Genomic DNA, 57,671 nt, shown 5'->3' on the forward strand with positions numbered 1-57,671 from the left:
CTTGCCAGGTGGCTTGTTTTGTAAAGCGGATGCAAAGGTATACAGAATTTCCGTTTCCACCAAATGTTTTGAAGATTATTTTTCAAAAAACTTAAAAATCAGCCAACGCCTTGACACAAATCAATCAAAACAACATCCAAAACACCTCTACCACAGCCCAGGAAGCCATAAAAACAAAAATAGCACTACAAAGCCATAAAACAAGAAATAACCCCCTTAAACGCAAAATCGAAAATAAGGGAAGTTTCAATTTTAGCCAAAACAACAAATACCTACAATAGAACAAAACTATATATTAATGCCACCAAAGCTGGCGCACCCTGCTTTAAAATAATAGTCGGACTACTTGTAATACCGCCATAAATAGCCACCAATGCTACATATGTCAAAAAACAACGTGTCCAAAACAAATCATTCGTAACCCAAACTACTATTAAAATCAACACTGCCAATAAAAGGTTATAGACACCTTGATTTTTAAATAACGTAGATACAGTTGGGCGACTTAATTCCTCCACTTCCATATTGAATGTACGCGCAGTAGTTTCCGATTTAGTAAATATCGTTTCAAGACACATTATATATATGTGTTCGACAGCTACCAATGTAGCTAAAATCATAAAAGTAACATCCATATACAAACCTTATATTATATATAAAGAAAAAATCTGCACCTTGTCGATACAGTATAGACAAGATACAGATTTATATTTATCAACGTTTTCTATTCTATCAATGCAGTAAATACCACAATGCTTCTCTGAAACACTTTCCACAAAAATAAATCACATATATGGGAAGTGCAACCAACAATCATTTATATAATCATGGGTATTGCAGGAGTATTCCGAACAAAACGTTTTTACACATCAACAGATTACTTTGTAGCCTTAGCCTCTGGAGCCTCACCAATGAGATCCATAAACTGATCAAGCTTAGGAGTAATGATAATCTGTGTACGACGGTTACGCTGCTTACCCAACTCAGTATCATTAGTTGCGAGTGGGTTATACTCACCACGACCACCAGCTGTCAAACGCTTAGGATTAACACCGAAGCGATCCTGCAGATACTGTGCAACAGAAGCTGCACGGAGACAAGAGAGATCCCAGTTATTACGGATATTTTTCATCTTGTCTGTAGTAGTGTTGATAGGCACATTATCAGTGTTACCCTCAATCAGCACATCATAATCCTTATAATCAGTAATAATCTTAGCAATCTTGCTCAATGTCTGCTCAGCACGATCATTCACCTCATAAGAACCGCTCTTATAAAGCATATTATCAGCCAAAGAGATATAAACTACACCCTTCAGAACCTGTACATCAACCTCCTTCAACTCCTCACGGCTCAAAGAACGGGTAAGATTGTTTGTCAACACCATATTCAAAGAATCACTCTTAGACTTCACCTCAACCAAGTGACGGATATACTGATTACTCTCGTTAATCTGATCAACAAGTTTAGAAATGTTGATATTGTTTGAATTGGCATTTCTCAAACTGTTATCAAGACTACCCTGCAACGCAGCAGCACTCTCTCTCGCCTGAGCCAACTGATCCTCCAAGCTCTTGATACGTGCATTATTGGCAGCAATCGTTTCCTTAGCATTCTGATAATCTGCCGTCAACTGATTATTCTCTGTACGACAATTTTCCAAATCCTTCTTGCTGGCACAGCTACTAAATGCAAGTGTACCCAACGCTAAAGCTACGATAAAAAGACTCTTTTTCATATTTACTATTTTATTTTGGTTATTATTCTACTTGTAATAGATTCTTCCTAACATAACGTAAAAAGAAATCAATTCTACTGGTTTTGAAACCTGCCCACATTATTATATAACGAAGCAAACAGGTACACAAAACTAACCTCATTACACAGAATGCGGTATATCTATTGCAAAGATATTATAAAGACGTGTAAAACAAAGAGTTGTATAATGAGTTTAGACATTTTTAACCTGAAACTTACAATTAATGGAACTTTTTGATGAAATTATACAGAATAAACAATTGGAAGATACAATTACCGAGAGACAGGTTTTTCGAGCAAGAAAGAACATAGGAACATAGGAAAAATGTTGGTTCTTCCGTTAAATGCGCGGATGCTTTTCGTTTTGCTTTAACGGAAAAACCAAAGTTACTTATTAAACAAAAATATAGCTAAGACCGTCAACTATCTATTCTTTTATCATCCTCTGACACTGAAAACCTTTTCATTTTAAGACTTCGAAAATCTGTTGACAAGGATTTGAAAAATTATTACATAATTTCAAATGAGACATCTATAAATAACGGCAAAAACATATACACGGAGCAGATTTGTAACCAGAAGGAAATCAACAGGTTACAAAGTAGAAAAGTAAAAGGTGCTTAATTGGACTTCAAAAGGGCGTTAGTTAGCCCTCAAAAGAGCATCTTTTGCAAGTTAATTAGCCGTTTTTTAGAACATAAAAGAGCATATATTGAATTCGAGCTGATTAAAAATAATTTACAAATATCGATCAATAAGGGCATAAACTGTTTGTAGGCGACAGATAGATATAGTATCAATTTGCATTTTATCTTGTAGCTTATCCCATTGAAAGCCCATCTAATTGGGGATAGTCATACTAAGCAGGTGTATCAGTCTTATCCTATTTTCAATCTATACAGTTAACGGAAGAACCAATTATTTTCATGAAACGAAATTCAAGACAACAAATACAACTTTAGCAGGATAAGACATACAAAAACGAGTCTGATTATTTATAATACCTAAGAAGACTAAAAAACACTGGACAAAAGGGCAGTATATCCAAAGAATATCGTATCTTTGCAAACAGAAGTAACACCAAATTTTATATACAGACTATGATTCTTTTCTTCAGAACTCAGTCCAAAAGCGTGATTGCCACAGAAGTCAATCATGCATTGTCCGACGCGGAAATCAACGAACTTTGTTGGCTCTATGGCGATGCCACCTACTTGCAGAACGAAGAGACGCTGCAGGGCTACTATGTGGGACCACGCCGTGAGATGATTACTCCTTGGAGTACGAATGCCGTCGAGATTACTCAAAACATGAGTCTTGACGGCATTTTGCGTATAGAGGAGTACTTCCCTGTAAGCAGCAAAGAGGCTGATTATGACCCGATGTTGCAACGTATGTATGATGGTCTTGACCAGACTATCTTCACTGTCAACCACGAGCCAGAGCCTATCAAGCGTGTGGAGGACTTAGAGAAGTTCAACGAAGAAGAAGGTTTGGCACTCTCACCAGAGGAGATGGAATATCTCCACAAGATTGAAAAGCAGAATGGCCGCCCACTCACCGACTCTGAAATCTTCGGTTTCGCACAGATTAACTCTGAGCATTGCCGCCATAAGATTTTCGGTGGAGAGTTCGTCATTGATGGCAAGGTGATGGAGAGCAGTCTTTTCAGCCTCATCAAGAAGACTACAAAAGAGAATCCTGGTAAGATTCTTTCAGCCTATAAAGACAATGTAGCTTTCGCACAAGGTCCAGAGGTTGAACAGTTTGCGCCTGCAAACCAGAGCACATCTGACTTTTTCCGAGTAAAGCCTATCGAGAGTGTTATCTCTCTGAAAGCCGAGACCCACAACTTCCCAACTACCGTTGAGCCATTCAATGGAGCAGCAACAGGTACGGGTGGTGAGATTCGCGACCGTATGGGCGGTGGCGTTGGTTCATGGCCAATCGCAGGAACAGCAGTCTATATGACCGCTTACCCTCGTCTGACAGAAGATGACGGTACAACTCCAGTCCTACGTGATTGGGAAGATATCCTTCCTATTCGTCAGTGGCTCTATCAGACTCCAGAACAGATTCTTATCAAGGCATCTAATGGTGCGAGCGATTTCGGTAACAAGTTTGGTCAGCCTTTAATTACCGGTTCACTACTCACATTTGAACATCAAGAGAATGGTGAGAAGTATGCTTACGACAAGGTGATTATGCTTGCAGGTGGCGTGGGTTATGGAACTAAGCGCGATTGTCTGAAGGGTGAACCACAGGCTGGTAACAAGGTAGTTGTCGTTGGTGGCGATAACTACCGTATCGGACTTGGTGGTGGTTCAGTATCATCAGTTGATACGGGTCGTTACTCAAATGGTATTGAGTTGAATGCCATACAGCGTGCTAACCCAGAGATGCAGAAACGCGCTTATAACCTCGTACGTGCATTGGTAGAAGAAGATAACAACCCTGTTGTATCTATCCACGACCACGGTTCTGCAGGACACCTGAATTGTTTGAGTGAGCTTGTTGAAGAATGTGGTGGTAAGATTGATATGTCACAGTTGCCTATCGGTGACAAGACTTTGAGTGCCAAGGAAATCATCGCCAACGAATCACAGGAGCGCATGGGCTTGCTCATTGACGAGAAGCACCTCGACCACGTGAAGAAGATTGCTGAGCGTGAGCGTGCTCCAATGTATGTTGTTGGTGAGACAACAGGTGACGCCCACTTCTCATTCGTACAAGGCGATGGTGTAAAGCCATTCGACTTAGACGTAGCTCAGATGTTCGGTCATTCTCCAAAGACAATCATGAAGGATGAGACCGTTGAACGCAAATATGAGAATGTTTCTTATAGTATAAATAAGGTGGAGGAATACCTCCAGCGTGTGCTTCAGTTGGAAGCTGTGGCATGTAAGGACTGGTTGACTAATAAGGTTGACCGCTCTGTTACAGGTAAGGTAGCCCGTCAGCAGTGTCAGGGTGAGATTCAGTTGCCACTCTCTGACTGTGGTGTTGTAGCCTTAGACTATCGTGGTCATAAGGGTATTGCTACCGCACTCGGTCACGCCCCACAGGCAGGACTCGCATCACCAGAGGCAGGCTCAGTCCTTTCAGTAGCCGAGTCATTGACCAACATTGTATGGGCGCCATTGGCAGACGGCATGGATAGCCTAAGTCTTTCAGCCAACTGGATGTGGCCTTGTCGCTCACAGAAGGGCGAGGATGCACGTCTTTATAGTGCGGTTAAGGCTTTGTCAGACTTCTGCTGCGCTATCGGTGTGAACGTTCCAACAGGTAAGGATTCACTTTCTCTGACCCAGCAATATCCTAATGGAGATAAGATTATCTCTCCGGGAACTGTCATTGTTACCAGTGGTGGTGAAGTAAGCGATGTTCGTCAGGTGGTTTCTCCAGTACTTGTGAATGATAAGAATACACGCCTCTATCATATCGACTTTAGTTTTGATGAGCAGCGTTTAGGTGGTTCAGCCTTTGCACAGAGTCTCGGAAAGATTGGCAGTGACGTTCCAACAGTGAAAGAGCCACAGTACTTCTGCGACTGTTTCGATGCCGTACAGGAGATGATTCGCCGTGGATGGATACTCGCTGGACATGATATTTCAGCAGGTGGTTTGATTACAACATTACTTGAAATGACCTTTGCTAATGCTGAAGGTGGTTTGCATATCAACCTTCATGATATCAAGGGTGACGATGTAATCAAGAAGCTTTTTGCTGAGAATCCGGGTGTAGTTATTCAGGTTGCTGATGAACATAAGGAAGAAGTCAAAGAATTCTTGACTGAGAATTGCATCGGCTTTGCGCGTATCGGTACACCAAGTCCTGACAAGCGCACACTCAGTATTGCTGATGGTGATTGGAAGACAGAGTTCGATATTGATGCAATGCGTGAGACATGGTATAAGACATCTTATCTTCTCGACTGCAAGCAGAGTATGAATGGCATGGCTAAGAAGCGTTGCCAGAACTATAAGAAGCAGCCAATCGAGATGAAGTTTAATGCTGACTTCACCGGCACACTCCAGCAGTATGGACTCGATGCAGACCGTTGGAAGACTTCAACACCTAACACTCAGCACCCAACACCAAAGGCAGCTATCATTCGTGAGAAGGGTACCAATGGTGAGCGTGAGATGGCTTACGCACTCTATTTGGCAGGCTTCGAGGTGAAAGACGTCATGATGACCGACCTGATCACGGGTCGTGAGACTTTGGAAGAAGTAAATATGATTGTCTTCTGTGGTGGTTTCTCTAACTCTGACGTACTCGGTTCTGCAAAGGGATGGGCTGGTGCTTTCCTCTATAATCCAAAGGCTAAGCAGGCACTCGACCGCTTCTATGCACGCGAAGATACACTTTCATTGGGTATCTGTAACGGTTGTCAGTTGATGGTTGAGTTGAACCTTATCAACCCAGAACACAAGCATCGTGCTCACCTCTGCCACAATACCAGCAAAAAGTTTGAGAGTTCATTCTTAAACTTGACCATTCCACAGAACAATAGTGTAATGTTCGGTTCTTTGAGCGGCAACAAACTCGGTATCTGGGTAGCACACGGTGAGGGTCGTTTCTACCTCCCAGAGGCAGAAGATAAGTACAATATCATCGCTAAATACAACTACGCTGAATATCCTGGTAACCCTAACGGCTCTGACTATAATGTAGCAGGTATCTGCTCTGCAGACGGTCGTCACCTTGCAATGATGCCACACTTGGAGCGTGCTATCTTCCCATGGCAGCAGGCTTACTATCCACGTGAGCGTCGTCAGGACGAGGTTACACCATGGATTGAGGCATTTGTAAATGCTCGCAAGTGGGTTGAAAGCAAACTGTAAGGTTTGCCTCTCCCCTATTGAAGGTGTAATAGATTAGCACACCGTTATATATAGACTACACAGGGAAACGCCCTCATCTGAGTAATATTACCTAATAGGTATATGTGAACAGATGGGGGCGTCCGTAGTTCTCAAACATTGATTTCACTATAAATAACAAGACACAGTGGATAAAGATAACATTTCATCAACACCAAACACCCAACACCCATCACCCAAAGGATTCTATTGGGAAGCTTTCAAAACCTTCTTTAAGATTGGAGCCTTTACACTTGGCGGTGGATATGCTATGATTTCAATTATCCAAAATGAAGTCGTAGTGAAGAGAAAGTGGATTCCAGAAGATCAGTTTGTTGACCTGATAGCTGTTGCACAAAGCTGTCCTGGTGTCCTTGCTGCAAACATCAGTGTGTTTGTAGGATATAAGATGCGAAAGACACCGGGTGCACTCGTCACTTGTTTAGGTGCAATCCTCCCCTCTTTCCTCATCATTCTTGGCATAGCTCTCTTCTTCCATCAGTTTATGGACATCCCATGGGTAGCAGCAATGTTCCGTGGAATACGCCCTGCAGTGGTTGCTTTGATAGCTGTACCAACCTTCACATTGGCTAAGAGTGCTAAAATATCATTGGCGAACTGTTGGATCCCTATTGTCACCGCCATCGCCATTTGGCTGTTAGGAGTCAATCCTGTTTACGTCATTCTTGCTGCAGGCTTAGGTGGATTCCTTTATGGGAAGTTTATTAAACCGACGGAGTAAGAAAACCTCCCCCAGCCCCTCCGAAGGAGGGGAGAGCCTAACGGGATATAACTTCGCAAGAGAAATAGCAAACGAAAGTTCCGAAGGAAGATAGAGACGAATGGGATAATTTCGGATAAACAACACACTAAAAACAGACTAATAACAGAAATAACAACATGATATACTTAGAACTTTTCTACACTTTCTTTATCATCGGACTCTTTGGATTCGGTGGAGGATATGGAATGTTATCATTGATACAAACAGAAACGGTTGTAAACCATCATTGGCTTAGCTCAGCTGAGTTTACAAACATCGTTGCTGTATCACAGATGACACCTGGTCCTATTGGTATAAACTCTGCTACCTATTGCGGTTATACAGCTGTACATAATGCAGGTTTTGGCGCAGGAATGGCAGTATTGGGTAGTCTCACCGCCACCATAGCTCTTGTGCTCCCTTCATTGATAATGATGATTCTTATCAGTAAGATGTTCCTCAAGTACATGAACACGCCTGTTGTACAGTCAGTCTTTGCAGGTCTGCGCCCTGTTGTCGTGGGTCTATTAGCAGCTGCCACCTTATTATTATGCAATGCAGATAACTTCTCTGCACCAAGTATTAACCCTTGGCAGTTTTGGATTAGCCTATTTCTTTTTGCAGCAACCTTTGTCGGTACAATGTGGATGAAGATTAATCCTATCCGCATGATATGTTATGCGGGCATTGCTGGAATAGTATTGCTGTATTAAAGAGACCTCATCCCCCAGCCTTTCTTCCATAATAGAGGAAGGGTGAAGACCACTAACATCGAAATATTTAACTTTAAAGTGACAATATAGAATTACGCAATATCTACCGTGGTAGGTATTGCGTAATTTCATATCAGGATATAGTAATCTCATCAGAACACATCCATACAAATCAACTATTGGTGCTTACAGCATCTAATAACGCTTGCCATAACCCTTTATAACCATCTTTTATTCTTGTGTTAAGGCTTCGCACCATTGGTGCTCATGCTTAGCACCAATGGTGCGGAGCCTTAACACGTGAACAACTTGTAGTAAAGAAACGAGTAGCCTACTGTAAAAAGAACTGCAGGAAAGGGAGAGAAAACGACTAAACCTTTATGAATAAGCGGCACAAATAAACAAAAATCACGCAATACTTGCTAAAGCTTATATTGCGTGATTTCGTCTTAAGATACTATTAACGGACTATTCAATAGGATTAGATCCGTTAAAGAAGCCTTATTCTTACATAAGATGCAACCAACGAAGAATGTCGTTGAGGTTGGCAAATATCATAAGGAGGATTAGAATGGTTATACCAACATACTCCGCACGTACCATGAACTTCTCTGATGGTTTACGACGAGTAATCATCTCATAGAGAAGGAATACCACATGACCGCCATCCAAAGCAGGGATAGGAAGAATGTTCATGAAGGCAAGCATAATACTCAAGAAGGCTGTCATTGACCAGAACATATACCAGTCCCAGAATGGAGGGAAAAGACTGCCGATAGCTCCGAAGCCGCCTATACTCTTTGCACCATCTGCTGAAGCAAGGTAACGGAAGTTACCGACATAGCCACGTAATACGTTCCAACCATGCTTTATACCTGCAGGGAAACTCTCAAAGAAGGAGTATTCCTCCTGTACAGGCTTATAATAACTTGCCAATGTTGACTGTAAAACACCCAACTTCAAATCAGGTGTCAACATAAGTTTTAATGTATCGAGCTTTGCTGCGCCCTTATGCTGAACCGTCAGCACAACAGAACGAACTGCAAGAGAATCCTTATGCGTATTCTTCACTGCCAAGACATCACTCAAGACACCTGTCTGATAATTCATATCTGTCCATGTCTCAACAGGCTTTCCATTGATAGACTTAATGAGGTCGCCTGCCTTAATACCTGCTTTCGCTGCTGGTGTATCGCCCAACACGCTATCCACCTGTGCAGGAATGAAAGGCTCTGCAAACAAAGGACGTGTCTTAATCATTGACAGCATATCCATATCGCCAGGCAGAGTAATACTATGTTTCTTACCATTACGAAGAACATCCACACGCTTAGCCTGTGCTATCTGACGGAAGAAATCGCCATTCACATTGGCATACTCACGGAATGCGCCTTGATCTGTTCCCAACATTACATCGTGGTCTTTGAAACCCAAAGCCTTAGCCTCAGCATTGAAACGCATACCCATACTCATGTCAGACACCTTGAAATAGCTGTCTCCCCATACAAACATCACCATTGAATAAATGAAGAGAGCGAGGACAAAGTTGACCAACACACCACCTATCATAATCAAAAGACGCTGCCAAGCTGGCTTTGTACGGAACTCCCATGGTTGTGGTTCCTGCTTCATCTGGTCGGTATCGAAGCTTTCATCTATCATACCAGAAATCTTGCAGTAGCCACCAAGTGGCAACCAACCCATACCATATTCCGTATCGTCTTTCTTAGGTTTCCAACTGAAAAGTTTACCTTTCCACTTACCGATGCCCACATCGAAGAATACGAAGAACTTCTCAACGCGAACGCCAAAAAGCTTCGCAAAGAACATGTGTCCGCCTTCATGCAGCAGGACAAGCAGAGAGATTGCCAGAATGAACTGGAGCAATCTGATCAGAAATGTTTCCATTATTTATCTATTCATTATTTATTATTCATAATCTCAAGTGCTACACGACGTGCCTCAGCATCCGTCTGCACATATACATCATAATCTGGATTGCTATCAAAAGCAACAGTTTGCATTGCCTTCTCAATGATGTCACCCATTGCCAAGAAACTACAAGCACCCTTACGGAACCCTTCATTGACAATCTCGTTGGCAGCATTGACAATACAAGGCATATTGCCACCCTTGTTAATAGCTTCGTATGCCATTGCAAGACACTTAAACTTCTCCACATCAGGCTCAAAGAACTCCAATGGTTGACGGAAAAGATCTAACCTATCACCAGCTAACGGCAGGCGTTGTGGAAAAGAAAAGGCATATTGGATAGGTAATCTCATATCTGGAACACCTAACTGTGCCTTTACACCACCATCACAGAACTGTACCGCACTGTGAACAATAGACTGAGGATGAACCAATACTTGTATTTTATCAGCTGGAACACCGAAGAGCCACTTAGCTTCTATCACCTCAAAACCTTTGTTCATCAAAGATGCAGAGTCAATGGTAATCTTCGCTCCCATATCCCATGTAGGGTGCTTGAGAGCATCGGCTGCAGTGACATGCTTCAACTGTTCATGGGTAAAAGTACGGAAAGGACCACCCGAACAGGTGAGAAGAATCTTCTCAATCTCGTTCGCATCCTCACCAACTAAGCTCTGGAAGATAGCACTATGCTCACTATCTACAGGCAGGATAGGCACATGATACTGCTGAGCCAACTGAAGAATCAACTCACCAGCTACAACAAGTGTCTCCTTGTTCGCCAAACATATCTTCTTCTTTGCTTTGATAGCGTGGATTGTTGGAGCAAGACCTGAATAGCCAACCATGGCTGTAAGTACCATATCTATTGATGGTGACTCAACGATATCCTCCAAAGCTTTGCTACCTGCATACACCTTTACATCAGGCATATCAGCCAACTCATGCTTCAAAGGTTCATAATAAGCCTCATCAGCAATGACAACCGCAGCAGGATTAAAGCGACGAGCCTGCTCAGCAAGTTCCTTCCAACGATGATTTGCAGTGAGTGCATAAGCCTCGTAGAGGTCAGGATGCTGACTGATAACATCAAGGGCTTGCGTACCAATGCTACCTGTTGAGCCTAATATACAGATTTGTTGTTTCATTAATTCTTTTAGTTTATACTGCGAATCAGAGGTCAAGTAGCCCTGCTGGAATCCGCATCGTAATCGTCTGTGACGCTATGTCTGTTGCAACGATAAGTTCACCACTGGCAGGAATGAGTATTTCCTCGCCTTCAGGTGTAGTCACCTCAAAGAGTGTATTGACAGTTGTTTCATCTACAGCAACAATCTTGCCAATCACATTATTCGTTGCTTCATCTATCAAGGAATAACCGACAATCTGCGCCCATGACACATCATCTGTCCCTTCTTCTGCCAACTTACGTGGGAAATAGACAATACATCCCGTCAGTTCGCGTGCTTGCACATCGCTATTGATGTCACAAAACTTCATCAGGGCTATCTCGTCAGAACGGAACCGATATTCCTCCATAAAGAAAGGAACGAGGATTCCGTCAATGTCCAATATCAGGTAATCGGCATCTACCACATCAAAAACGTCATCGGAGAACTGCAACTGCAACTCTCCGTGTACGCCATGCGGTTTCCCGATACGCCCAATCTTGTAGACTTCTTCCTTCTTTATCATCTTTTCATCTTATATCTGTAGTACTGATAAAACTACAGCTTATTTCAATTCCAAATTGTTTTTTCAGTAAAACGGTCGACCCTTTTGCCCAAAACCGTCTACCTTTTTGAGGAAAAAGGTCAACCTTTTTGCAAGAAAACGTCAACCCTTTTTGCGAGAATAGGTCAACCCTATTTATCTAAAATACACAACACACTCTCTCAAAGTGCGTTTTAGATACGATGAGATTAACAAACCTCTGCTCGATGAATCTTTGCACCAAGGGCATTGAGACGTCCTTCGATGTTCTCATATCCTCGGTCAATTTGTACTATATTATCAATACGACTTGTTCCCTGTGCTGTTAGTGCTGCGATAAGCAGTGCAATACCCGCACGAATATCAGGACTTGACATACGACCCGCACGAAGTTTCTTAGCATTATCGTGACCAACAACTACGGCACGGTGAGGATCACAGAGGATTATCTGTGCACCCATGTCAATGAGTTTGTCCACAAAGAACAAACGACTCTCAAACATCTTCTGGTGGAAAAGTACACTACCCTGCGCCTGTGTAGCAACAACGAGCAACACAGAGATCAGGTCTGGTGTCAATCCTGGCCATGGAGCATCACTGATAGTCATAATCGTTCCATCAATGAAAGAGTCTATCACATAGTGGTCCTGACGTGGAATGATGAGGTCGTCATTATCTACTATTATCTGTACACCGAGACGGTGGAAGGTGTCGAGTATCAATCCCAAGTTAGGAACGGACACATCCTTAATACGAACACCATCACCAATCATTGCAGCAATACCAATGAAAGAGCCTACCTCAATCATGTCAGGCAGGATTCTATGGTCAGCAGAATGCAATTCCTTCACACCCTCGATAGTAATCAAGTTACTGGCAATACCGCTAATCTTTGCACCCATTGCATTTAGCATCTTACAGAGTTGCTGGATATATGGCTCACAAGCTGCGTTGTAAATTGTTGTTGTCCCTTCTGCTAACACTGCTGCCATGATGATATTAGCAGTACCCGTAATAGACGCCTCGTCTAATAGCATATAAGTACCAACAAGTTTATCAGCCTGTATCTCATATACATCTCGATCTTCAACACGCCCAAAGTGTGCACCAAGATTCTTGAATCCAAGGAAGTGGGTGTCCAAACGACGACGACCAATCTTGTCACCACCCGGCTTAGCTATCGTAGCCTTACCAAAACGACCCAACAATGGACCAATCATCAAGACACTTCCACGCAGAGAAGAGCACTTCTTAACAAAGTCGCTACTCTCTAAATAATCGAGGTTTACCTCGTCTGCTTGGAAAGAGAACTCATTAGGGGCAAGCTTCTTCACCTTCACCCCAATATCTTGTAAGAGTTTTATGAGGTTGTTCACATCGAGGATATCAGGTACATTGCGTATGATAACTTCTTCTGATGTCAATAATGTTGCGCAAATCACCTCCAAGGCTTCATTCTTTGCACCTTGTGGAGCAATCGTGCCACTCAGCCGATGTCCACCTTCTATGATAAAGGATTCCATGTGTCGTTATTTTACTTTTTCTTCTTATTACGAGGCTGAGCAAACTCTCTCGCATTAATTTTCTCAAACTTGAATGTGTCAAGATCAAGCTGAATCTTACCATCTGTATAGCGGGCAAGGTCCGAAGCTATCTTCTCATCATCACAAGTACCATGTCCCCACTGCATCAGACTACGTTTCATCTGATTAGCAACCGAACGCACGAATGCATCCCGACGAGTCCCTGGTTCCATTGTCTTCAGCTCTTCAAAAGCTTCAAACAACAATTTTCCATAGTGTCTTACAGGAATATTCGACATCGGATAGCTCATTGGCTCTGGCTTAGTAGCAATCTTCAAAGCCTCTGACACATCGCAAGGATAGTCAATATCCAACTCAAAGTTTGCCATCAATGCCAAATGATCCCAGAGCTTTTCCATGTGATCAAAGTTACTACGGTTCTGGGCATTCATCCTATCCATAATTGAAATGATGGTTTCTGCACACCGCTGACGCTCTTCCTTTGTTGGGAGTGCAACGGCATAATCCACCATATTCTGTATCCCTCGCCCATACTGTGGCAGTATGAGTCGCTCTCGCTGTGTGTTATAATCTAATCCTTCTATATTCATTGAAATGATGAATGTTTCATGTTAAGTGATGATCTCAAGCCTTATTCTAAAGCTTAATCTACAGCAATGGTTTTGCCTGCTTAGCAACAAAGTCTTTGAGATAGAATGGAACGAAGTAAGCTACATCCTCAAACTTCTCTTGTGCAATACGCTTCTCCGCCAACGGGAACATATTCTTAGCCAAAGCATCAATACCCTTGATTAGGTGTGCATTAGGATGATTGATAATCTCCATGCACTTCTCTGCACCATTACCGAAGAAGTAAACAGGACCACGCTCAAGGTATTCCTTGTAGGTGTTCTCGTCTACTACATCTGCCTGAATGCCACGCACTTCCTTCAAAGCACGATCATACACAGCAGAATAAACTTCCATACGGCGCGCATCAATCATTGGAACGAGAAGAGCATTCTCTTCTATCTCCTCATGATGAAGCAATACTGGTACAGCTAACAGCTCTAACGTAGATACTGCCAACAACTTTACTCCACGTCCATAGCAGATTCCCTTTGCCATAGAAACACCGACACGCAGACCAGTATATGAACCTGGACCACCACTAACTGCCACTGCATCCAATGGCAAGTTATTATTATCAATGAAGGCAAGTGCCTCATCAACAAATGTTCCTAACTTTTCTCTATGCTTAGGATCGAGCGTATCTTGCTTATCGAAAATACAAGTTCCATCCTGACTTACTGCAACAGAGCACACATTTGTACTCGTATCAATATTTAATATACAAGACATAAAAATCAATTATGTTCTAAATAACTTGCAAATATACTCTTTTTATTCCACATTTTTTGTACATTTGCAAAAAATTAACGCGAAAAGCTCATGATACTATCAATGACTGGCTATGGCAAAGCTGTTGTAGCCTACAAGGAAAAGAAAATCAATGTTGAGGTGAAATCACTTAATAGTAAGTCACTCGACCTCTCAGCACGCATCGCACCTCTCTACAGAGAAAAGGAAATGGAAATCCGTCGTCTCCTTGCACAGAAGCTGGAGCGCGGTAAAGTTGACTTCTCCCTATGGGTTGAAAAGGAGTCAACTGTTGACGCCACTCCTATCAACGCTGCTCTGGTAGAGAACTATTATAAACAGATTAAGGCAATCTCTGCATCTACTGGTATCCCAGAACCTGAGGATTGGTTTACTACACTTCTTCGTCTTCCTGACGTAACAGCAAAGACTGAAGTTGAGGTTTTAGATGACGAGGAATGGGAAATAGCACAGCAGGCTATCAACGAGGCTATTGAAAAGCTCACCGAATTCCGCAAACAGGAAGGAGCTGCTCTACAAAAGAAGTTTACTGAGAAGATTGACAATATTGCTAACCTTTTGAAGAGCATCGAACCTTTTGAAAAGAGTCGTGTACCAAAGATTAGAGAAAAGATTATCGATGGTCTTAAACAGATTCCAGAGGTAGACTACGATAAGAACCGTCTTGAGCAGGAACTGATTTATTATATTGAGAAACTTGACATCAACGAGGAGAAGCAGCGACTGACAAACCACCTCAAATACTTCCATGAAACAATGAAAGAGAGTGGTCATGGTGTTGGCAAAAAACTCGGTTTCATCGCACAAGAAATGGGACGCGAAATCAATACTACTGGCTCTAAGAGCAATCAAGCAGAGATGCAGAACATCGTTGTTAAGATGAAGGACGAGCTGGAGCAGATAAAGGAACAGGTTTTGAATGCGTTGTAAGGACCTCCCCCAACCCCTCCAAAGGAGGGGAGTGCCAAAAAGAATATAGTCTGCAACGAGTATTAAAACCTATAAACAGATAAGTAGCTGCTATGAAGAAGATAGACGGGAAACATAGCTACTTTGGAAGTTTTCATTATCAAACAAATGCTGCTTCTACTTATCAGCTACTTTGTCAAAATGCAAAATATAATAGGAAACATCCTACTGAGGCAGAGGCACTTTTATGGGAATACCTTAGGGGAAAACAATTAGGTGTACGCTTTCGCCGACAACATCCTATCTATGACTATATCCCTGACTTCATATGTCTTTCATTAAATCTTATAATAGAAGTTGACGGAGATTATCACCTCGCAGAAGAACAGAAATTAAGCGATGAAAAACGAGATGCTTACCTTATGACTTTCGGTTTTCATATCATTAGATTCACCAACGAGGAAGTCCTGCACAATCTCAATAAAGTATTAAACAAAATAAAAACAGCTATGAACAAGCTTTCATCTGAAAACAAATCAGCTAATATAACACCAGAAACTAAGATACAGGAAGACACTTCTAACATCACATCGTCTTCTAACACGTCCCACGACTGTCCGTTAGGCACTCCCCTCCCTCGGAGGGGTGGGGGGAGGTTACTCATCCTCTCTGCTCCTTCTGGTGCAGGTAAGAGTACCATCGTTCAGTGGTTAATGAAAGAACATCCTGAACTAAAGTTGGCTTTTTCTATCAGTTGTACTACCCGTGCACCACGTGGTACGGAGCAGGATGGTGTAGAATATATCTTCCTTTCACCAGAACAGTTCAAAGAGAAGATTGCTAATGGAGAGTTCCTTGAGTATGAAGAGGTTTACGAGGACCGCTTTTATGGCACGTTAAAATCACAGGTAGAGAGCCAGTCTGCAGCAGGACAGAATGTTATCTTCGATGTTGATGTGAAGGGTGGCTGTAACATCAAGAGGTTCTATGGCGATCGTGCTTTAAGTCTTTTCATCCAACCTCCATCAGTAGAAGAACTACGCCGTCGCCTTGTTGGTAGACAAACTGATAGTGCAGAGGCTATTGAAAACCGCCTTGCTAAGGCTTCAGAGGAGCTTACCTTCGCTGAAAAATTCGATAAGATAATCGTAAATGACGACCTTGAGAAAGCAAAGCAAGAGACTTATGAGGTTGTAAAGGCGTTCTTAGAGGGATAAAAAAGCCTCCCCCAACCCCTCCGAACCAACGGTCACTGACCGAAGGGAAGTAATAGGAGGGGAGCCCTAATAGATTGCAAATAGTAAAAGAACCATTTCTAATAATGCCTATATTTTCTATAATGAATAGAACATATAGCACTGCTAATACTTATAGGTTCTAAAGCCCATTACACCATTATGAAACCATCATCTCACTTCACTCCTATTAGCACTCCCCTCCCTTCGGAGGGGTTGGGGGAGGCTATCCCTTCATCGGGGGAGGCTTCCATCGGCATCTTTGGTGGTTCATTCAACCCCATCCACAACGGACATATAGCCCTTGCCAAAGCCTTTCTTGAAAAAGAAAAATTAGATGAGGTTTGGTTTATGGTATCACCTCAAAACCCATTCAAGGTAAACCAACAACTTTTAGCCGATCACCTTCGATTGGAATTAGTACGTAAAGCTACTGTTGACAACCCCCATTTTAAGGCTTCGGACTATGAATTCCAACTTCCGAAACCTTCTTATACTTGGAAAACCCTACAGCATCTCAGCCATGACTTCCCCACTCATCGCTTCACACTTCTCGTTGGTGGTGACAATTGGGAAGCCTTCGACCGATGGTATCATGCAGAGGATATCCTCACTCACTACCCTATCGTAGTCTATCCACGACACAACCAAAGAATCTCAGAAACGTCACTGCCCCATGGTGTCACTATTCTTCAAACACCTTTTATTGATATCAGCAGTACAGATATACGCCAACGAGTAAGCCAAGGAAAAGCTATCGATGGTCTGGTACCTACAACGATCATCTCTGATGTTCAGCGCTTATATTAAGTTGTTTCACAAGAGCAGTTTACAATAGTAGATTATCCATATTATATACAGACGAGCAAATAACCGACTAATAATAGGATGGTTTTACTAACCTACACTTGTCTCCTTCACCTATTATCTCACCCTTTCAAAAGTCAAACATCAACTCTTTGTTACTCTAAATGCGGTAGCTATAATTCCTGTTCTTCGCTTGTAGAACTTGCACAGCGAACTCAAAGACACAAACCGATAAATCTTATTTAAACTTACAATTCATTTTATTCTCCCTTATCCGCTCTATATACAAATATCATAATACTTAGAAAAAGTTACTCTCCTCAGAAAGGGAGTCATCATACCTATCTAAATAAGGAAGATAAACACGACTATTACCCCAATTTAATTTTAGTTTTAGTTGCTGTCATTTTAACATTTGGATGATTCCTTTTGATTATCAAGATGTTAAACGCATATAAGGGATGACAGATATGACAGGAAAATAATTCTCATATCAAATAGAGGTAATAAGGAAGAATAACAAACAAGAGGGCTGGGAGCGCATATTAGTCCCCAGCCCTAAGAGCTTACAAATAAAAGAATAATTATCGACAACGAGTAGGGTTGAGTGAGAACAAAGCTCTCTAAACAATCCATCACCTTATATTATATCTCATTCTTAAGTTTCTGGAAACGTTTCTGACACCGTTTCTTATAATTGTATTTGAAGATATGCTTTTCTATTTTCCGCATATTATAAGTAAACGAGAAGCAAACCTTATCAAACCACTTTGTCTGCTCGTCCGTATAGATAGAACGAGGAATCCTTACGAAGTAGAGGTCGGCTATTGTGTCAAATGCCGAGAACTGTCGATGGTTTCGCTCAAAAAGCCATACCTCAGAATAGAAACGATTGGTAGAAATAACCGCTTTATCAAAATTTGGTAGTGTCCTTATATAAGCCGACCTTGCCCACCAGAAACTACCAGAATACATTGTATAGTTTCGTGGTGGCCATCGATAACAGCTATAGGTATCGTATCCTTCATTCAGAACATTCACGGCAACCTTCCATTTATCAAAGATGAAATATTCCAACATCTCTCTCCAAGCCTCTATCTTCTTCTTAAAAGAGCAGAAGAGACGGTCGTTAGAGGTTAGCGACTGGTAAGAGATACCCTTCGTATGGAAGTAATAGAAGAGACTATCCTCCCTTTCAGACAGTTGCTTAATGAACTCTAAAGCAGGGTACTCATACCGCTTAGGGTCAGTGACATTGGATATTATCACGAGTTTATCACTATTGATAATACGCTTCAAACACTCCACATCTGCTTGATTGCCTGCTATACAACTCACGAAGAAAGTCGTTGTCGCATCCAGCAGACCACTCTTACGTAGATTATCAATCTGCCTTCTCACCAATGGCTCCCATCCAGTGTCTAACATGACATGATAAACACCATAGATAGGCAGCTCATTCTTAGGGTCGCCCTCCCATCTTCGCAAGTCTTTTCGGTAGTAGACATGAAAAAGACTCTCTCTTATCCGTTGCAGAAAATTACTCATACCAGTTCTTCCTCCATTGAAAGGATGAGTCGACGGAACATCTCTTTTAACCCAAAATGCGCTTTCCATCCTAACTCCTGAATACGCTGTGTGGCAAGTCTGAGCTTTGTTGTTGGCGAATATCCTAACCCCTCTTGTGGCTGTATCACCACCTTCACACTCTGAGGATTAAACGTCGAGGCAACGAACTCTGCCATCTCACGGATAGAGATATAAGTGTCTTCATTTGCTACATTGTATGCTTCGCCATCCTTACCACGCAAGAGAATATACAGCATTGCCGTAACGGCATCTATCGTATAGCAATAGCAACGACTAAGCTCGCCTGTCGTATGTAGAATGATATCCTCGTTCTTCATAACACTGCGTGCAAATTGCGCAAAGACACGATTGTCATTACCATTCACACCAGCACCGAAAGTCTGTGCCAAACGTGCCACTTTCACGTGAACACCGTACTCGTCTGCATAATTATGACACAATGCCTCGGCAGCTCTCTTTGCTAACGGATAACTGCTACGAGTTGCCATTGGGTCAAGATAGCCCTGCATGTCTTCTGTGAGTGGGTGTCGGTCGTCAGTGACAGTACCATAGACTTCTAACGTTGAGGCTAATACCATCGAAGTTACACCATGCTGATGAGCGTAAGACAATAGGTTTTGCATACCGCCATAGACAGTATTCATAGTCTCTACAGGGTGTTCAACGAAATCTTTTGAAGCTGTCGGAGCAGCAAAATGGAAGAGGTAGTCTATCTTTTTCGTAGGTGCGAATGGTTCAACACAAGAGAAGTCATAGGAATAATAGCTGATTTCATCGCTTACCTGACCAAACATTCTCTCTGCTTTCTGCACGTTCCTTACAACAGCCACCACGTGTAAGTTGATACCTTTTTCTGTGCGTAGAGCCAACAGGCAACGTACCATACATGCACCCAACAAGCCAGTTGCCCCCGTTACAGCTATCGTCTTCCCTTCCAATGCTGCTGAGAAAGGAAACGTATCTGCAAAATAGCTTATATCTTCTTTTAGTATTCTTTCCTTCATTCTCACCCTATAAAGTTATAAAAATCCCCGTTCCATCGACACATAACAACACCTTTACAATCCGAATATCTGCTGATCTTCATGCACCTTCACCATCGCACGCAGCACGAAGAAGTCTGTTGGGGTTGTAATCTTAATATTCTCCATTGGACCGATAATCGTCCCTAACTTATACCCATAGTGGCTCATCATCGTACAAGAATCGATGAAATCGGCCTTTCCTTCCGCCAAGGAGCGTCGATGAGCAGTTATTATATCGACCAAACGGAAACTCTGTGGTGCACGAGCAATGAACGAATCGGCACGTGAAGGAATCTCCAAAGCATCGTCATCCTGCTTCACAATAAGTGTTTCTGTTGCTGGGATACAAGTGATACAACTCCCGACTTCTTCAACTTTCTTAATGTTATCTGTTATCGTCTCTTCTGTTATGAGCGGACGAACACCATCGTGAATAAGAACGATTGTCTCTTCATTACTTACACTCTTACTCTGTGCATATTCCTCTGCAGCGCACAGTCCCTTGTAGATAGACTCCTGTCCAGACTTTCCACCTGGTATAATCTTCACAACCTTATTAATCTCAAACTTACGGAGCTGCTTCTCAAGGAAAGGAATCCAACTTTCAATACATGCTACTACGATAGCATCTATGTTTGGATGATTATCGAATAACTCTAATGTATAGATGATTATCGGCTTTCCGTTTAGGTCAAGAAACTGCTTAGGGCGCGACTTCGTGTGCATTCGTAGTCCAGAACCTCCTGCAAAGATTACTGCTATGTTCATAATTATATTTGGCTTATTGTTATTATAAGATGGCGGTATCGCCGTCTGCTGACACGTACATTACCGTATCGTCTTACTACTTAAAGACAACATCTATCTTGTGTCTATCACGCTTATCCCTTGGCGGCAAGTCCATATAGTTCCCATAGGCGATACGACATAACTCATCAGCATCGGCTGGCCCTTCAAAGGTATGACCTTCAAAGATGATATCTTTATGTGGTATCATGCAACGACGCGGGTTCTGCTCATAAAACCATGCACCGTAAGAGTGCATATAGAGGTCGGGATTACCAAACAGTTTTCCTACCAATCGGAACACTGGAAAGACAATGACATGTAGGGACTTATAAGCTATTTGTGCCAAGAGAGGATAACGACCGGCTAACTTTGTATTCACATTGACCGATAGTTTTGCTGCCAAACGCTGTAACCAAGGAATCATATTACCCTCATAGGGAAAGATGTCTACATGAAGTCCTCTAAACTTCTGCGCCTCATGCATTCTTCGGTCAGCACTCTGCTGATTATCATGACTTCTGTTCTCGCTCTTTAAATCACGCAGACAAGCCCATTCCTTATAGAAACCAGGGTCCGTGTCGTTGTCTTGTAAGACGAATTGAGGGTGTGGATGCGCCTTCAAATAATCACAGAGACGTTTGAAATCCTTGTAGTCTACAACCATATCAATGTCGTCATCCCAAGGAATAAATCCCCCATGGCGCATTGCCCCTAACACATTTCCGCCATCAAGTCGGCAAGGAACACCTATCTTCTTCGCTGTTTCTTGCAGATAGATAGCCATGTCGAGAAGTCGCAACTGTGCTTTTCTTAGCACAGAGCCGTCTGGGTTATATTCCTGTCGGAGGCTTTCTTGTGTCTCTCCTGTGTTGAAAGTTTCAATCATTTTCCGTTAATATACTTGTTGCAAAGATAATAAAAGATTATGACTTCGCCTTCTCTCTCTATAAAAACTTATGTTTTGATTTCATGATTCGAACGAATATACTTATCTTTGCAGAGGTAATTAGGTGCTTACTTGATTGCTGTTAATGTTGGTGTTTGCCCTCCGCACGAGTGGTGTTTACGCTTAGCACCAATGGTGTTTGCCCTCCGCACCATATGTGCGGAGTAATTACACGCCAATTAAAAACAGTAAATGAGGTTGTTACTAATCGTATTAAACATAGAAAGAGATTACACTTATAGAGGGAATGTTGACTGGAAAGTATAAGATTTATTGGATAATCAGAAAACTCTTAGGTTATGTATTGTGGCTTGAGGTAGTATGGCTGGTAATCAATTGCATATCACCTTGGAAGTTAAGGAGTAATGCGGATATCATAGTTGTCTACACTTTACCTTGGATATTGCTTTTCTTCCTTATCCGCTATATCAAGCGGAGGTGGAAGGAAGATGGTAATGCCGCTATAGGTTGTTTGTATACCATGTTATGGGTGAGTATTCCTTTCATTATTATTGTGCAATTACTCTTTGGTTGGTTGGGGAACTTAAAAAATGATTCAACTAAGATAACGTTTGAAGACGATAAGTATCAGGTAACAATTATTGAAGCACTATTCGCAACACAGATGGATAAGATACAGATTATGGAACACTGTGGTCCATTCTATCATGAAGTCTATTTCAGTGAACTCCATGATGTTGATACGACCAATTTAAAAAGTACAGCAGCTATTGAAGACTTCCTTAAAAAGCAAAAGAGATAAATATAGCCGTAGGAAAGTCTCTTTATCATTCCAAAGTATGTAGGATTTGGCTTTTCAAAAGAAAAGCGTTATATTTGCATGCTAAATGGATTCTGCCAATCAAGGTGGGAAAGAAGAAATAACATCTTCCCTTTCTACACTTATGATAAAAAATACTTTCACAAAGGAAACTTTATATAGCAGAAGACAGCTAACCTCTTTTTAAGATAGAACATACTCTGAGGAGGAGATAAGTAACAGCGTATCATAGAGATACAAAAGCTAATGGAAAAAGAAACACTCAAGGAGAAAACAGCCAAAGGACTCTTTTGGGGTGCATTGAACAATGGTACAATGCAACTGCTGAATATTGTCATTGGAATCTTATTGGCACGTCTGCTCACGGCAACCGACTATGGATTGATGGGAATGTTAGCTGTTTTTACAGCGATTGCAGGGGCATTGCAGGAAAGTGGATTTACTACTGCGCTTGCCAATATGGAACGTCCAACGGATAATGATTATAACTCTGTCTTTTGGTTTAGTGCTATAATGGGTTGGATTTCATATATCGTTCTCTTCTTTTCAGCCCCTCTGATTGCTGCTTTCTTTCATCATTCAGAGCTTATCAATCTATCCCGTTTCGTATTTGTATCACTGCTCTTCTCTTCATTAGGTACAGCTCCATCAGCTTATCTATTTAAAAACATGATGGTCAAAGAGACTGCTCTGCTGCGTATCACCTGCCTTATTGTTTCGGGTGTGGTAGGAATCATCTTAGCATTAAAGGGTTATGCTTATTGGAGTTTGGCTTGGCAGCAGGTGCTTTATATCAGCCTTACAAGTCTGTGGCGCTTCTTTATCATTCCTTGGCGACCCTCTTTTCACATCGACTTTACACCTGTGAAGAAGATGTTTTCCTTTAGTTATAAGATTCTTGTGACGACGATTGTCAACACGATTAGTCAGAATATTCTAACCTTTATCTTCGGTCGTTTATACTCAGCAAAGGTGGTGGGTAACTTCTCTCAAGCCTTCAAGTGGGACACAATGGCAAGCACGTTTGTATCAGGAACAGTGTCACAAGTAGCGCAACCAGTATTGGTGGAGGTGAATAATGACCTCAAAAGGCAAGTAAATGTGTTTAGAAAAATGATGCGTTTTACCGCCTTTTTGGTCTTTCCCGCTATGTTCGGATTAGCGATGATATCGCACGAATTTATCATTCTTCTTATATCAGATAAATGGATAGAGAGTATTCCTTTGTTGCGTATTCTTTGTATTATCGGGGCTTTCCTACCTTTTTATACAATGTATCAAAACCTCATTCTCAGTCGAGGTAAGTCTACTGTTTATATGTGGTGTACGGTCTTATTAATCGTAGCACAGGTAGGACTCATTATCCTATGTTACCAACAAGGAATCGTCTTCATGGTGAGTGTCTATACAGCTATTACTATCCTTTGGTTGGGTGTGTGGCAGTTCTTTGCACATAAAGAGATTGGAATACGCTTCATAGATATCCTTAAAGATATATGTCCTTATCTATTAACATCCGTGGCGGTAATGATTTCAACCTATCTCATTACCTTATGGATACAGAATCTTCTACTTCTATTATTGACGAGAGTCGTCTTGGCAGCCCTACTCTATTATATCGTTATGAAGTTGGGAGGTTCGCAAACACTAAAGGAGTGTCTCAATTACTTTCATCGTAAGAAAGGGTAATAGCCTTAATCTTAGTGGTACATGTACAACTGCATGATAGGATAAAGCATAGCACGAAGTAGCTTAATAGGTCCACCACCTGATGTATGAAAGAGCTTCTTATAGTTCTTCGTTAGTAGATATTGTAAACGTAAGAAAGCAAAGACGCCCTGCTTGGTCTCCATTCGCATTGCTTCGCGGGCTTCGATGAAATCGTGTATATTTGAATGTAAGCCCTCCATCAACATAAGCTTACCTTGAAAGATGGGAACAACCTTCTTACGTATCTCTTTATAATGGTTCAGACTCCACGTTAACTCAGTGAGAGCGTTCCTCCATGAGGGTAGACTACTACTATAATCATTGTAAGTAGTAGCCGCTGCATGGCGTCGGAAATTAACTAACACCTTATTACAATAAACGATACTGTCGTAGGATGCGGCAATAATACTCAATACAGCATCGTAAAGGGTGACCTTAAAAACAGGACTCTCAATAGGTGGTAAGAGATTAATCAACGCACGCTTACATAATAAAGTATGGCCCGGTAGACCTAAGAACATCATTCGAAAGATATTCACATTGCGTGGTCTGTTGTCGAAATAAGCAAAGGAACCATCCGTCGAGAAGGGGCGTGAGTGTCCACTACATAGCAGCTTATCTCCTATACAACGCATCTGTGTCTCTATCTTATCCCTCTCCCAGATATCATCTTGGTCGGAGATGGCAATGTAATCACCTGTTGCACGATGCAATGCAGAAAGAAAGTTCGCATTAACACCATGTTCGCCTTCATTCTTAAAAGTACGAATAACAGCATGTTTTGATGCATATGATTGTAGTATCTCCCATGTCTGATCCGTCGAACCATCATCTTGAATGATAATCTCATGGATAGGATAAGACTGAGCGAGCAGTGAGTCTATCTGCTCCCTCACGTATTTCTCACCGTTGTAAGTACAGAGGACTATTGATACAGAGGCTTTGCTTTCCATAACTTTACTATAGTGTGAAGATGACGAGCATACTATTATAAACAATGAGGTAGAAAGCTATCAAGGCTGTCAGTAGGGTGATAGCATGCCTAATCCCACCTTTCATTGACTTTATCAAGCAACCTATACACAACGGTATGACGTAAGCCCAATGCGCTGTCATTATATATACCTCGTTAATACCAAACCCTAAGCCTATATGAAGTATCATGTCAAGGGCGAAGAATGACAAACACATCCACATCAGCTTACTACGTCTACCAGCCCAGATTCCGCCTAAAAAGAGTAAGACGATAAGACCTTCGACAATATAGTTTACGACCCAGTTATAACTAACGAAGACTGGGCGATCGCGAATAACATCACATAACGTGTACTTCTGGTGTAACTGTATGGACTCACCAAAGAGGTTCTCAACGAGGGTCTCACAGCGAGAAGTAGTCACATCTGTCCAGTTCAAGAACGGTTGTTTACTCACTGGTGTACCAGAATGAGCATATTGTGGTGCGCTATACTTTGCCTTCAGCTGCGCTTTTCGGTGTTTTTTCCATAGTAACGCAAACGCTTCTGTCTGCTGTTTACTATCTTTAAGATGTGTAGTATCGCTGAACTCTTTCCACATCTTGGTCTTCTCATCCTTAACAGCTTTCTTTTCGTGTTCCTTTCGTGTATTGACACTATCGGCAACAAACGTTTTGTACTCCCAAAGACCAAAGCTCCAGATTGCTGCGGAAGGTAAGATGACAACAAAAATGAGGTTCTTAGGATGAAAAAAACGCTTTCCCTTTGAGAAAAGATCAGCTAATAACACCTTTAACCCATTATTAAGTGATACGCCAGCAGTAAGGATAAAGAAGACAATCGTCTGCCATTTTTTCAAGGGTTTATGCTCTGCCATCTGCTTACCTGTCACATAAATCACTAAGAGAATAAGAAATAACGACAAGATGAAATGGTCGGGTGAGATAGCTGCTAATAGTACGTATGCGAAGGAGAAGAGTAAAAAAGCAAGTACAGAAGACTCTCGTTGCGAGAGATGAAGGAGCTCTCTTCCTATTCGTATCATTAAAAGGAACGCATAAAGGGAACTGATGAGAAGGACGATAGCAACCAAGAACTGTACACAGTTAATACCCAATAAGCTCATTAATCCCTGATTAATAAGATAGACTGGATAGTAGAAAAAAGCCAATAAAGGGTGTCTATGCACATCGTAGGCTGTTGTCCAGTCGGTAACAACGCAATAAGTGAGTGGGTCGAAACCTGACACATGGAACCAATCGAGGATGTTTTTCCGATAATCCTTTGATATTCTTGAGAACACCGAATAGTAAGGAATAATCACTGTGGCGTGCATAATAAGCTGCCACAGGAGGAATAAACAAACCGAAAGACGCTCGTCTTTTCTTATTTTAATAAACTTCATCCACATAGCTTACGACATTAAGCTTACGACATTAAGTAATAGACTGTCTGTCCTGCATTGTAAATCCAAAGGTAGATGGTTAGCATGATTAACGCCACACGCATCATTTTTAGCCATTTCAACGATAATCGTTTCAGTAAATAACCATAGGAGATAGGGATAATGAATGCCCATCCTGAAGTCATTATATACACTTCAGTGACGGCAAATCCGAGGATGAGATGCAAGGTGAGGTCACAAGCAAACCAAGCTAAAAGCATTTTAAAGAACCGTTGCTTATAGCTAAACACTATACCTACGATAAATAAGAGGACTACAAAAGCCTCGATGATATAATTCACGCTCCAGTTGTACTCCACGAAGATAGGTCGTTCCCACGAAACATCTTTTAATAACGAACGCTGATGAAGCTGAATAGACTCACCAAAAAAGTTCTCCACAATGGTTGGAATACGTGGCGTAGAGACATCCATCAACTTCGTTATCACCCCATCTCCTACAGGCTGACCGAGGTGTGTTCGCTGCCATTCATCCCTTTGTTTCTTGTGTTCGAGCACCTTCTGCGGGTTTTTCTTCAGTGTTTCGCTTTCGATATGACGCACAACTGCTTGCTGTGGAACCTCCAAAAGATAATATTGAGACTGTTGAAGACCAAGTAATAAGAGTAATGGAAGGACTACTCCAATAGAAATAAACTTACAGGTAAATACCTTCTTTCCATTGGTGAATAAGCCTGCTAACAGGGTCTTTACCCCATTTGACGTTGCCATTCCAGCCGTAAAGAAGGTTAGAACCAACGATTGCCAAGCTGTTAGTAATTCTCCTTTCTTCATCTTCTTTCCCGTGATGTAAAGTGTCAGAGAGAGGAGCATCAAAGAAATAACGAAGTGGTCGGGCACCATGGTTGGGATAAGTACGTGTCCAAAAGAGAATAACAACAAGGTAAGTAGTCTTGCATCTTTCCGTCTCAACTCCAATACTTCACGGAAAACACGGTACATAAAGAGTACTGCATAGAATGCCGAAAAGACAATGATGACAGCCATGAAATACACAGCAAAGTTGTATCCTACATTTTGTATGAGCCAATCATTGAGCAGATAGAGCGGATAAAGAAAAGTAAGATATAACGGATGACGTGAAGTAACGAAGTGGATACGACCTCCCGAGACCGTTATCCACGACCAGCAATCATAGCCTGACATACGAAAATTCTTGGTAAAGACACTCCAAAATCCACCATGTGCTTCCATGGTGTAGACGTGATAGTGACTTGCTATCACCATCGCATTGAACGTAACAAAGACTGCTAACATGGTAAAAGCCAGCCAGCGTTCTTCTTTCTTCACCTTGAAAATATTGAATATGTGCATTGAGTAGCTTTGATTATTTGGTACAAAGGTACGAATTAAAGCACATTTAACAAAGGAAATAAGGAGAAGAACTCGTTTTGCACGTAGCTATCTGCCTACTATTTCGACTTCTTTTTATGATAATAAAGGTTCTTCCGTTAAATGCGTAGATTGTTAACAGAATGAGTTTAATCCACATACATGGTATGATTACCCCCAATTAGAGGGTTTTAAAACGGCAGATAAACTACATGATAAACGTCATTAGGTACGAAGTCTATCTGTATTCACAAACAACTTATTCCCTTATTAATTGAAGTTTGTAAATTATTTTCATACAATTCAAAACCAATACATGCTCTTTTGGCTTCTAAAAGACGCCTAATTAGCTTGCAATAGGTGCCCTTTAAGGCTCTTATTAACGCCCTTTTGAAGTCCAATTAAGCACCTTTTCGTTTACCTTTTTATAACTAATTGATTTCCTTATGGTTACAAAACCGCTTCGTATATGTGTTTTTGCCGTCATTTATTAATGTCTTATTCGAAATTATGTAATGATTTTTCAAATACCCATCTGCAGCTTTTCGAAATCTTGGTCTGGGGCTTAATAAGGAGTAACACCTTACTTCCTATGTAAGAAAAAGCGCACTAAAAGGAAGTTGATTGGAACACAAATAGCGAACATAGGAATCAATGCTATCTGCTTGCTGAGACCTAAAAGAAGGAAGATTTTCAGGCAGAAACTTTGCAAAAGGAAGTTGATGATATGCGAAAAGATGAAGCCTACGCCTCGTTTGGTAGTCGACTTTACACGGAAGGTGTAACGTGTGGAAGCAATATAGTTGAATGTGAAGCTAACAAGGTAAGCAATGGTATTTGCAATGAGGGGCTGTAGCCAGCATATTAACAGCAAATATGTGCCGTATTGTATGGCTGCAGCCGATGATCCAACGATGATAAAACGTACGATTTCACCGAGCTTTTTCTTGTCCTTTATTTCATTCTTCAGCATTCTATTTCTTATTTCTGAAAGGTTTGTAAAAGCCTTTATCTGCAAAGTCAAGTAGTTCTTTGTCACCTCTACTGTCACCAAAGGCGATTAAGTCGTAGGCTTCACGATGTGGATAAAGCGCTGTGAGGCGATTCACCTTTTCCTGTCCATAGCAGTTTTTAGTGGTAAATTGTCCTGTTAGACGACCTCCCTTTGTTTCTATTTGCGTCCCTAATACCTGTATCTTTTTGTCGATTTCATCGAAAAAAGGTCGTACCCAGTTGTCAATGCTTGCGCTAATAATAAGTACAGTGGCTTGTTCTTCTTCGATAGCCTGTCTTACTTTCTCTATCCCTGTAGGGCGAAGTAGGTGTTTGTTTTGCTCTGCAAAGTGTGTACAAAGTGCGTTGAAATCGTCAATATTCATCCCTTTGAAGAAGTAAGAAAAAACCTGCTGCTTTGCCTTCCAGTTAGGATAAAGATGCAGTTTCATCAGTAGGAGGAGGGGTGAAAAGAGTAGAAAACCACGAAACATTTGTCCGCTTCCTTTTGCAAAGCGGATAAATTCAAGGAGAGTGTCCTTAGTAGTCAGTGTGCCATCGAAGTCGAAAGCATATATCTTTCTCATGTCCTATTGGATAGTCTTAAGTACGTAGATAATGAAAAGGAAGGCAAGTCCGAAAGCTAAGACGATGAGCTGCATGAAACGATCGTGTATCATCACCTTTGTTGGGTCGCCACTCTTCTTGTCGACAACTGATATTTGGATATAACGAAGTAGTCCTAAGAGTACAAAAACACTGGTCAGATAAAGGTGATCCGTGTGGAAATTTGCAATGGTTTCAGGACTTACTGTGTACATAATGTAACACACGAGGGTGACACTCGCTGTAATCGTAATGGCTTGATTGATAAACGTAAGATTATAACGAATTGTGTTCTGGCGAGGTGCATGGCCAGTCTCGTTCATCTTCACAACATCGTCACGGCGTTTTGCAAAGGACAAGAAGAGCATTAACAAGAATGTCATCAGAACAATCCACTTACTCAGATGTATGTCTGTTGCATATCCTCCGGCAAGGATACGAAGTACAAATCCGAAGGCGACAACACACACGTCAATGATTGCATAACGCTTCAAACGGAGACAATAACCTATATTTAACAGCCAATAGAAGATTATTACACTGGCTGTCTCAACCTGACGTGCATGCAATAAAAAGGTCGAAGTCATCGATAGAATAAACATCAATCCCATCAATATATAGCCCTGTGTAATGCTAACAGCCCCCGATGCCATTGGACGATGACATTTCACTGGGTGCTGACGATCATCATGAACATCGACAATATCGTTCAGACAATAGATTGACGAGGCCGTCAGACTAAAAGACAGGGTAGTGATTAACCCTGCATAAACCGCTTCCCATTGCAGTAAAGCACCTCCAAAGAAGACTGGAAGGAAGACGATAAGATTCTTAATCCATTGATGTGGACGTATTAACAGTATAAGGTTCTTCATTTTATTCTATTCTCTATGGGCGTTATAATCCCTTTAACTACAGTCTGTAAGAGCCATGCAAATATCAGACTGATGACAGTCGTCGCAACAAACTTGTACCAATAAGACCAATCAGTCTGCTCAAGATAATCAAGTACGAAGTGGGAATGTATCAAATAAAGTTCCAAACTCAATGCACCAAATACTTTTAGTATTTTGTTGATATACTTTGGTGTATGACGAAGGACTTGATTGAAGAGGATAATCGATGTAAACGTAAGGGGTATATAAAGCATACGTTCAAGAAATAAAGGGAACTGTCCGTGCTTCTCTTGTTCAAGAAACAGACAAGAGGAAAGGGCGATAACGAATGTTATCACTATCATCCAAATAGCCGAGCCACCCACGATGTCTTTCCGTTTAACCGCCTCTGCAATGTTAATACCTATAAAGAAGATGGGTGCACGGCTCCAGAATATCTCTAAATGACCTACTGAATCATGCAGGGGGGTAATATATTCCACCACTACACACCACATTATCATGATAACAGGAGTCCAACGATAGATAGGATTCTTGGCGATAAGCATCATATAAAATGGACTCACAAGATAGAAAACCATAATAGCTGGGATATACCAGAACGTTAGCTCATTGTGCATCCAGAAGTCCCAGTTAATCGTTATATCCCCGATGAGATCGATGATATTCATACTGTGCCCGCTATGTCCTGTGAGATTGACGTTAAGAAAATCGGGTATATAGTAGAGACAGGCCATGAAGAGCCAAGTAGGATAGACACGTAAGAAACGTCGAAGATAAAACTTTCGCAGGGAAGGGTGCTTTGTCCAAGAGAACCACAAGCCCATACCGCTCAAGAAGAGAAAGAAGTCTACACCGATATTACCCATTCTCTTCAAGCCAAAGAAGGCATCTTCACGTGGCAATCCCACATGAAAAAGAATAACGAAGATGATGGCCAACCCCATCAACTCTCCTCGGTAACGGCTTATATCAGCTAATTCAATGTTTCTTATCTTCATTTATTGCGATGAAATCGTGTGTTTATAAGACTCCTTTACTTTAACTTTGGACTCGGTATCTTCTTCATTAACTCTTTGAACAACCATGCTAAACAAAGCGAAGAGATAACGTAAAGGAGAAGTCCCGTCCAATATTCTCCCCCCCGAGAGATTGGAATAAATATCTTTCTTGTGATAGGATGACAGACGAAAAGGGCTGCTGATATGCTGCCAACCCACGAGAGAACATTCATAACAGAGAAGTACTTATTGCCAACTACACCTTCTATCCAACTGAGTAATCTCACGAAAGTAATAGAGGCAACACATATTACAAGTGGAACAAAATACCATGTTATATAGTTGAAGCTCGTCAGTAATATGGCAAATAACGAAAGAACAAAGGCTACAAGGTTTGTAGCAGTCGTCCAGGCGTGTGCATATCTCGCATAAAGTACACCAAAGCCGAATGGCAGCATCCCACCGATAAAGTTATATCTCCAGCGGTTCAGAGCCTCACTCTCTGGTTCACAGGATAACTGTATGGCAAAGCAAAGCACTATCAACATAACATTCCATGCCCAATGTCGGCGATAAAGGAAAAGTCGATACACGATATACAACTGTATCATAAGCCCAAAGAACCAGTAAGGACCAGGCCAAATAATATCGTCGGGATTGGGAAGAAGATTATTAAAAAGTCCCATTTGACCGATAATATCCATCACATGATAATCGTGTGGAGCGTCTGTAATAGCGTCAACCATCGTAAAAGCCACAAAGCCAACTATCATCATACGGAAAAGCTTTACCCAATGATATTTAATAAAACCAAAGACTGGAAGACTTGATTGTGACTGCAGCATACTTGTTGGCACTGTTGGCTGTTGCTTTTCGTACTTCATTGTCAAGCCGTATGCTGATAAGAAGAGGAATACAAGTACTCCATAATGCCCAAAGAACGATAGAATATGAAAGAAGAACAATTCGTTCCACGCCCCTTGTAACACTTGATAGAGTTTGTCTACATTGCGTTGAAAATACTGATATTCGTTCTCCTTTACCACTGGACGCAACCAATGGCAGTAGTTATGTAGGAAGATTCCGATAATGGCAAGCCCTCTCAACGCATCACACTCTACCCGTGTAAGCAACGCTTCCCGGCGTTCTTTCCTCTGTTCTGGTACGGATTGTTCTGTATATGTATTCCTTTCCTTATTAAACATCCTAACTTTAATGATTGATTTTGTGCGCTTTAAGCGTTTCTTTATACTGATCTAATTCCCCTCTATGCGTCCAACAGCCACCTTGGAAGCTGTCTTCTATTTTGATATAGACTTCTGCTTCGGTAAGAGATGCTTCTCCGAAGGACGAGTAAGCTTATCGTAATCCGTTGTATTCTTTAGTATTCTCGGTCTCATTTCATTGTATTGTGGACTGAGGATATTATACTCTGCATGGTAGTCTTTCGTATGAATACCTGCCAAATAGAGTAGCATGTGCGGTAGTGCATCCGTCATAAAACGACGATTTTTAGCACCGATTATTTCTTTGTAAATGTCGGGATGCTTAGCAGCATACTTATAAGAGCAGAAGATCCAGAAAGGAATCTCAAACTCATAATGCGCTAAGTCGTAATCAATAGCAGCCGAGTGATTGCGGCATATGAATCCACGATTACCCTCATAGCATTCCTCTCCATGATCAGGCATATAGATAATGATAGCCTCCTTGTCCTCAAAACGACTAATAATAGCATCTACAATGGAGTCATTATATAAGATAGCGTTGTCGTAATCAGCCAATACATTTCGCTGTTTTCCATCAAGGTCGGCACGTTTCTTCTCATAATCTTCTGCCTTAAAGTGGCGACGGTCGCTTGGAAAACGTTGGTTATATTTGACGTGCTGTCCGAGGAGATGGAAGATGATAAGATTATGATCGGTGTTGTGTTGTTGCTGATTTTTATCGTAATCATCGAGCAATCCTCGATCAAATCGGTATAATTGTTGATTGCGTGAATCGAACATCGCCTCTGAAAGTTCTGGATGATTAAGGAAGAATCCACCACTAAAATCATACACAGCCTGCTTTGCCTTAGGCAAGAACTGATTAGTGATAAAGGTCACATGATAGCCTGCCTTACGGAAGAGTGAAGGGAAAAGTGGGTAATCGCACCACTCCCCTTTCTCTCCAACAACGTGTAGAGAAAAGACGTTCTTAAACACGAAACTGGTCAGATTCCATGGTGCTACGACATCACTGAACGGTACAAGTAATCCCGACTTCTCTCGTTTAATCTGACGTGGGGTCGTCGGCATGAAGTAGCCATACTGTTGTGAATGCAGCTTTCCATAGCTTTCACCGATGATAAGGACGATATTTGGCGATTTAAACGAACAACTATCCACACTCATCTTGTCTTTAGCTTCGATGAGACGGTCAACTTGTTGCGATGCTAACTCATTAGAGAAAATACTGAAAGCAAGGCGATAAACAGGCAAATAGAACTGCGCACAGTCTGACGTTGTTAGCTCATGTTCTACAGAGCCAATGGTGTCTAAAGAGAACATTTGTACCATTTCTTTCTTGTTGTTCGCAGATGATTCAATCGCCCAACCAAGAAATACAAGACAAACACCCCCAAGTATGTGGTGACTATGATTAATGATTTGTTTCGCCACAGTAACCTTATAGCTAATAGCTGGTGACAGTTTTACCTTCTTCAGAAATGTTGTTAGAATATGAATAAGCATCACAAGCAGTAGTAATCCTACACTTGAGAAGATAAGGTCAGACGTAAAATAACTACTGAAAAACTCGCTTGCCTCACGTTCATCAGTCTCACCAACAAGTAGGAGCATTGACGGATTCAACGTTGATTGGAACTTTACCCAACAGAAGAGGTCGGTAAGACTCGTGCAGTAAGCGATGATATACAAAAAAGCACGAATCCATCGGCGAATCTTTAGAGGGAATAGTGTAAGAATGATGCAGATAACATATAGGTCGAGAAACAACTCTAACCACAGGTTACTATATACGGCAGCATCGGGGTTGTTGGTTGGCAACTCCGCATATGATACTAATATACCGATAAGGTACATGAAGAAAAAGAATGAGGCGTTGTCCTTAATGGGCTGATACGCCTTATTCAGTAAACTGACAGCATACTTAATAAATTTCATGTAAACGTATATATTTGCTTGCAAAGTTAACACTATTTTAGTACAAGGCAAAGTTTAAATACAAAATAATACGGTGTTAGCAACTAAGTCTTGTTTCGTATGGGTTTTATAGGTCCTTCCTTTAAATATATGGATGCTTTCCCGTATAGGTTTAAACTATACTCTCATTAGCCTACAATAGGTATAATCTTGGGTTCTACAATTAAATATATAGATTGAAAATAGAATATTACAAGGGAGGATAAACTACAAGATAAAATGCAAATTGATACTATGTCATTCAGTACTCTACAAGCAACCTATTACCATACCAACGCTGCTTGTAAATTATTTTCATACTCCCCGAAACCAATACATGCTCTTTTGGCTTCTAAAAGACGCCTAATTGACTTGCAAAAGACGCCCTTTAAGACCCTTACTAACGCCCTTTTGAAGTCCAACTAAGCACCTTTTCCGACACTACTTTATAACTAACTGAATTACTGATGATTACAATATCGCTTTTCACATGTATTTTTGTTCTTATTTATAGATCGTTTACTCGAATTTATGTAATGATTTTTCAAAGCGTTATCTATTACTTTTAAAGTATTAAAAAGCAAAAGGGGCTCTGCTCGGAGGATGAGAAAAGAATAGATAGTAGCCAGCCCTAACTATGTTTTTGTTCCGTTAACGCTATACAAAAAGCATACACACATTCAACCGAAGAACTTAATTTTTACTATAGTATGGCTTCCAATTTGGGATAAAAGCCGAATTCTTCCACCCTTAAAAACAAAAGAAATAAGTATTATTCTTGGTTAACATTCGTCATTATCATACATTATGATTATCTTTACACCCAAAACTAAATACTTAGAACATGGAATATGACCTTCTATCCTTTTTTAGTATCATCTTATTTTCAATAGCATTATTGGGCTTCTTCTATCTTATCTCCAAGCTTAACCAAATAAGTAATACGCTAAACAACGTCAGTTTTGAGATTTCCACACTGAAACTTATCATTGAAAAGATGCAGCGTGAGAAACAGAAACAAACTGAAACTGCAACAGAAACAAAGCCAAAAGAAACTCTTGAACAACCTAAGGAGCAGGTCGTAGAAACTTCGAAGGAAGTTCAGAATGAGTCCGTAAATCCTAATCCTAACTGGTGGCAACAACCTATAACGGACGAAATACCAACAACCGAAAAGGCTAAAGAAACAGAGACTACGGGTGAAAACGAACAGCCAGAGCGACAAGAAACACCAGAAACTATAGAAGTTCCTATTGTACACAATGAGGATATCAGACCTTCTACTGTAGAAATTCCTATTCAAGAGACAAAGGATAAGACTCCAGAAGTTGAGGAAGAAACCCCAGAAACCATTGAAGAACCTGTAGAAGAAGAACAGGAAGAACCTGCAATGGCTATGGAGGAAGAGGAGGAAATAGAAGAATATGCCACTTCTGAGACCAACTTTGAGAAATATATCGGTGAGAACCTCTTTGGAAAGATTGGTATTCTCATCTTTATCATTGGTATCGGTTTCTTCGTTAAATATGCTATCGACCAGAACTGGATCAATGAGACTGCACGCACATTGATGGGCTATGCGGTCGGCGCAGGTATGTTAGTACTGGCTGAACGATTACACAAACGCTACCATACTTTCAGTTCACTGTTAGCAGGTGGTGCCTTTGGTATCTACTATTTGATTACAGCCATCGCCTTCCATTACTATGCCCTATTCTCTCATACAATAGCATTCGTGATCTTATGCGCCACAACTATCTTCATGTCGGCAGTCTCCGTCCTATACGATAGGAAGGAATTGGCAGTCACAGCACTCGTTGGCGGCTTTATTGCACCTTTCATTATTAGTACGGACTCAAGTAGTATCATTAGCCTACAGATTTATATTACCATATTGAACATTGGTATGTTCTGCCTTGCAATGTATAAGAAATGGGCAATACTACCTATGGTTTCCTTCGCTTTCACCTATATAATATTATGGGGAACAACAGCATTAGGATCATTCTCTGATAGCGAGGCTGTCACAACTTATCCTACCCTATTTGCTTTTGCGACATTATTCTACGTCATCTTCCTATTGCCTGTTGTCTTTATTCTGCGCACACAGTATGGTGAAAATACCAGACTTGGACTATTGGGTATCATCACAGCTAATAGCTTCATGTATCTTATTTATGGCGATTTCCTCTTACAACACTTCGAAGCATCATCTGATACGACAGCTTACTTAGCTTTCTTCATAGCTGCTGTCAACCTGGCAATACACCTTTATTTGCGATTCCGCGTCGAAGGACAAGACACACTGCGCAACCTTATGTTAGGACTTGCGGTCACATTCGCCTCTATGGGTATTCCAATTCTGTTCAGCACAGCCAATGTTCTTATGGTATGGGCAGCTGAGTCAGTACTTCTTTTGTGGCTCTTCACAAAGGAGAAAAACAGAATCTACGAGTTGGCTTCAGCAGTATTATTACTCCTAACGTTGGGAGCATTGGCATACTACAGAACAACTGACACCTTCATCCATGATACAGGAGATAGTTTATTCTTCAATGGTGCCTTCTTTGTGACTACATTTGTAAGTATAGCCTACTATGTTGTAGCTGTCATTATGCAATTAAATAAGGACCTATTCAGTGATACGAAGCGTTTAATCGCATACACTCCATGCAATGCTATAGCCTATGCGTTGGGCTTCAGCATCCTGTTCCTTGCTTTCAGAGACAACTTCCACTTCCATCTTGAGCAACCAATATCAGAGTATGCGTCTCTACTTACAGCAAACATAATGCTCTTAGGAGGAGCACTTATCCTGCGCAAACGCTTCGAAATAAGTGAAAATAAGTTAGCATACGAGATAAGCCTCTATCTTGCAGGAATCTTATTTGCTATGACTGTATGGAATTACACTGATCCAGAAGGACTCTTACTGAGATGGTTAATGGCACTCGTAACAATCGCTTATATGGCATATTGTATGCGTGGGCAACTCCTTGTAACCTCTAATCAGCGAAACTTACATATAGAATACTCCATTATATCAACACTGATGTGGCTTACTTTGACGCGCTTACTGCTGATTACTTTCAATGAAGTAAACTTCAGTACCGCCTTCTCTTTGTCGTTAGGTATTGCAGCCTTCATCTTGATGTGTATCGGTATGCGTTACCACAGTAAGGAGATTCGTATTGTTAGCTTGGCAGAATTCGGTATTATCATTGGCAAACTCATTCTCAATGACGTATGGGCAATGCCTGCTCTCGGCAAGATTATTGTATTCATCAGCCTTGGAGCCCTTCTCCTTATCCTCTCATTCCTCTATCAGAAGCTTAAAGATGCTCTCTTCAATGAGAAGGAACAAGAACAGGAGTAAGCCTCAACATCAGACATTAACATAACAACAATCACCCTCATCTGTCCAAACTTTATTTTTTTCTTGGACTGATGAGGGCGATTGCTATTATACGGTATCAGCTTTATCCCTTGTCAAAAGAGCAGCAATATCTGTAAGAAAAAGACTTTACTATTTAAATATTGAGCAACACAATGTTGTTCATAAGTAATTCTTATTGCACTGCGGATAGTGCAATTTATGCAGAATATTGCACTGTCCGCAGTGCAATCTCGATTATACATACCATTAAGAAATGCTTATATACAAGACTATCTTGTGAAGTTTTTCCACATATTAGTTAGCTATTAACCTCTTATTATCTTTATTATAATAGCCTTTAAACACCATTCTTCCCAACCTCAACCTATGTGCGAGTACTCCGCACATGTCGTGTTGATGGTTCGCACCAATGGTGTTGGGGCTCCGCACCATTGGTGCGGAGTACTAAACACATTATAACAGCTTACCGAAATATATTCAACTTATTGATAGAAGCAAGCTATACTACCAAAACAAACTAACCAATATGCGGTTAAAAAAAGTTTCACATACAAGAGAATACTATTACAGTAACAGATAGTCACAACACATAAAGCTGTTCTTTTATAAGTTTAAAGACATCGAAAATTACCGACGAAGCATGTTAAAAGAATAAAAAAAACACATCGCTAATGTAGTTCTTCAGTAAAAAAAACGACTAATAGAATAACATTGGTCTTTTTTATTTACCTTTGTAATAAGATAATATCTGAGACAAGTAACTTCTTAATGACACCTTAAGGTGAGAAGAAGTAACATTAAATGGCAGAAAAGTATATATTTAACACATAAAAAAATAAGCACATGAAAGCAAAAATCTTACTTTTTGCAGTCTCATTCATAGCTACATCAGCTATGGCACAGGGACTGAAGTCGGGCATAGACCGCAACAACATGGACTTTAACGTGAAACCCGGTGAGAACTTCTATGAGTATGCTGCAGGTAATTGGTTGAAGAGCCATCCGCTTGACAAGGAGCATCCAATGAACGGTGCCTTTGTTGATTTGGAAGAATTGAACAAGAAACGCATCCGTGAAATGGTTGAGGACTATGCTAAGAAGCCACAAACGAAAGGCACTGTAGCACAGAAGATTGCTTCTATCTACAACCTTTACATGGATAGTGTACGCCGCAACCGTGAGGGATATACCCCTATTAAGCCTGTATTGGCTAAGATTCGTGCTGCGAAGAATCGTAAGGAACTCATCAAACTGATGTATGACCTCGACGTGAAAGGCTATGGCACCTTCCCTGTTGGCTTTGGTATGACAGTAGATGCAATGAACTCTGACCGTTATATCATTGGAATCTCACAAGGTGGTCTTGGTCTTGATCCAGAATATTACACAAAGCCTAACGACCAACAGAAGGCTGTTATAGCAGCATATAAGAGTCTGAACAATGATTTGTTCAAGATGGTTGGTAACGATGCTGCAACTGCTAAGAAGAAGATGGAGGCTGCTTTCTCTATTGAGAACCAGATTGCAAAGGTTAGCTATGACCAAGTAAAGTCACGCGACCCACAAGCTAACTATCACCCAATGACTTGGGAGCAACTCTTGAAAAACTATCCTGGTGTCGATTGGAACTACCTTTTGAAGGCTTCCGGCTATCCAAATAACGGTGGAAAGGTAGATGTTGGACAGCCAGAGCCTGTTCATGAAGTTGAGAAGATACTTGCTACAGCTCCGTTAGACGCATTGAAAGCCTACATGGAACTTGCTGTTATCTCAAGTTCTGCAGGTATGTTGTCTGATAACTTCTCTGATCGTAACTTTGAATATACCAAGGTGGCATACGGTGTTCAGCAGCAACAGCCACGTTGGAAGCGTGCTTTGTCTTTCGTACAGGGTATCATGGGTGAGGCTGTAGGTAAGCTCTACGTACAGAAATACTTCCCTGAGAGTAGCAAGCAACGTATGATTACATTGGTAAAGAACCTCCAAGATGCTTTTGCACAGCGCATTGAAGAGAACACATGGATGACTGATGCAACAAAGAAAAAAGCCTTAGAGAAGTTGCAAGCATTTGATATTAAGATTGGTTATCCTGATAAATGGCAGAATATGGATAGCGTTTTCGTGATTGATGATAATAAGTCATTGATTGAAAACGTGAAGGCTGTACAGGAAGCAGCTATGAAGTATCGTATTGCTAAACGCTGGGGTAAGCCTGTTGACAAGAAGGAATGGCACATGACTCCACAGACGGTTAATGCTTACTATGACCCAACAACCAACAGTATTAACTTCCCTGCAGCTATTCTCCAGCCTCCTTTCTTCGACCCAACAGTGGATGATGCAGCTAATTATGGTGCTATCGGTGCTGTCATTGGTCATGAGATGAGTCACGGATTTGACGACCAAGGCTGTCAATTTGATAAGGATGGTAACATGAAGAACTGGTGGACAGAAGAGGATAAGAAGAACTATGACGCTCGTACAAAGGTTCTTGTAGACTGGTTCAATAAGCAGGAAGTAATCCCTGGCTTGTATGTTAACGGTGAGAAGACACTCGGTGAAAACATCGGTGATAACGGAGGTTTGAACATTGCCTTCCGTGCACTTGAAAACAGTATGAAGGCAAAACCACTGAGCGATATGGACGGTTTCACACCTGCACAGCGTTTCTTCCTTGCTTGGGGACGTGTCTGGGCAAGCAACGTTGCTCCTCAGTTTGTTGCTTATATTGTCAATTCTGATGTTCACTCACCAAGTATCAGCCGTGTGAATGCAGCCCTTCCTATGATTGATAATTGGTACAAGGCTTTCGACATCAAAGAAGGTGACAAACTCTTCGTACCACAACAGAATCGTGCACACATCTGGTAAGAGAATATTTTAATAATGTACATATCATTTGATATGCCTTATAAGCTCTGTAGTGTCACTATCTATTAAGCAATGACCACGGAGTTTTATACCTAATATAAAGGGAGTGCGTCCAACAAAAAGGATACACTCCCTTCTTACTTTTGGACGTTTCTTTTTTAAAGTTCTACCTTCTCGCATCAAAGTAGTTTTTGTTAAACAAAAATCAAAAGTCTTCCTGTCGACAATACTAAAACCTAAATACAAGGAATAAATAACCACAAGCAACCTTTTTGAGCACAGAGAAGGATGAAAAAAGAGAAAAACAAAAATGATATTTCATAGTCATTCTTTTATCAGATTAAGCATAAAAACGCTGATTTCACCGTAAATTAGAACTAAATATTTTACGAATAGAATAATCTTTAAGCCCTAAAAATCAAACACATTAGCCTCTATTATAGGTGTAACAACAAAGTATTTTGTCATAATTTAACAAGTACAACGAGAAACATGATACTTTCCTTAATTCTCATATTATTGATAAGAAATAGTATTATTTATCTATTAATTCAATAAAATATTGTATATTTGCACCCAACAATAATTTTAATTGTAGATAAAATAGTAAAAAGTTTTTGCATAACAGCGCAATTTATATGCATTACTGAGCATAAAGAGTATCACAGGAACATAATAAACAGATTAAGATTCAAGATTTCAAGCAGCAGTAGGTAAGCTTACAAAACAACATTCTTTCATTAAAGACGGAATAAGAAACAAAGACATCGTTCTGCAAGAAACAAATAGATGTACAGACAAACATCATAAGTCTTGCCTAAATTCACCTGCTAAAATGTAATAAAAAAAGAAACATACATACTGAATCTTTTCAGATTAGCATAAATAAAAATAACTACCAAAATCCTATTTTCAATGGGATATTTTTAGTTACCAGTGGGATTTCATCGTGAGATGAGATCCCACACCTTTTTTATAGAAGTACAAGATGATTCCTCTATTGTGCAAAATTCATCCTGTTCCCCACCCAACTAATATCTGAAAAACAGTTTTATAGAATCTTTATCCCCTATAACTGTAATCATTTCATTTCTTTTCAGTATCTTTGCGTTCAGATAAATCATCAATTAAAAACAGAAAGAATATGAACGTAGGAGATAAAGCACCAGAGATTCTGGGAACTGACCAGGATGGAAAAGAAATTAAGTTGAGCGATTATAAAGGACAAAAGATAGTTCTTTATTTCTACCCTAAGGATTCAACATCAGGCTGCACAGCGCAGGCATGCAACCTTCGTGATAACTACAAGGAATTAAGAGATAAGGGATATGTGATTATCGGAGCAAGTATACAGGACGAGAAGTCACACAAGAAGTTTATCGAGAAGAACGAACTTCCCTTCCCACTCATTGCCGATACCGACTTAAAGCTCGTTGAGACATTCGGTGTTTATGGTGAAAAGAAGATGTATGGCCGCACCTACATGGGTACATTCCGCACTACTTTCATCATCAACGAGGATGGTATCATTGAGCGCATCATCGGTCCAAAGCAAATTAAGACCAAGGATCACGCTGCTCAAATCCTTGCTGAAGACTAAGTCTTGCAATGGAAGGCATAGTTACAGAAAGTCGATAACACGCTCATAATAATAAGAGAACGCCGATAATAAAAGAATCAAAAAACGCTCTCTACTAAAAGAGATGTGATAAAAAAGAAACGAAACAACTATGTCTAAAGCTCAAGACACAAGCAGTAAGAAAACGAAGACAATAAGCAAAGATAGCAAAAGTCTAAGGAATAAAAAGCAACCTCACCATTCACTTCACTCTTCACTTGGAGAGGGAGGGATGGTGAGGTCTTTTTGTAAGAATATAGAAACGAAGTCCTTACGAAAAAGACTTCTTACCCTTGCTAACAAATATGAAACCTCGTCTTTTCTCAATGGCGACCCATCATGGTTTATGCACCAAGTGATTGGCAAAAGAAATCAAGAAACCATCGCTTTTATTGCTGCTTGCCTAAGTTATGGTTCACGACAAGTTTTCCTGCCTCGCATACAATATCTGCTCGATTGTTCACGTAGCGAACCCTACGAATGGATTAAAACAGGAAGGTACACACTCGACATTCCTAATGACAATCAATGCTTCTATCGTTTGTATACCAATGCTATGATGTGTGACCTCTTCCATGTACTACAAAAGATGTATGAGGAGTATGGCGACATGGAGAATTATATTCGCAGCTATGCAAACCTCCAAAAGGGAAGTAAAAAGACAGATACAATTACTGCTATTGAAGCCATTTGTGCGCATTTTTTAAAACATGAAGCCGTCGGAATCGTACCCAAAAACACGAATTCAAGCTGTAAACGTGTATGTATGTTCCTACGCTGGATGGTTCGAACCAACTCTCCAGTAGACCTTGGACTATGGTCTGAGCTCATCGACCAACGTTCGCTCATCATCCCGCTTGACACCCATGTCATACAGCAGTCTCTACAATTAGGACTCATCACAAGCAAGACTGCTTCTATGTCGGTTGCTCGAAAACTAACCGATAAACTGTTAGAGTTCTTTCCTGATGACCCTCTAAAAGCTGATTTTGCCCTCTTTGGATATGGAGTAAACCAAAAATAGAACAATCATCCCTGTTTGATAACAGACTCAAAGGATAAAGTAAGAACTCGTATTCTCTATTACCTTTGTAATAAAAATTCAAAGACTCAAAAACTAAAGAGGCTTAATTGGACGCTAACTAAAGCTTAATTGGCTTGCAAAAGGTGCCCTTTTGCGGTCTAACTAACGCCCTTTTGAAGTCTTATTAAGCACCTTTTAAAACACACTTTCATACAACTCTGATTATAAGATAGTTACAAAGGCAGGGCAAAAGGGTGTTTTTTCGTAAATATCAGACTCCCACCCCTCTCTTTTTGTAAAGTTATTTCACACCCTCTGAATGCTAAAACCTGTTTCCGAAAAGAAAAGAAAGGGAGTGTGAACAAATGAAAGTCGGTACTTGAAAACAAATAAAAACAAAAATCCCGACTACGTTATAAACGCAGACGGGACCTTGTTACTACTCTCAAATTTCTAAATTACTTTCTTAATTAGGCAGCGATGTGATTATTCAAGTTAACTGCCTTTGCTACCAATGCTGCAACTACTACAGCTGATAATACTACTGAAATCATAATCTTTTTACCTTTAATGGGGAACCATTTTCCCCTGTTCATTAATATGTTATCCTTTAATTACGAGTGCAAAGTTAGACAAAAACAAAACATCCAACAAAAGATACAAACAATAAAGTTAGGAATCTATCTTTTAATTAGCCTGTATCAAGTCGATTGATGTAAATCAAAGAAATATCACTTGCTTTTCTCAAATATTTAAACTAACTTTGCCAGCCGCAAGCAAAAATGCACAAAAAGAATGGAGAAAAACCAAGAATTACGCAATGCGTGGGACTTTGTTGAACACACTGGAATAAGTATTTTCCTCACAGGAAAGGCTGGAACTGGTAAAACAACCTTCCTTCGCGCACTCAAAGAGCGCAGCAATAAACGAAACATTATTGTTGCTCCTACTGGTGTGGCTGCTATCAATGCGGGCGGTATGACGATTCATTCTTTTTTCCAGTTGCCCCTCTCGCCCTTCGTACCTAATACTAACATCAAGAATCGATTTGATTATAGCAAAGAGAAACGCAAGATTATGCGTACGCTCGATTTGCTTATCATTGACGAGATTAGTATGGTACGAGCTGATGTTCTTGATGCAATTGACTCCGTTTTACGTCGTTTTCGTGAGCCAGACAAGCCCTTTGGTGGTGTACAACTCCTGATGATAGGCGACTTACAACAGCTTACTCCCGTTGTAACTCCAGAAGAAGAGGAACTATTACGACAGTACTATGACACTCCTTATTTCTTTGGCTCAAAGGCATTACGCAGCATTAGCTATGTAACTATTGAGCTAACCCACGTCTATCGACAGCAAGATGAAACTTTCATCACCTTACTTAATAATATAAGAGAGGGGAAAGTGTCTGCAGAGGACCTCCAACGCCTCAACGAAAGATATGACCCAACGTTCCAACCACAGGAAGGTAGTGATTATATTCGATTGACAACACATAACAGAATGGCGGAAAGCTATAACGAAGATCAACTTCGTAAACTTCCCGCAAAAGCCTATACCTTTAGCGCAGAAACGGATGGTAACTTCCCTGAATACAACTATCCAACAGACTTCAACCTTACGCTGAAGACGGGTGCGCAGGTGATGTTCATACGTAATGACAACAATGGACGTTACTATAATGGGCGTATCGGACACATCACCCATGTTGATAACGAGAAGATATACGTTCTTTGCCCTGGAGAGGATGAGGAATTTGAGGTTGAAGTTGAGACATGGGAGAACACTAAATATACCTTAAACGAGAAAACAAAACAAATAGAAGCAGAGGTGCAGGGTACTTTTAGGCAGTATCCGCTGCGTCTGGCGTGGGCTATTACGATACATAAAAGCCAAGGACTTACCTTTGAACATGCTATCATAGATGCACAAGCGTCCTTTGCTTCGGGACAGGTTTATGTTGCATTAAGTCGTTGTAAGACCTTAGAAGGTTTGGTTTTGGCATCTCCGATTGGTAATACTGCGATTATAAATGATAACCGTGTAAGTGAGTATATCTCACATCAAACAGAAGAAGCTGAAAAGAGTATCTCCGCTTTACCTGCCTTGAAAGAAGAATACCATCGCCAATTACTTATCGAATTATTCAATTTCAACGAGATTAAAACCTACGAAACGGCTCTCTTTAGGGTATTAACAGAGTTCTTCTTCAAGTTTACAAAGATAAATGCACTGCATAAGATGGCGCTTACTGACTTAGAGTCACGCATCATCCAAGTATCGATGAAATGGGAGAATCTTATCAAAAAGATGCCAACCGAGCAGCTTCACGAAGAGGATTTCAAGGAGAGAATAAAGAAAGGAGCGCTCTACTTCCATAGTGAGTTGACCGAAATCTTCAGTAGAATGATAGAGTTGACCAAGGAAGTACAGACAAATAACAAAATAGGTGCTAAACGTTTTGACAACGCTTACACTGAACTTAAACAGACTTACCTGGCAAAGCATGATCTGTTAGAAAGCATAATGGAAGATGGTTTCTCGATTACTACCTACCTCACAGCAAAGCAAGAGGCTATTCTCAACAGTATTTCCGATGGAAACGAGAGAAAAAGAAGAAAGAGAAAAGAAGATAAAGACAAACCTAAAGAGAAAAAAATCAGCACTTCTGAACAGACATATAACCTCTTCAAAACTGGAAAAAGCGTTGAAAAGATTGCCAAAGAGCGAGGATTGACACAAGGTACAATCCAAGGACATCTCGTATCTTACATCCTAAATGGAGACATAAAGCTTGAAGAAGTGATTGATGAAAAGAAAATAAATATCATCAAACAGACAATTAAAGCTGTTGGAACAGAGAGTGGAATGAACCCTATTAAGGAGTTATGCCCTTCAGATATAACCTATAATGACATACGATTAATTATGAAAACAATGGTAACTTAAAGACTAAACAAAACCTTTACAATCTTATAAAAAGAGGGATTACCATGCTTTTCAAGGTAATCAAACTATCAAAAAACGTCAAAAAATAAGACCTAATAAAATAAAACAACCTCTGAGACGTTGTCATACAACATAAAATCCCAGCATAGACCGTACTAAAAAGGAAAGAGTGAGGTTTTCTGAGATTATTTTATTATCTTTGTATTAGACAACAACACAAATATATCATGATACTAAGTTATGCAACTTCATTGGCAGCTATAATTGCTTCGGCTATATGCTTTGCCATCATTGCATTGATGTATTGGAAGTCACCAAGTGGTCCACTCACTTTTAAGCGTAGAATAATTATATTGGACTATGCCCTTCTTCTTCTATATCTTTGCTGTCATTTTATACGGAGTGAGAACGATGAAACCGAAATATTATGTGTTCCATCGATATTATCATTATACCTTCTCTGGGAGTCTTTCCTTATCACATGCACGACATTCAGCAATGGAAAGATTTACAAGAATACGTATGCTCTGTTATTCTATAACCTCCTACCGCTATCACTACTTGTCCCACAGATGATATATGCAGCGAACGGAGACATTCATCATTACCAGAATTACAGTCAACTACAGGCTGATCTCCAGCAAACAATGCCAATACAAGCATTAATGCGTATTATCTTTTCAGCAGGTATCCTCTTCTGCAAGCTATTGATGATTATAGAGATTGTAACACAACAGATTAAATATAAGCATCAAATTATCGATGAAAACGGAGACCTTAGAGGTATAGCACGACGTAACAAACTCTATTTAGGGACGGGAATACTCCTCACAATGATAACGATAGGACAGCTTGTTCCGTCTACAATTTACCATGCCTTATTAAAGATTTGTATCATATTTACTGTCATAGCAATCACACGTTTTTACGTGAATCTACATAAACACATTATGATTTTGGAGTCAAACAACTATAACAAAGGCAACTCTATTAAAGAGAAAATAGACAAGTGGCTTCATCAGGACCCATTCCCATTGGCTGATACAGAGCTTACAATGGAGAAGACGGCAGCATCTATAGGAATACAGACCGTAGCCCTCTCCTACTATATCTATGAGTTTGCGGGTAAGACATTCCTATCTTGGCAAAGCGAATGTCGTATGATTCATTGTCGTGAGTTACTCAAAAACGATGACAAAAACATCTCAGAAATCGCATACGAATGTGGTTATAGCGACCTTGCGGCTATGAGTAAAGCCTTCAAAAAGAGGTTCGGAGTTGCTCCAACCATTTATAGGAAGAGGCTTAGCGACACTAAAAGACCTCAAAACACAGAATCGCTTGAAGATAAAGTTTAATCGATGAAATGGGCGAAAAATGACGTTTAAAAAGGGTATAAAAGGTAGTTATAATAAAAAATAAGTCTTATAACAAATATAATTTATTTGCACAGACATCTTTTTTCCCACAAAATAACTATCTTTGTAATATCAATTAAAGATATTTCTTGAGTAGCAATCAAATTACGTTTAAATAGTTATTAGTAAGTTAATAGTCAAATTAAACTAATTAGGATGGTCCTCGTGAGAAGATTGCCTAATGATTTTTTGAGTCAAATAATTTTTTGAGTTATTTAGTTAAGTGGCTGAGTGTATGTCTGCGTGAGCAGATATACACTTTTTTCTTTTCTATAGTTTGAACCAACAAATCGCGTGGTTTCATAAGAACTTCACGCATAAACAATTCTTTAGAAGCCTACCTTATAATTCACAATGAGGCAAACACACCTCTTCCCTACCATTTTTATCCATTGTATTATAGCTTGTTCCATGTCGTGTTCTTGATAAACACTAACTGTGCGGAGCATGAGCACCAACCGTGCGAAGCACTAACACCATTCGTGCGGAGGGTTAAACACCTTATAATATACAACTAAGATGAAAGGCATTTGTTGTTAACAAAGAGCTATATAGCCCAAAACAAAATGGCATTATTGGATTAAGAGGCATCCTTTCTCAAAGACAATAGGAATGAAAAGAGCATAACTATCAGCTTTAAAGTACAATTTCGATTAAAAATTATTAGGCTGTAATAATAGAGAATAATATCCTTAAATACTTTGCCAGATAATCTGAAAATAACTAATTTTGCAGATAGAACTTTCATTATAAGACAAAAGATATGGCAAATTTAAGATTTGGAGCTGTTGAAGAAGCATTCAAAAAACGCCCCTTAGAAGTCAAGACACCTACAGAACGTCCAGAGCAGTTCTACGGTAAGTACGTCTTTAATCGTGCAAGAATGTACAAGTATCTCCCTGTTGATGTGTACCAAAAGCTGATAGACGTCATTGACAACGGTTCACGATTAGACCGTTCCATCGCAGATGCAGTAGCGCAAGGCATGAAGAAATGGGCAGAGGAACACGGAGCAACTCACTACACCCACTGGTTCCAACCGCTAACAGAAGGTACAGCAGAGAAACACGATGCCTTTGTCGAGCATGATGGCAAAGGAGGAATGATTGAAGAATTCTCAGGAAAACTACTCGTTCAACAGGAACCTGACGCCAGTTCTTTCCCTAATGGAGGAATCCGCAATACCTTTGAAGCACGTGGCTATTCAGCCTGGGACCCAACCAGTCCTGTATTCATCATCGAAGACACACTTTGTATTCCTACAATATTTATATCTTACACTGGAGAAGCACTCGACTACAAAGCACCATTATTAAAATCACTCCATGCTGTTAATGTTGCAGCAACTAAGGTTTGCCAATACTTTTATCAAGACGTAAAGCAGGTTCATACTAACCTTGGATGGGAACAAGAATACTTCCTTGTAGATGAAGACTTGTACTTTGCTCGCCCTGACCTTATGCTTACAGGACGTACTCTGATGGGGCATGACTCTGCAAAGAACCAGCAAATGGACGACCATTACTTCGGTACAATCCCTGAGCGTGTACAAGCTTTCATGAAGGATCTTGAGATACAAGCACTCGAATTGGGTATTCCTTGCAAGACACGTCACAATGAGGTTGCCCCCGGTCAGTTTGAGTTGGCTCCTATCTTTGAGGAATGTAACCTTGCTGTAGACCATAACATGCTATTGATGTCACTCATGAAGAAGGTTGCACACAAGCATAGTTTCCGCGTTCTTCTACATGAGAAGCCTTTCGATGGAGTCAATGGTTCTGGTAAGCATAACAACTGGAGCCTAAACACTGACACTGGTATTCTCCTCCATGCAGCAGGTAAGACACTTAACGATAACCTTCGTTTTGTAGTCTTCATCGTAGAAACCTTGATGGCTGTCTATAAGCACAACGGTCTTCTGAAAGCATCAGTAATGAGTGCAACCAACGATCATCGTCTTGGAGCTAACGAAGCACCACCTGCTATTATCTCCTCATTCCTCGGAAAACAGATTAGTGATCTCCTTGAGCATATAGAAAAGGCTGACAAGGAAAACATCTTTAGCCTTACTGGAAAGACTGGTTTACAGATGGACATTCCAGAGATTCCAGAGTTACTTATCGATAACACCGACCGTAACCGTACATCTCCATTTGCCTTTACAGGTAACCGCTTTGAGTTCCGTGCAGTAGGTTCTGAGGCTAACTGTGCATCTGCAATGATTGTACTGAACACTGCTGTAGCAGAAGCTTTAGAACGTTTCAGTGAGCGCGTTGACACCTTGGTTGAAAAAGGTGAAGACCTAACATCAGCAATCATCGATATCATTCGTGAAGATATCAAGACCTGTAAGCCTATTCACTTTGATGGAAACGGATATTCTGATAGCTGGAAGGAAGAAGCCAAGAAGCGTGGACTCGATTGCGAATCAAGTTGTCCTAAGTGCTTCGACCGCTACCTTGACGAAGATTCTATCAAGATGTTCGAGTCAATGAACGTGATGAAGCGTAATGAGTTGGAGGCACGTAACGAGGTAAAATGGGAGACATACACCAAGAAGATACAAATTGAAGCACGTGTAATGGGCGATTTGGCGATGAACCATATCATCCCTGTGGCAACACATTACCAGAGTCAACTGGCGAAGAATGTGCAGAATATGGTCAATATCTTCGGAGATGTAGAGGGAAAACAGCTCAGTGAGCGTAATATAAAGATTATACGTGAGATTGCTGAACGCACAAACATCATCGAGACGGGTGTTGAAGAACTTGTCAATGCACGTAAACAAGCCAACAAAATAGAAAGTCAACGCGAAAAAGCAATCGCTTATCATGATACTATCGCACCAAAGATGGAAGCCATCCGATATCAGATTGATAAATTAGAGTTAGTGGTCAGCGATGAGCTTTGGACACTTCCTAAGTATCGCGAACTGCTCTTTATCAGATAAAAGATTGCGATTTCATCGATAATTAACACTTTCTTCGTATCTTTACTTAACACTGTAAGGGGCGAAGAAAGTACCAAAAGAAAGGCAGGTAATCCAAACATCAACGGATTACCTGCCTTTCTTCTATCTTTCTAAGAAACGTATTACTGCTGTTCTTTCTCCTTATAGATAACATTATTAGCACCACTTGTAAACTTCAGTGCCTCTGGATGCTCATCTACAAAACTCTCAATATGACGAACACGCTTCTCTTCGAAGATCTCATCAACCGCTATAAGGATACCTGTTTCCTCTACATCGCCAAAGCCATAGTTGATAGCTGTACCGAAGAGTTTCATCGTTGGAGAAAGATTCATATAAGCATTCACTAAAGGAGGGATGTTATATCCCAACTCACGTATCTCTCTATTTAATATTCTATAGTCTTCCTTGAAACCATTTCCTTGGAAAAGAGCATCCAACTCAGTGGTTGGAGTGTCAATTTTCAACGGTTTAATCGGTATAATAAGGTCTTCTTTATCATCAAAATACTTCTTCAAAAAGTAAAGAATCATATCCCTACCACGACGGATATAAGAAGGATACATGGTCATCTTTCCGAAGAAATACTTACATTCAGGGTACAACACCGTCAACGCTCCAAGTCCATCCCAAAGGTTATCCAGCGCAAAGATGCTCTTAGAATTCTTACGAACGTTCTGGTAATCCAATGAAACAAAAGAACGTCCAAGTTCAACTGTATAAGGAGCATACTCCTTCATGAACTTATCAGAGAAATGGAACATGTGACTTGTTGCGACCTTTGGCTGTCCGTTTTTATCTATTTCCCACTCGCTACCAAAGATATAACGATATCCACCGATAATCTCTTGCGCCTCAGGGTTCCAAACAATCAACTGTCTACAACAATTCTCCATCGTGTCGAACTCATCGACATCCATCGATTTGCCCGTACCACCCCCAGCCGAACGAAAAGCTATTTCGCGCAGACGTCCAATCTCCTTCATCACGTTTGGCGCAGTCTTAGCCGTCACAACATAAATTTCATTGTGACTTTTGTTCGTCGAACGAAGCATCCGTTCAGGAGTCAACTCGCTCTTGAGTAGCTCCTTGCTAATGGGTTGGATGATTTCTTCTTCCATATATTCTATCTATCTTTTTCTTTCTCTAAATCTAAACGCTTGATTGAACTCTTTATTCTATCATTTAATAAGGCTAAATTTTAGAGCTCATAAACCATGTCTTCAACATATTTCGCCCATTCCATCGATGTGCGACTCTTATCAAACGTCTGCCAAGGGATTGGCTTCCCTATTACAACACGGAACGTTTTACCAACGTTTCTGTACATCTCATCGACAAGGAATAGCATCGCTATATTCACCTTCTTAACGTATTTATCACTGAAACGTGCAATACGATAGAATCGATTAGAATTACGTCCGCCAAAGAAGATGGGAACTACATCACGCTGATACTCCACACTCTTGGCGATAAATGTCTTCTTCCACTCTAAGTCATGAATCTTCCCATTAATCTTACGACTATTCAGTCCAGCAGGGAACATCAAAATATGATTATCGCTTTTAAAGCCAGCCTCAACCATACGAGGGAAATCACGACTCTGTTTTCCAGTTTTGTTAATACCAATACTTACTGGTTTTAAGCCCGGAAGATTGAGTAACAAGTCATTAACCAGATAGCGAAATCTGCCATCATAGTGCTTACCGATAATCGATCCCAATGCTACACCATCCTGTCCACCAAGGGGATGATTTGACACAAAGGTATAAAGTTTACCATCATCCTTATCTGGAAGATTCTCTAAACCTTCGATTTGCAGCGTCATGTCAAGATATCGAACACACTCCGTGAGCCATTCTGTCCCTGACAAACCACGACTATCCCATAGAAACTGATTAACCTCATCTTCATGAAGGATTCTTTTTAGCCAATTGACAGCAAAAGAAGGAACGAATTTAGCCTTCGCCCCCATCTTATCTCTTAGAATCTTGTCTATGTCTATCGTCTTCTCTATTTCTGCACCCATGTACTCAATTCTCTCCTAACAAAATGCAAAAATAACGAAACCATTTGGAATAGCTTGCGTTTTTTGCAAAAAATATATGTTTAAACAGAAAAAAATCATGTCAACAACAGCGTTGATTACTCTCATTTAAAACCAAATGCTCCATTTTACCCCACTATTTTTAGTATCCTCCACTTCACATAATGAGCCCTAAAACCAACTTTGATACGCCAAAAAGACCGAAAGAAAGGCAACTCAAAAAGAAGAAAATAAAAGCAAAAAAAGGACTATAAAACTCGTACTAAAAAACGTATTTTGTAATAATATTTCACAACATCAGTTTCAATCAAGGCTTAATAGCGGTTCAATTAAGGCTCTTTTAGCTTGCGAAAGGTGCCCTTTAAGACCCTAACTAACGCCCTTTTGAAGTCCGATTAAGCACCTTTTGAAAACCACCTCTATAACCATTTGGTTATCTGACACTTACAAAGGGATTCAGGACAATACTTTTTAGACCTAAATTAGCATTTTAAGCCCTCATAGTTGTAAATATATTTCAAAACTCCACACAACTCACTCAACACGCTTAACACACAGCAAAAATCAAGTACACCACGAAGCGCAATTGACAAGAGGACAGAAACGTCGGCTAAAGTGTTAATATTCTAAAAATAGAGGTCGTTAACAAAATATTGTGGAGCATAGTGGGGATATGTGGGGAAAAATGTGTAACTTTGAAGCCAAATACAGCTTTATAAAAAATAAACATGAGATTCTTAGGCAATATCGAAGCAAAAACAGACGCAAAAGGAAGAGCCTTCCTGCCTGCAGTCTTCCGCAAGGTGCTCAACGCATCAGGCGAGGAATCGCTGGTATTGCGCAAAGATATCTTCGAGCCATGCTTAGTTCTCTATCCCGAGTCTGTATGGAACGAACGAATGGACGCACTCCGCAAGCGTTTGAGTCGCTGGAGCCGTCGCGACCAGATGATATATCGCCAGTATGTCACAGATGTTGAGATGATTACATTGGACGGAAACGGTCGTTTCCTCATCCCAAAACGATATCTAAAAATGGCGAATATCGACCAGCAGATTAGATTTACAGGAATGGACGACTGCATTGAAATCTGGGCGAACGGTGAAAATAACGAGCCATTCATGTCGGCTGAAGAATTCAGCAAGGCCATGGAAGAAACCATGGGCATGGAGGGAGCCATCTCGCTTGACACCCCTTCACAAAACAACGATTAGTCAACCACAAAAGAATCAACAGCATGATTAAGACTGCAGAATGTTATCATATCCCAGTACTCCTCAACGAAAGCATTGAAGGTTTGAACCTACATGCCAACGGAGTCTACGTGGATGTAACTTTCGGAGGCGGAGGTCATAGCCGAGAGATTCTTTCTCGCTTAGCAGAGGGCAGTCATCTTTACAGCTTCGACCAAGATGCTGATGCCGAGCAGAATATTGACAACATGGGCTTAAGCGATGAACAGGTAGACCGCTTCACCTTTGTTCGTTCCAACTTCAGATACCTGAAGAACTGGATGCGGTATTATGGCGTAGAATACATAGACGGACTACTTGCCGACCTTGGTGTTAGCAGTCATCACTTTGATGATGAGACACGTGGATTCTCATTCCGCTTCGAAGCTCCACTCGACATGAGAATGAACAAACGAGCAGGAATAACTGCTGCCGACATTCTCAACGACTACGATGAAGAACGATTGGCAGACATACTCTATCTCTACGGAGAGCTGAAGCAGTCGCGCCGCATCGCCTCAGCCATTGTCAAGGCAAGAGGACAGAAAACATATAAAACAACGAACGACTTACTGACAACCATCGAACCTTTCTTTCAGCGGGCACGCGAAAAGAAAGACATGGCAAAGATGTTTCAAGCCCTTCGCATCGAAGTAAACCACGAGATGGATGCCTTGAAGGAAATGCTTATGGCAGCAACTGAACTACTTCGCCCTGGCGGTAGACTATCGGTTATTACCTACCACTCCTTAGAGGACAGAATGGTAAAGAACATTATGAAGTCAGGAAATATAGAGGGTAAAGTGAAACAAGACTTCTTCGGACGAATAGAAACGCCATTCCGATTAGTCAATAACAAAGTTATCACTGCAAGTAACGACGAACAAGAACGCAACCCACGAAGCCGAAGTGCAAAACTAAGAATAGCAGAAAAGAAAGCAAATGAATGACGAGAACGACAAGAAGAATCCAACGCTGACGGAGCATCCTCTCACAGAAGATCAGACTGCTTTCACTGAAGAGAGCATAAACGTCACAGAGCCACTCGTAAAGGCAGAGACTATAGAAGATCAACAAGAAGCTACTGCGAATAACGAGGTAGCAACACCACTAATGGAGGAGGAAGAAAAAAGAATAGAAGAAGAGGTTGAAGTAGAAAAGATTAAAGCAGCCATTGAGGAGCAAGCACGCGAAGATGAGCAACCACAATCATCAAACTTCACACTAAGAAAGATTCTTGGAGGTGACATCCTCTCTACACGACTCCTGCGTAATAACATCTGGTTGATTATCACCGCTGTGATTTTCACTATCGTCTACATATCAAATCGATACAGTGTACAGAAGTACCTCATTGAGATTGATAAGTTGCAAAAAGAGTTAGAGGACGCTAAGTATCGTGCGCTTTCAAGTAGTAGTCAACTCACAGAGAAGACACGTGAGAGCCATATACTTGAGATATTGAAAACAAGAAAGGACAGTGTACTGAAAATGTCTGACCGTCCACCTTATATTATAGATGTACCCGAGAAATAGGATATGAGTAAGTTTGATAATAGCAAAGTAATGCCCCGCTACAGCGTTATAGCAATCATCATGTCGCTTGTAGCTGTAGCTGTTATTGGTAAGACTATCTACACCATGACTGCAGGTAGAACCTACTGGCTGGAAGTTGCTGCTTCTCAAAAGAAAGACAGCGTCACAGTAAAACCTACCAGAGGTAACATCCTAAGCTGTAATGGGCAACTTATGGCAAGTTCATTACCTGAATTTAAGGTTTACATGGACTTCAACGCACTCAAAGCTGCAGGAAACGACACAGCGTTTGTCGATAGCATCAACTATATCAGCAAGGGATTGAATAACATCTTCCCTGAGAAATCAGCAGCCTACTTCAAGAAGTACCTCATGGAAGGCTACCACAAGGAGAGTAAGCATTGGGCAATATGGAACGAGCGCATAGACTATAACACATTTAAAGAGATACAGAGCCTCCCTATTTTCCACCTTTCTAAATATAAGAGTGGATTCCACTGGGATGAGTTTAACGCACGTCGTCGCCCGTTTGGCTCACTTGCTCAACGTACGATAGGTGATATGTTCGGCGCTAAGGATACTGCTCGCTGTGGATTAGAGCTTTCATACGACTCTATTCTGCGTGGTACAAATGGTATCATCCACCGTCGTAAGGTTCGTAACAAGTTCCTTGATATCACGGATACAGCACCAATTGATGGTGCTGACATCATAACTACCATTGACGTCAGCATGCAAGACTTAGCAGAGCGTGCCTTATTAGACGAGCTGAAAGACCCTAATGTAAATGGTAACGTAGGTGTTGCTATTGTGATGGAAGTCGCAACTGGTGACGTGAAGGCTATTGTCAACTTAGATAAATGTAGTGATGGCGAATATAGAGAGGTTAAAAATCATGCCGTAAGTGACTTGCTTGAGCCTGGCTCTGTCTTTAAGACAGCCTCTATTATGACCATCCTTGATGATGGACTCGTTGATACTATGTACACCGTTCAGACTGGACCGGGTGTATGGAATATGTACGGACGAGACATGAAGGACCACAACTGGACACGTGGAGGATATGGAACGTTGACGCTGCCATGGACTTTGAAATACAGTTCAAACATCGGTGTCAGTCGTATCATTGACATGCACTACCACAAGAACCCAGAGAAATTCGTCCAAGGTATCTACGACTTAGGTCTTGCAACCGATTTCCATGTCCCTATTGTTGGCTATTCACCAGCACGAATCCGCATGCCACATAAGAATAGTCGTGGTCAGTATGACAACTGGAGTGCCACTGCTTTGCCATGGATGAGTATTGGTTACGAGACACAGATACCACCAATATCGACTCTTACCTTCTATAATGCGATTGCCAATGGTGGTAAGCTAATGCAGCCACGATTTGTAAAACAGATTGTAAAAAATGGCGAAGTCATCTATAACAATCCGCCAAAGGTATTAAAAGAGCGTATTGCAAAGGAAAGTACCATCAAGAATATTACACGCATTCTGACGGAAGTTGTTTCTGAAGGCTTGGGTAAGAAGGCTGGCTCTGACAAATTCCTCGTTGCAGGTAAGACTGGTACTGCCCAGATGTCAAAGGGAGCCTTGGGTTATAAGACTGGTGGAACAAACTATCTCCTCAGCTTTGCAGGCTTCTTCCCTGCCGACAAACCACGTTACAGTTGTATTGTCTGCAT

General features: G+C 40.8%; 44 protein-coding genes (1 of these 44 running past the window's edge). 20 read left to right on the plus strand and 24 right to left on the minus strand.

What is annotated here, in order from left to right; all coding sequences use genetic code 11:
* On the plus strand, positions 1-199 hold a 199-nt coding region (locus HMPREF1505_RS13390; protein WP_231480317.1), incomplete at its 5' end, for a hypothetical protein.
* Positions 200-272: 73 nt separating this feature from the next.
* Here the strand turns inward: HMPREF1505_RS13390 and HMPREF1505_RS01395 are convergent.
* Together HMPREF1505_RS01395 and HMPREF1505_RS01400 are read right to left on the minus strand one after the other, a co-directional pair.
* Positions 273-635 (minus strand): DUF1304 domain-containing protein, encoded by a 363-nt coding sequence (locus HMPREF1505_RS01395; RefSeq protein ID WP_036921434.1) that lies wholly within the window; start codon positions 633-635, stop codon positions 273-275.
* 242 nt (positions 636-877) lie between these two features.
* Positions 878-1,738: an OmpA family protein gene (locus tag HMPREF1505_RS01400; protein WP_004358608.1), complete on the minus strand. Its 861-nt coding sequence runs from the start codon at positions 1,736-1,738 to the stop codon at positions 878-880.
* A 1,120-nt stretch (positions 1,739-2,858) separates the two neighbouring features.
* On the opposite strand from HMPREF1505_RS01400, the gene purL reads away from it, so the two are divergent.
* The 3 genes from purL to HMPREF1505_RS01415 all read left to right on the plus strand — a co-directional run bounded on the left by purL (position 2,859) and on the right by HMPREF1505_RS01415 (position 8,099).
* On the plus strand, positions 2,859-6,605 hold the full coding sequence (gene purL, locus HMPREF1505_RS01405) for a phosphoribosylformylglycinamidine synthase (RefSeq protein ID WP_036921437.1): 3,747 nt from the start codon (positions 2,859-2,861) through the stop codon (positions 6,603-6,605).
* A 166-nt stretch (positions 6,606-6,771) separates the two neighbouring features.
* Positions 6,772-7,365, plus strand: coding sequence for a chromate transporter (locus HMPREF1505_RS01410; protein ID WP_036921439.1), 594 nt, complete (start codon positions 6,772-6,774; stop codon positions 7,363-7,365).
* Positions 7,366-7,523: 158 nt separating this feature from the next.
* Complete coding sequence (locus tag HMPREF1505_RS01415) at positions 7,524-8,099, plus strand: chromate transporter (RefSeq protein ID WP_036921442.1); 576 nt, start codon at positions 7,524-7,526, stop codon at positions 8,097-8,099.
* A gap of 507 nt (positions 8,100-8,606) precedes the next feature.
* Here HMPREF1505_RS01415 and rseP read toward each other — a convergent pair.
* The 6 genes from rseP to tsaB form a co-directional block, all read right to left on the minus strand.
* Entirely contained in the window at positions 8,607-10,007 is a 1,401-nt protein-coding gene (rseP, locus tag HMPREF1505_RS01420; RefSeq protein WP_036921444.1) for an RIP metalloprotease RseP, read from the minus strand.
* Between the two features lie 14 nt (positions 10,008-10,021).
* The gene (locus tag HMPREF1505_RS01425) at positions 10,022-11,179 is read right to left on the minus strand and encodes a 1-deoxy-D-xylulose-5-phosphate reductoisomerase (RefSeq protein ID WP_036921447.1); all 1,158 of its coding nucleotides are present in this window, start codon (positions 11,177-11,179) and stop codon (positions 10,022-10,024) included.
* A gap of 25 nt (positions 11,180-11,204) precedes the next feature.
* Positions 11,205-11,726: a ribosome maturation factor RimM gene (rimM, locus tag HMPREF1505_RS01430; RefSeq protein ID WP_036921450.1), complete on the minus strand. Its 522-nt coding sequence runs from the start codon at positions 11,724-11,726 to the stop codon at positions 11,205-11,207.
* Between the two features lie 227 nt (positions 11,727-11,953).
* Positions 11,954-13,267, minus strand: coding sequence for a UDP-N-acetylglucosamine 1-carboxyvinyltransferase (gene murA / locus HMPREF1505_RS01435; RefSeq protein ID WP_036921453.1), 1,314 nt, complete (start codon positions 13,265-13,267; stop codon positions 11,954-11,956).
* An 11-nt stretch (positions 13,268-13,278) separates the two neighbouring features.
* Positions 13,279-13,878 carry a DUF4290 domain-containing protein gene (locus tag HMPREF1505_RS01440; protein WP_036921457.1) on the minus strand — a complete coding sequence of 200 codons (600 nt, stop codon included), beginning with the start codon at positions 13,876-13,878 and terminating at the stop codon, positions 13,279-13,281.
* Between the two features lie 58 nt (positions 13,879-13,936).
* Positions 13,937-14,629 carry a tRNA (adenosine(37)-N6)-threonylcarbamoyltransferase complex dimerization subunit type 1 TsaB gene (tsaB, locus tag HMPREF1505_RS01445; protein WP_036921459.1) on the minus strand — a complete coding sequence of 231 codons (693 nt, stop codon included), beginning with the start codon at positions 14,627-14,629 and terminating at the stop codon, positions 13,937-13,939.
* A 90-nt stretch (positions 14,630-14,719) separates the two neighbouring features.
* Here tsaB and HMPREF1505_RS01450 point away from each other — a divergent pair, with 90 nt between their 5' ends.
* The 3 genes from HMPREF1505_RS01450 (at position 14,720) to nadD (ending at position 17,622) form a co-directional block, all read left to right on the plus strand.
* Complete coding sequence (locus HMPREF1505_RS01450) at positions 14,720-15,598, plus strand: YicC/YloC family endoribonuclease (protein ID WP_036921462.1); 879 nt, start codon at positions 14,720-14,722, stop codon at positions 15,596-15,598.
* A 92-nt stretch (positions 15,599-15,690) separates the two neighbouring features.
* Entirely contained in the window at positions 15,691-16,794 is a 1,104-nt protein-coding gene (gmk, locus tag HMPREF1505_RS12750) for a guanylate kinase (RefSeq protein ID WP_081722907.1), read from the plus strand.
* Between the two features lie 180 nt (positions 16,795-16,974).
* Positions 16,975-17,622 (plus strand): nicotinate (nicotinamide) nucleotide adenylyltransferase, encoded by a 648-nt coding sequence (nadD, locus tag HMPREF1505_RS01460; RefSeq protein ID WP_231480318.1) that lies wholly within the window; start codon positions 16,975-16,977, stop codon positions 17,620-17,622.
* Between the two features lie 642 nt (positions 17,623-18,264).
* Here nadD and HMPREF1505_RS01465 read toward each other — a convergent pair.
* The 4 genes from HMPREF1505_RS01465 to HMPREF1505_RS01480 all read right to left on the minus strand — a co-directional run bounded on the left by HMPREF1505_RS01465 (position 18,265) and on the right by HMPREF1505_RS01480 (position 21,909).
* Entirely contained in the window at positions 18,265-19,167 is a 903-nt protein-coding gene (locus tag HMPREF1505_RS01465) for a hypothetical protein (RefSeq protein ID WP_036921464.1), read from the minus strand.
* Complete coding sequence (locus HMPREF1505_RS01470) at positions 19,164-20,213, minus strand: NAD(P)-dependent oxidoreductase (RefSeq protein ID WP_036921467.1); 1,050 nt, start codon at positions 20,211-20,213, stop codon at positions 19,164-19,166. The genes HMPREF1505_RS01465 and HMPREF1505_RS01470 overlap by 4 nt, the downstream gene beginning before the upstream one ends.
* Before the next feature lie 54 nt (positions 20,214-20,267).
* Entirely contained in the window at positions 20,268-21,002 is a 735-nt protein-coding gene (locus HMPREF1505_RS01475) for a 2-C-methyl-D-erythritol 4-phosphate cytidylyltransferase (protein ID WP_036921470.1), read from the minus strand.
* A gap of 76 nt (positions 21,003-21,078) precedes the next feature.
* Positions 21,079-21,909, minus strand: a complete 831-nt coding sequence (locus tag HMPREF1505_RS01480) for a phosphorylcholine transferase LicD (RefSeq protein WP_036921472.1) — start codon at positions 21,907-21,909, stop codon at positions 21,079-21,081.
* A 307-nt stretch (positions 21,910-22,216) separates the two neighbouring features.
* On the opposite strand from HMPREF1505_RS01480, the gene HMPREF1505_RS01485 reads away from it, so the two are divergent.
* Positions 22,217-22,732 (plus strand): hypothetical protein, encoded by a 516-nt coding sequence (locus tag HMPREF1505_RS01485; protein WP_036921474.1) that lies wholly within the window; start codon positions 22,217-22,219, stop codon positions 22,730-22,732.
* A 264-nt stretch (positions 22,733-22,996) separates the two neighbouring features.
* Complete coding sequence (locus HMPREF1505_RS01490; RefSeq protein WP_036921477.1) at positions 22,997-24,439, plus strand: lipopolysaccharide biosynthesis protein; 1,443 nt, start codon at positions 22,997-22,999, stop codon at positions 24,437-24,439.
* Positions 24,440-24,450: 11 nt separating this feature from the next.
* On the opposite strand, the gene HMPREF1505_RS01495 is transcribed toward HMPREF1505_RS01490, so the two are convergent.
* From HMPREF1505_RS01495 to HMPREF1505_RS01535, 9 genes are all read right to left on the minus strand, one after another.
* Positions 24,451-25,413, minus strand: a complete 963-nt coding sequence (locus HMPREF1505_RS01495; protein ID WP_036921480.1) for a glycosyltransferase — start codon at positions 25,411-25,413, stop codon at positions 24,451-24,453.
* Between the two features lie 7 nt (positions 25,414-25,420).
* Positions 25,421-26,845, minus strand: a complete 1,425-nt coding sequence (locus HMPREF1505_RS01500) for a DUF6080 domain-containing protein (RefSeq protein ID WP_369758952.1) — start codon at positions 26,843-26,845, stop codon at positions 25,421-25,423.
* 17 nt (positions 26,846-26,862) lie between these two features.
* Positions 26,863-28,212: a DUF6080 domain-containing protein gene (locus tag HMPREF1505_RS01505; protein ID WP_036921483.1), complete on the minus strand. Its 1,350-nt coding sequence runs from the start codon at positions 28,210-28,212 to the stop codon at positions 26,863-26,865.
* Between the two features lie 601 nt (positions 28,213-28,813).
* The gene (locus HMPREF1505_RS01510; protein ID WP_197017485.1) at positions 28,814-29,203 is read right to left on the minus strand and encodes a GtrA family protein; all 390 of its coding nucleotides are present in this window, start codon (positions 29,201-29,203) and stop codon (positions 28,814-28,816) included.
* A 1-nt stretch (position 29,204) separates the two neighbouring features.
* Positions 29,205-29,810, minus strand: coding sequence for an HAD family hydrolase (locus HMPREF1505_RS01515; protein WP_036921486.1), 606 nt, complete (start codon positions 29,808-29,810; stop codon positions 29,205-29,207).
* Positions 29,811-29,813: 3 nt separating this feature from the next.
* Positions 29,814-30,704, minus strand: coding sequence for a decaprenyl-phosphate phosphoribosyltransferase (locus tag HMPREF1505_RS01520; protein ID WP_036921489.1), 891 nt, complete (start codon positions 30,702-30,704; stop codon positions 29,814-29,816).
* Entirely contained in the window at positions 30,701-31,726 is a 1,026-nt protein-coding gene (locus HMPREF1505_RS01525) for an acyltransferase (protein WP_036921492.1), read from the minus strand. Before HMPREF1505_RS01525 ends, HMPREF1505_RS01520 begins: the two co-directional genes overlap by 4 nt.
* Positions 31,727-31,761: 35 nt before the next feature.
* Positions 31,762-32,931, minus strand: coding sequence for an acyltransferase (locus HMPREF1505_RS01530; protein WP_081722908.1), 1,170 nt, complete (start codon positions 32,929-32,931; stop codon positions 31,762-31,764).
* A 96-nt stretch (positions 32,932-33,027) separates the two neighbouring features.
* Entirely contained in the window at positions 33,028-34,893 is a 1,866-nt protein-coding gene (locus tag HMPREF1505_RS01535) for a phosphoethanolamine transferase (RefSeq protein WP_051412286.1), read from the minus strand.
* Between the two features lie 862 nt (positions 34,894-35,755).
* Between HMPREF1505_RS01535 and HMPREF1505_RS01540 the strand changes: the two genes are divergently transcribed.
* The 4 genes from HMPREF1505_RS01540 (at position 35,756) to HMPREF1505_RS01555 (ending at position 43,821) form a co-directional block, all read left to right on the plus strand.
* Positions 35,756-38,287: a DUF2339 domain-containing protein gene (locus HMPREF1505_RS01540; RefSeq protein WP_051412287.1), complete on the plus strand. Its 2,532-nt coding sequence runs from the start codon at positions 35,756-35,758 to the stop codon at positions 38,285-38,287.
* A gap of 864 nt (positions 38,288-39,151) precedes the next feature.
* Positions 39,152-41,179, plus strand: coding sequence for a M13 family metallopeptidase (locus tag HMPREF1505_RS01545; protein WP_036921495.1), 2,028 nt, complete (start codon positions 39,152-39,154; stop codon positions 41,177-41,179).
* 1,144 nt (positions 41,180-42,323) lie between these two features.
* Positions 42,324-42,779 (plus strand): thioredoxin-dependent thiol peroxidase, encoded by a 456-nt coding sequence (bcp, locus tag HMPREF1505_RS01550; protein WP_036921498.1) that lies wholly within the window; start codon positions 42,324-42,326, stop codon positions 42,777-42,779.
* Between the two features lie 250 nt (positions 42,780-43,029).
* A complete protein-coding gene (locus HMPREF1505_RS01555; RefSeq protein WP_036921954.1) occupies positions 43,030-43,821 on the plus strand; it encodes a TIGR02757 family protein in 792 nt (263 codons plus the stop codon).
* A gap of 470 nt (positions 43,822-44,291) precedes the next feature.
* Here HMPREF1505_RS01555 and HMPREF1505_RS13610 read toward each other — a convergent pair whose 3' ends face one another.
* Complete coding sequence (locus HMPREF1505_RS13610) at positions 44,292-44,417, minus strand: hypothetical protein (protein ID WP_255326816.1); 126 nt, start codon at positions 44,415-44,417, stop codon at positions 44,292-44,294.
* A gap of 199 nt (positions 44,418-44,616) precedes the next feature.
* On the opposite strand from HMPREF1505_RS13610, the gene HMPREF1505_RS01560 reads away from it, so the two are divergent.
* From HMPREF1505_RS01560 to HMPREF1505_RS01570, 3 genes are all read left to right on the plus strand, one after another.
* Positions 44,617-46,773 (plus strand): helix-turn-helix domain-containing protein, encoded by a 2,157-nt coding sequence (locus HMPREF1505_RS01560; RefSeq protein WP_036921501.1) that lies wholly within the window; start codon positions 44,617-44,619, stop codon positions 46,771-46,773.
* Between the two features lie 227 nt (positions 46,774-47,000).
* Positions 47,001-48,131, plus strand: a complete 1,131-nt coding sequence (locus HMPREF1505_RS01565; protein WP_036921503.1) for an AraC family transcriptional regulator — start codon at positions 47,001-47,003, stop codon at positions 48,129-48,131.
* Between the two features lie 823 nt (positions 48,132-48,954).
* Positions 48,955-51,144 (plus strand): glutamine synthetase III, encoded by a 2,190-nt coding sequence (locus HMPREF1505_RS01570; RefSeq protein WP_036921506.1) that lies wholly within the window; start codon positions 48,955-48,957, stop codon positions 51,142-51,144.
* A 143-nt stretch (positions 51,145-51,287) separates the two neighbouring features.
* Here the strand turns inward: HMPREF1505_RS01570 and HMPREF1505_RS01575 are convergent, their stop codons facing one another.
* A complete protein-coding gene (locus HMPREF1505_RS01575) occupies positions 51,288-52,286 on the minus strand; it encodes a GNAT family N-acetyltransferase (protein ID WP_036921507.1) in 999 nt (332 codons plus the stop codon).
* A gap of 80 nt (positions 52,287-52,366) precedes the next feature.
* Positions 52,367-53,194 (minus strand): glycerol acyltransferase, encoded by an 828-nt coding sequence (locus HMPREF1505_RS01580; RefSeq protein ID WP_036921510.1) that lies wholly within the window; start codon positions 53,192-53,194, stop codon positions 52,367-52,369.
* Positions 53,195-53,940: 746 nt separating this feature from the next.
* On the opposite strand from HMPREF1505_RS01580, the gene mraZ reads away from it, so the two are divergent.
* The 4 genes in view from mraZ to HMPREF1505_RS01600 are tightly spaced (at most 23 nt apart) and all read left to right on the plus strand, a layout consistent with a single transcriptional unit that may run on beyond the window.
* Complete coding sequence (mraZ, locus tag HMPREF1505_RS01585; protein WP_036921513.1) at positions 53,941-54,426, plus strand: division/cell wall cluster transcriptional repressor MraZ; 486 nt, start codon at positions 53,941-53,943, stop codon at positions 54,424-54,426.
* A 23-nt stretch (positions 54,427-54,449) separates the two neighbouring features.
* A complete protein-coding gene (gene rsmH / locus HMPREF1505_RS01590; protein ID WP_036921516.1) occupies positions 54,450-55,394 on the plus strand; it encodes a 16S rRNA (cytosine(1402)-N(4))-methyltransferase RsmH in 945 nt (314 codons plus the stop codon).
* Complete coding sequence (locus HMPREF1505_RS01595) at positions 55,387-55,980, plus strand: FtsL-like putative cell division protein (protein WP_036921518.1); 594 nt, start codon at positions 55,387-55,389, stop codon at positions 55,978-55,980. The genes rsmH and HMPREF1505_RS01595 overlap by 8 nt, the downstream gene beginning before the upstream one ends.
* Positions 55,981-55,983: 3 nt before the next feature.
* On the plus strand, positions 55,984-57,671 hold the 5' portion of the coding sequence (locus HMPREF1505_RS01600; protein WP_036921522.1) for a penicillin-binding protein. 472 nt of this gene lie beyond the right edge of the window; 1,688 of the gene's 2,160 nt are visible here — the first part of the coding sequence; the start codon lies at positions 55,984-55,986; its stop codon lies beyond the right edge, outside the window.

Origin of the sequence: Prevotella sp. ICM33 (genome assembly GCF_000517825.1) — a bacterium.
GTDB lineage: Bacteria > Bacteroidota > Bacteroidia > Bacteroidales > Bacteroidaceae > Prevotella > Prevotella melaninogenica.

Excerpts from the sequence above, each read along its gene's own strand:
- rseP (WP_036921444.1), bottom strand. The coding sequence starts at position 10,007 with ATGGAAACATTTCTGATCAGATTGCTCCAGTTCATTCTGGCAATCTCT.
- bcp (WP_036921498.1), top strand. The coding sequence starts at position 42,324 with ATGAACGTAGGAGATAAAGCACCAGAGATTCTGGGAACTGACCAGGAT.
- HMPREF1505_RS01535 (WP_051412286.1), bottom strand. The coding sequence starts at position 34,893 with ATGAAATTTATTAAGTATGCTGTCAGTTTACTGAATAAGGCGTATCAG.
- HMPREF1505_RS01515 (WP_036921486.1), bottom strand. The coding sequence starts at position 29,810 with ATGAGAAAGATATATGCTTTCGACTTCGATGGCACACTGACTACTAAG.
- HMPREF1505_RS01575 (WP_036921507.1), bottom strand. The coding sequence starts at position 52,286 with ATGGAAGAAGAAATCATCCAACCCATTAGCAAGGAGCTACTCAAGAGC.
- HMPREF1505_RS01480 (WP_036921472.1), bottom strand. The coding sequence starts at position 21,909 with ATGATTGAAACTTTCAACACAGGAGAGACACAAGAAAGCCTCCGACAG.
- HMPREF1505_RS01440 (WP_036921457.1), bottom strand. The coding sequence starts at position 13,878 with ATGAATATAGAAGGATTAGATTATAACACACAGCGAGAGCGACTCATA.
- HMPREF1505_RS01475 (WP_036921470.1), bottom strand. The coding sequence starts at position 21,002 with ATGAACATAGCAGTAATCTTTGCAGGAGGTTCTGGACTACGAATGCAC.
- HMPREF1505_RS01495 (WP_036921480.1), bottom strand. The coding sequence starts at position 25,413 with ATGGAAAGCAAAGCCTCTGTATCAATAGTCCTCTGTACTTACAACGGT.
- HMPREF1505_RS01540 (WP_051412287.1), top strand. The coding sequence starts at position 35,756 with ATGGAATATGACCTTCTATCCTTTTTTAGTATCATCTTATTTTCAATA.
- HMPREF1505_RS01545 (WP_036921495.1), top strand. The coding sequence starts at position 39,152 with ATGAAAGCAAAAATCTTACTTTTTGCAGTCTCATTCATAGCTACATCA.
- HMPREF1505_RS01595 (WP_036921518.1), top strand. The coding sequence starts at position 55,387 with ATGAATGACGAGAACGACAAGAAGAATCCAACGCTGACGGAGCATCCT.
- rsmH (WP_036921516.1), top strand. The coding sequence starts at position 54,450 with ATGATTAAGACTGCAGAATGTTATCATATCCCAGTACTCCTCAACGAA.
- HMPREF1505_RS01520 (WP_036921489.1), bottom strand. The coding sequence starts at position 30,704 with ATGAAGAACCTTATACTGTTAATACGTCCACATCAATGGATTAAGAAT.
- tsaB (WP_036921459.1), bottom strand. The coding sequence starts at position 14,629 with ATGTCTTGTATATTAAATATTGATACGAGTACAAATGTGTGCTCTGTT.
- murA (WP_036921453.1), bottom strand. The coding sequence starts at position 13,267 with ATGGAATCCTTTATCATAGAAGGTGGACATCGGCTGAGTGGCACGATT.
- HMPREF1505_RS13610 (WP_255326816.1), bottom strand. The coding sequence starts at position 44,417 with ATGAACAGGGGAAAATGGTTCCCCATTAAAGGTAAAAAGATTATGATT.
- nadD (WP_231480318.1), top strand. The coding sequence starts at position 16,975 with ATGAAACCATCATCTCACTTCACTCCTATTAGCACTCCCCTCCCTTCG.
- HMPREF1505_RS01560 (WP_036921501.1), top strand. The coding sequence starts at position 44,617 with ATGGAGAAAAACCAAGAATTACGCAATGCGTGGGACTTTGTTGAACAC.
- purL (WP_036921437.1), top strand. The coding sequence starts at position 2,859 with ATGATTCTTTTCTTCAGAACTCAGTCCAAAAGCGTGATTGCCACAGAA.
- HMPREF1505_RS01485 (WP_036921474.1), top strand. The coding sequence starts at position 22,217 with ATGTTGACTGGAAAGTATAAGATTTATTGGATAATCAGAAAACTCTTA.
- HMPREF1505_RS01465 (WP_036921464.1), bottom strand. The coding sequence starts at position 19,167 with ATGAGTAATTTTCTGCAACGGATAAGAGAGAGTCTTTTTCATGTCTAC.
- HMPREF1505_RS01505 (WP_036921483.1), bottom strand. The coding sequence starts at position 28,212 with ATGCACATATTCAATATTTTCAAGGTGAAGAAAGAAGAACGCTGGCTG.
- rimM (WP_036921450.1), bottom strand. The coding sequence starts at position 11,726 with ATGATAAAGAAGGAAGAAGTCTACAAGATTGGGCGTATCGGGAAACCG.
- HMPREF1505_RS01510 (WP_197017485.1), bottom strand. The coding sequence starts at position 29,203 with ATGCTGAAGAATGAAATAAAGGACAAGAAAAAGCTCGGTGAAATCGTA.
- gmk (WP_081722907.1), top strand. The coding sequence starts at position 15,691 with ATGAAGAAGATAGACGGGAAACATAGCTACTTTGGAAGTTTTCATTAT.
- HMPREF1505_RS01490 (WP_036921477.1), top strand. The coding sequence starts at position 22,997 with ATGGAAAAAGAAACACTCAAGGAGAAAACAGCCAAAGGACTCTTTTGG.
- HMPREF1505_RS01470 (WP_036921467.1), bottom strand. The coding sequence starts at position 20,213 with ATGAAGGAAAGAATACTAAAAGAAGATATAAGCTATTTTGCAGATACG.
- HMPREF1505_RS01450 (WP_036921462.1), top strand. The coding sequence starts at position 14,720 with ATGATACTATCAATGACTGGCTATGGCAAAGCTGTTGTAGCCTACAAG.
- HMPREF1505_RS01500 (WP_369758952.1), bottom strand. The coding sequence starts at position 26,845 with ATGTGGATGAAGTTTATTAAAATAAGAAAAGACGAGCGTCTTTCGGTT.
- HMPREF1505_RS01395 (WP_036921434.1), bottom strand. The coding sequence starts at position 635 with ATGGATGTTACTTTTATGATTTTAGCTACATTGGTAGCTGTCGAACAC.
- HMPREF1505_RS01570 (WP_036921506.1), top strand. The coding sequence starts at position 48,955 with ATGGCAAATTTAAGATTTGGAGCTGTTGAAGAAGCATTCAAAAAACGC.
- HMPREF1505_RS01530 (WP_081722908.1), bottom strand. The coding sequence starts at position 32,931 with ATGTTTAATAAGGAAAGGAATACATATACAGAACAATCCGTACCAGAA.
- HMPREF1505_RS01525 (WP_036921492.1), bottom strand. The coding sequence starts at position 31,726 with ATGAAGATAAGAAACATTGAATTAGCTGATATAAGCCGTTACCGAGGA.
- HMPREF1505_RS01580 (WP_036921510.1), bottom strand. The coding sequence starts at position 53,194 with ATGGGTGCAGAAATAGAGAAGACGATAGACATAGACAAGATTCTAAGA.
- HMPREF1505_RS01565 (WP_036921503.1), top strand. The coding sequence starts at position 47,001 with ATGATACTAAGTTATGCAACTTCATTGGCAGCTATAATTGCTTCGGCT.
- mraZ (WP_036921513.1), top strand. The coding sequence starts at position 53,941 with ATGAGATTCTTAGGCAATATCGAAGCAAAAACAGACGCAAAAGGAAGA.
- HMPREF1505_RS01400 (WP_004358608.1), bottom strand. The coding sequence starts at position 1,738 with ATGAAAAAGAGTCTTTTTATCGTAGCTTTAGCGTTGGGTACACTTGCA.
- HMPREF1505_RS01555 (WP_036921954.1), top strand. The coding sequence starts at position 43,030 with ATGGTGAGGTCTTTTTGTAAGAATATAGAAACGAAGTCCTTACGAAAA.
- HMPREF1505_RS01415 (WP_036921442.1), top strand. The coding sequence starts at position 7,524 with ATGATATACTTAGAACTTTTCTACACTTTCTTTATCATCGGACTCTTT.
- HMPREF1505_RS01425 (WP_036921447.1), bottom strand. The coding sequence starts at position 11,179 with ATGAAACAACAAATCTGTATATTAGGCTCAACAGGTAGCATTGGTACG.